The organism is Candidatus Symbiopectobacterium sp. NZEC127 (assembly GCF_025962675.1).
Lineage (GTDB): Bacteria > Pseudomonadota > Gammaproteobacteria > Enterobacterales > Enterobacteriaceae > Symbiopectobacterium.
On record NZ_JAGFPG010000003.1, the window covers coordinates 230687 to 288357 of the forward strand.

Here is a 57671-nt window from a genome sequence, read left to right on the forward strand (position 1 = left end):
ATCGGCATGCAGCCCAACGTGCGCCTGACGAATTTTTCCCAGCTCCGCCGCATCGATATCAATATGGATGATGCTGGCATCCGGGCAGAACTGCTCCGCTTTACCGATAGCGCGATCGTCAAAGCGCGCCCCCAGCACGATAAGCAAATCTGACTGCTGCAAAATCAGGTTAGTGGCGCGGGCTGCGTGCATGCCTAACATGCCGAGTGACAGCGGGTGATCCGTCGGCATGGCACCGAGCGCCATCAGCGTCATGGTGGTCGGCAGGTTGGCGCGCTCGGCGAGCGCGACGGCGTGCTGATGGGCTTCGGCGCTGATGATGCCGCCGCCCAGATAGAGGATTGGGCGCTCGGCCGCATTGATCATCGCGGCGGCCTGCGCGATGGCGTGTGTATCGATGCCGGGCGTGAGATCGCGTTCAGCAATCGCGGGCAGCTCTGCCAATTCGATGGTAGCGGTTTGAATATCTTTCGGAATATCGATCCACACCGGGCCGGGACGCCCTGATTGCGCGATGCGAAACGCGTCTGAAATCACGCGCGGCAGTTCGTTGATGTCCCGTACCAGATAGTTGTGTTTGGTGACGGGGATGGAAATGCCATAGGTATCCACTTCCTGAAAGGCATCGGTACCGATCATCGACGAGGAGACCTGACCGGTAATGCACACCAGAGGGATGGAATCGAGTTTCGCATCGGCAATCGCGGTCAGCAGGTTAGTGGCTCCTGGGCCGCTGGAAGCCAGACAAACGGCGGCTTTGCCACTGGCGCGCGCCATGCCCTGCGCGATAAACCCTGCCCCTTGCTCATGACGAGCGAGAATATGGCGAATGGTTTTGCTCTGTCCCAGCGCATCGTACAGCGGCAGTGCCGCCCCGCCGGGAATGCCCGCTACCGTGGTGATGCCCTGCTGTTCCAACAGCCGGACGATCAACTGTGCTCCGGTATAACGCATAGTAATATCCTTCATCTGGGCCGGTGCGTTTTCGGAGCGGGGGAGGTAAAAACAAGAAACCCCGCTCGGCTGGCGCCGGCGGGGTTTGGGAATCGTGCTGTGATTCGGAACCCGTTACGGCGCGTCGCCGACGACGACCACCACGACCACGCGCACGACGACGACCGCGTCAACATGCGCGGTGTGTAGTAGTGCAGAAGTCATAGCAGCGGAGTGTCTCACGGTGTTCCTGTCAATCAGTCAGTTAATTAGCCGTTTTATATAAGCACGGCCGTTGCAATAGGCGCAATACCCACAAGGAATAAAAAGTGAAAATTTTATTCAGCTCACAAAATACCCTGTGTGGAGTAGCCACCCGGTGTAGACGATCAGTCACGCGCTGCGCTAATCCCCAGTATTCGCGCCGCCTCGTTGCTGCCATCACACAGTGACATGGTGGGGCCGTCATAGGCGATGTTACCCTCCACCAACAGCAGGCTGCGTGGGGCAATGCGTAGCGCATCATCCAGATTATGAGTGACCATCAGCAGCGTAAGCTGCTGTTCTGTGCATACCGTATCGACCAGCGTGAGCATATCCTGACGCAGCGCCGGGTCCAGTGCGGAGAACGGCTCATCCAGCAGCAGGATAGGGCGTTGACGCAGCAGGCAGCGGGCCAATGCGGCGCGCTGGCGTTGACCGCCGGAAACCTGCGCGGGCAGGCGTTGCAACAGGCTGCTTAAGCCCACGTGTTCCGCAATCGCGTGTAATGCCTGACGCTGTGCTGACGAGAGACGCAAGCCGGGGTGCAGGCCAAGCGCAATATTTTGCTCCAGCGTCAGGTGCGGGAACAGGTTGTTTTCCTGAAACAGAATCGACACCGGACGCTCGGCGGGCGGCGTATGACGGTGATCGTCGCCATTGAGCCACAGTTCGCCGCTGTTCGGTAATAAAAACCCGGCAATCAGGCTGAGCAGCGTGCTTTTGCCGGCACCGCTTGGCCCCAGCAGGGCAACGCGCTCTCCCGCCGCGATGTTGACATCGAACTGCATGGGAGCCTGTTGATAGAGATAAGTGAGTTTATTCAGCGACAGCATGTCGGCCCGCCCGTTTTTGCCACAGGGTCAATGTCTCCATCACGGTAAACAACGCGAAACAGAGCAGCATCAGTAACAGTGCGGTCACTGCACCGTCTGCGCTGCGATAAGCGCCAATTTGTTGGTAAAGATAGAAGGGTAGCGTGCGGAACTGCTCATTGCCAAACAAGGCAATAATGCCGAAATCCCCGACCGACAGCACGCAGGCAAACGCCATCGCCTGCGCAATCGGTTGTTGCAACGCGCGCAGCTCAATCAGCCGCAGACGATGCCAGCCGCGAATATCCAGAGAGTGGCACAACAGGTTATAGCGCTGTGCCACGTCGAGCATCGGGTTCTCCAGCACCTTGAGCGCATAGGGGATCGCCATCAGCGCGTTGGTGGTGACCACCAGCCCATACGGTGAGGTCGGTAACCCGACGGTGTTGTTGAGAATGAGGAAAAAACCGGTCGCCAATACAATGCCCGGCATCGCCAGAATCAGCAGGCCGCTGATGTCCATCAACTGTCCGGCCAGTCGCTGCTGACGCAGTTTCAGCTCACGACTGCTCCACAGCAGCATCAGCGTCAGGATAACGCACAGCGCACCCGCACCGAGTGCGATACGCAGGGATGTCCACAGCGTTTGCCACAGCGCGGGCTGTTTCAGCACCGTCAGCATCGCCGGATTGAGGCCGTCCAGCACCACGGCCAGCAAGGGTGGCACCAGCAATAACAGCGCTGCCAGGATAATCACGGTATCGCCCAGACGTCCGGCCAGCGAATCCTGCGGGTTGTGCCAGCGCAATTGCTGGGTATTGCCCACGGCAAACCACGATCCGAGTCGTTGACTCAGTAACACCAAGCCCAGACAGCAGACCATCTGGATCAGCGCCAGCCCTGCGGCGCGCGCGGGATCGTAATCAAAACTCAATGCCTGATAGATAGCCAGTTCGATGGTGGTGGCACGCGGGCCGCCGCCGAGTGACAGCACGGTAGCAAAACTGGCGAAGCAGAGCATGAAAATCAGTGCCGCACTGGGCAGGATCTGACGCCGCAACCAGGGCCACTCAATAAGACGAAAGGTTTGCCAGGTATTCATGCCCAACTGTGCCGCTAACTGACGTTGTTCCGTGGAGATGGATTCCAGGGCTTGCAACAGCAGGCGTGTCGCCAGCGGCAGATTAAAGAACACGTGGGCCAGCAGGATCCCTTGCAGTCCATAGGGGGAAAAGGTGTAGTCAAAACCGAGTGCGCTTAAGCCCTGAGCCAGCCAGCCCTGTCGCCCGTAAACGCGCAGTATGCCAAATACCGCCACCAACACCGGTAACACCAGCGTCATGGCACACAGGCGCAACAGCCAGGTTCTGCCAGGAAAATGGCGGCGGTAAAGGGCGCGAGCCAGCACAATGGCGGGCAGCGTGGAGAGTAACGCCGAAAGCAATGCCTGCCAAAAGGTAAAGCGCACCACGTACCACACATAGCTGTCACCCCACAGCGTTTGCCATGGGGTATCCGGTGCCTGATGCCAGAGTGCGCCAAACGCCAGCAGGGCTACGCCTGCCAGCAATGCGGCGGTGAACAGCCCCGGCCAGAGCCAGTGTGGGATCAGCGGCTGACGGCGCGTTGCCATGCCTGAATCCACTGCCCGCGCAGGTCCGCCACCTCTGGTGCGCTAAAGGACAGCGCTTTTTCCGGGCGCGCCAGAGACTGGAATCCTTCCGGCAGTGCCACGCCGGTGACCGGATACATCCAGTTGGTGGTTGGGATCAGGCTTTGGAACGTCGGGCTGAGGATAAACTGCATAAAGCGGTTTGCGAGTTCCGGCTGCTTGCTGGCGCTCAACTGCCCGGCAACCTCAACCTGCATATAGTGGCCTTCGCTGAACAGCGCCGCCGCGTAGTTCGTCTTTTTCTCTTCGATAATGTGATAGGCCGGAGAGGTGGTGTAGCTCAGCACCAGATCCGCCTCGCCCTTGAGGAACAGGCCATAAGCCTCACTCCACCCTTTGGTGACGGTAACGGTTTTACGTGCCAACTTTTGCCAGGCGTCGGGGGCCTTATCGCCATACACCTTTTGCATCCACAGCAGCAGGCCCAGCCCCGGCGTACTGGTGCGCGGGTCTTGATAAATCACCTTCAGCGGCTGATCGCTGTTGATCAGGGCATCAAGACTGGTCGGTGGATTTTTTAGCGTGTCTTTGTTGTAGACGAACGCGAAGTAGCCGTAATCATAAGGCAGGAACGTGGCATTGTTCCAACCGCCCGGCAGCGTTAACGCGTCGGTTTTTACGTTGTGTGCACTAAACAGCCCGGTATCCGATGCCGCTTTGAGCAGGTTGTTATCCAGCCCCAGCACAATATCTGCTTTGCTGTTTTTGCCTTCCATGCGCAAGCGGTTCAACAGGGCAACGCCATCTTCCAGCGCGACGAAATTCAATTCACACTCGCACTCTTTTTCGAAGGCTTTTTTAATTGCCGGGCCGGGGCCCCATTCAGACGCGAAGGAATCGTAGGTGTAAACGGTCAACGCAGGCTTGGCATTCGCGGCAGCGGAGCCGAGCATCAGGGCGGTGAGGCCGAAAACGGGAAGCAATAAACGGGATAATAGCGACTGTAACACTTTGCACTCCTGGGTAGATTAGGGTGGCAAAGGACTTTGAGGCAGGCGAATGCACTCTCAAATCCCTTCGCCGGTATTAACCGGATCAGGTTCGACGGGTATTTTCTCAGCATAAATACCGTGCGTTGACAAAGCGATATCGTCAACAAACGGCCTGCACCCCGTTGAGAACGTCATTATTGTAAAGGGTTTGTAGCATCAGGGAAAGTCGGCGTCGTGCTCCGGCGGCACAAACCAGGCGGATTTGAAGTCGAACCAGCCCAACATATTCATGCGCACGCCGCGCATGCTGCGCTGCCCCTGCAACTGTAACCAGTGGTGAAACAGCGGATGGATCTCACCGCTTTCAATCAGGCGCTGGCTGAAATCAGCGATAGAGAGCGTTTGAGCGCGCCAGCGCTGTACATCTTGTTGTAACGAATCACTCAGGCAGTGACGCAGCAGCGGTAACTCATACAGCAGGGCGAACAGCGAGAACTCCAGCGGCGGGTAGCAGTTGACGCTGCTCAGCCAGATGTCGCTTTGCGCTTCTCCCAGATACCATTGCTCGTAGTCGACTTTCTGTATATGCAACGTAACGCCCTGCTGCGCCAACAGATCATGCATGATCTCGCCAATGATGCGGTACTCGGGGTGCTCCTGATAAAACGTCAGCGTCACGTCCGTGAGTCCGGCGGGTTTGGGTTGCAGGTTGACAAGACGCTGGTGGTGCCAGCGTGGCAACAGGCTGTACGCCGGTGACCAGTCATAGCGGCGCGTATTGTCGGTCTGGCCGAGCAGGGCAATGGGGTGGAAAATCTGACTGATCCAGCGGCGTACCTCGCTGTTCGCGCCCTGCGCAGAGCGGGTATCAAACAGCAGGAAATAGCACCCTTCCTCCATGCGGCTTTCCAGCTCGTCGCGCGTGGTGGTGTCGCTGTGTACCTGAATGGATACCGGCAGCTCTTCGGAGGCGTCTGGCAGCACCCAGATATTGACCTCATCGATCAGCGCCCGGTAGCCGAAATAGTCATCAAAGGCTTTTATTTTCAACTGGCTGTCGCTGTTTTTCTCCACCGCGTAGGGGCCGGTGCCGACAGGGTGGCGCGCAAAATCGGCCTGTGCCTGCCAGTCGTGGGGCAGGATCATGGCATGTGCGCTGCCGAGCAGCCAGGGGAGCCAGCCATCGGGTTCGCTCAGTTCCACATCGATAACGAAGGGAATGGGGGAGGTCACGCGTGTGATATGTGAGAACAAGGCCTGCGACGTCAAGCGCATCACCGAGGCGATGACATCCTTCATCACCAGCTCGCGCCCATCGTGGAACCGGATCGCCGGGCGCAAATAAAAACGCCAATGTTGAGGCGTAATTTGCTGCCAGTGGTGCGCGAGGTCCGGTGCGATTTCCCCATTTTCCTCATTTATCTTGGTTAACCCGCTGAAGATCTGCCTGACGATATGCATCTCTGAGCGTCGTAGTGCAGAACCGGGCAGAAGGTTACGCAGCGGACGGTAATAGAGCACGCGCAGCAGGTGTTTCCCCTGACGAAAACGGCGGCCCAAATGGGAAAGCAACATCTGGCGTACCGTCTCTTTATCACCGATCAACTGGATCAACTGTTCGACGCGATCCTGCTCCAGCAGGTCTTCTGCGCGCTGTTGTTGCAGCGTTAAGCCGGTATAGATAAAACTGAGACGGGAGCGTTTGCCGCGTCCCGCTTCCGCCTGCCACAGCAGCCATCCCTCTTTTTGCATGGCTCCGAGCAGTGAACGGATATGACGGCGCGAGCAGAGTAATACCCCGGCCAGCTCTTCGAGCGTGGTGTCGGTATCCTGCCCCTGAAAGCGCTGCCAGAGGCGCACAAACTGCTGTTGCAAACGTGTCGAAGACATAAAAGAGGAACTCCGCGAACTAAAGTCATCAATTTATCTTTCCCTATATTACGGCGATACTGCACAACATGGAAAGCACGGAGGTGGCTGATGGCGATTTCACGGCTCAATCAATTTTACCGGCACTACTTCTTGCACTGCCCTGGCTGCTGGCTGAGGAGGATCAGCGCCCAGCAAAAGCTGGCGTTGTTACAGCAAGTGACACAGTGGCATACCGATGAAATGTCGGAAGAAGAGTACCGGCACTGGCTCTAGTGCTGTTCAGGTAGTAGAGAAACTTCTGAGTAATGGTGCTTTTCACCAGCCAGCGGCCTGTGCCGCTGGCATTTTTGTGTGCATTTTGCGTATTAGGTAAGAGGCGTGTACACATTGCTTACAGAGACTATATGCAGACAGTCACGCTGAAAACGCCGAGACAAAGTAGATAAAACAGAGATGGGCCTTAGTCGCTTCATGACTAGTGAAGGACCGCTCAGAACCTGGTGCGCCGCTTCATGTCATCGAGAAGCGTCTCGGCCACCCGATGGGGACATTATGGCCCGTTACAACCTTCACGATTATCTCACTGATTAGTATCAGTGGCTGGATGTGTGGATTGAGCACCTTGAAAAAATGGTTGGTCGACCGTTAATCCCGCATTATAAACTGCAACCAATATCGGTTATAAACCCGATTAAATCAACATAACAAAAAAATTACATTAAATTATATTTTTTTGACTGTGGTTATTTCAATGTTACTTAATACATCAGCAGGGCGTTTATTAAATGATTTATCCATGTCCATGATAGGAACAGACAGTTCCATAAAAGAGATGACTTCACCAAAAGGATTACTCGAACACATTATCAATTTTATTACATTTGGTAAAATACGAAAAGATAAGGAGGATTTATATAATCAAATAATGACGAAAATGGAAAGTGCTTTTAGCGGACTCACAGCCAAAGAAATGGAAGATGGCAGGAAAATACACGTAGATTGCATTCATGGGTGTGAGGTGTCATTTTATTACACAGACCATACAAACAAAGTTACTGTAGAAGTAACAAAAGGCAATAAGTCAGAAAATCAAGAAATTGATGCTAAAAATTTTTTTAATATATTCCAAACACTCAAATTGAAAGCATTGCTCAATATCACCTGTATTAAAGATATCTTAACTGATGATGGGGTTATCAACCTGAAAGGCGTTAACCTGAGTGGTGCTGACCTGAAAGGCGCTTATCTAAGAAACGCAATTCTAAGCGATGTTGACCTGAAACGCGCTGATCTTAGCGGTGCTGACCTGAGCAATGCCAAACTAGACGGAGCTGACCTAACCCACGCTAACGTGTCAATGTCTGTTCTGAGTGAAGCTGACCTGACCAATGCTAATCTGAACTATGCTAGCTTGAAAAGGGCTGAGCTAAACGATGCTGTTCTGACCAATGCTAACCTGAGCAACGCTGACTTGACCCAAGCTGAGCTGCTAAATGCCAAACTAAACGGAGCAGACCTAACCCACGCAGACGCGACAATGTCTGTCCTGATTGAGGCTGACTTAACCAACGCGAACCTGAGCAACGCGAACTTGATCAGAGCTGACCTGAGCAACGCTGACTTGACCGATGCCAATCTGAGCAGCGCTAACCTGAAAAGAGCTAACCTGCGCGACGCAATATTAACAAGAGCTAACCTGCTCAAGATTAATGTGGAAGGAACTAACATGGCTGGAACTAACCCATTTGGACTATAGGCAGATGATAACCTTTAACCATGTAGATAAATTAGAAAATGAATGCAATGGTTTATTTTCCTATTATATAGAGGGGGGTGGGATTTGCATTACAAATCCTTGGTTATAAAATCGTTAGGTAATTGTTTGAGCTTGGTTCATTGATGTGTAATTTATAATTGTCTGTTTTTATTAATCGCATTTTAATTGGCAGGGTTATCATTTGATATTGATGTGATTTTTTTCACATGCGTGGTTGTTTATTTCAACACTGCAATGTGCAAGCCTGAAACCATCCAGACTTGCTTTTTATAAAGATCATTAATGCTAATTGGTGATCCTCATTCTGGCCGCCTAAACCCGATATAGGTGCGAAACAATCACCTTGCCGGGGTTTTTGCCAGCGCTGCCAGCAACATCTCTTTAGTCATACGCACACAGTAGGCAGGCGTACCTCGCTCAAAGCGCCATCCTTCGCCGAGCGCACCCACATCAATCGCATCAAAACCGAAGGTTTCGTACAATTCACGGGCAATCTGTTTGCCTTGCACATTGTCCCCCGCCAGTGGCAATGCCCGACGGTTGGGGCTGCCCGCCGGTAAACCATCGCTTTCCAATTGGGTCATCTGAATGGCATTGAACGCCTTGGTGATGATGGCTCCGGGTAAATGACGCGCCAGCAGTTCGCTGGTGGTGGTTTGCGCACTGTCGAGCGCATCAACCTGACCATCGCGCTCCGGGTAATAATTGACGGCATCAAGCACCTGCTTGCCCGCCAGCAGCGCGGCAGGCAATTGATCGATGGCCGTTAGCGGAACGGCTATCACCACCACATCACCAAACTGAACAGCTTGTTCCACCGTTCCTGCCTGACAGCCCACCATCGAGCGGAAGCTGAACAGCGTTTGCGGGCCGCGTGAGTTACTGAGCATCACTTGATGCCCGCTGTTAACCGCGAGCGTGGCAATCGTTCGCCCAACAAAGCCTGCGCCAATAATGCCTATTTTCATGCTGATCTCCTGTTGCGTCATTCATCAACAGAGAGCGTAATTCACCACTAAAATAAGATAAAATGACAAATGAGACATAAATAAACAACCAATTGGAGTGAATGATGGACAGGCTGACCAGCATGCACATCTTTGTTAAAGCCGCTGAGCTGGGCTCTTTTGCCGCAGTGGCAGAGGTGTTGCGCCTCTCCCCGCAAGGGGTGGCTAAGCATGTGGCTTGGCTGGAGGCGCGTCTCGGCGCACGCTTGCTCAACCGCACCACGCGACGTCAAAGTTTGACCGATATCGGCCGCAGCTATTATGAACGCTGCAAGATTGTGTTAGCGGAAGTTGAAGCGGCAGAGGCGATTGCGCTGGAGATGAAAGCAACGCCATCGGGGACCATTCGGGTTAATGCGCCCGTTACCTTTGGCGCTTATGCGCTTGCGCCCTTTATTACCCGCTATCTCGATCGTTATCCAGATACGCAGATCGAGCTGACGCTTAACGATCGGATGGTCGATCCGATTGAGGAGGGTTTTGAAGTGATCGTACGCATCGGTGAACTGGCCGACAGCTCGTTGATCGCCTGGCCGCTAAGGCCCTATCGGCTGATTGCCTGCGCCTCACCTACCTATGTGGCGCGCGAAGGTTTCCCTGAAAAACCCAGTGATTTGGCGCATCACGCTTGTCTGGTGTATGGCGAATGGACGCCCAGCGTGCCGTGTCGCTGGCTGTTCCAGCGTGAAGGGCAGAGCGAAGAAGTCCGGCCAACCGGGCGATTTCGCGCCAATGACTGGAAAGCGCTGCTGTATGCGGCAATCGAGGGCTATGGCGTCACCCTGGGTCCTGCCGATGTGTTAGACAAAGAGATTGAGGCCGGACGTTTGGTGCAGGTGCTGCCGGAGTATCAAGGCCCCGCCCGCCCGATGCATGTGCTGGTGCCTGCGGCACGGCGGCAAACGGTCAAGATTCGCTGTTTTGTGGCGGCGTTGAGGGAGGCTTTTGGCGAAGGTTTAGGCTTGTGAAAAAGAAGGCACCGCAGAGCGGTGCCTTGTGATTTAACGCAAAAATGCCGGTTGCTGCTGTTCGTAGCGGGCAATGGCGTCTTCGTGTTGCAACGTCAAGCCGATGCTGTCCAGCCCGTTGATCATGCAGTGACGGCGGAAGCTGTCGATCTCGAACGGGTATTTTTTCCCACCGGCATCGACCGTCTGCGCTTCCAGATCGACGGTAAAGGTAATGCCCTGTGTGCCGTCGACCAGTTTGAACAGGTCGTCGATATCAGCGTCACTCAGTTTTACCGGCAGCAGCTGGTTGTTAAACGCGTTACCGTAGAAAATATCCGCAAAGCTTGGGGCGATCACCACATGAAAACCGTAGTCGGTCAGCGCCCAGGGCGCGTGCTCACGGGAGGAACCGCAGCCGAAGTTTTCTCGCGCCAGCAGGACGGTAGCCTCTTTATAACGCGGTTTATTCAGCACAAACTCCGGGTTGGGCTGTTGGCCTGCGTCATCCAGAAAACGCCAGTCGTGAAACAGATGTTGGCCGAAACCGGTGCGCGTGACCTTCTGCAAAAATTGCTTGGGGATGATCGCGTCCGTGTCCACGTTGGCGGCGTCCAGCGGCACGACCAGCCCGGTATGTTGGGTAAATTTAGCCATCAGGCGTCTCCTTATTAATTCGCGGACGAAGGTAATTCGCGGATATCAGCGAAATGCCCTGTCACGGCGGCGGCGGCAGCCATCGCCGGGCTGACCAGGTGAGTACGGCCCGCACGCCCCTGACGGCCTTCAAAGTTACGGTTGCTGGTGGATGCACAACGCTCACCGGGGTTCAGGCGGTCATTGTTCATTGCCAGACACATGGAGCAGCCTGGCAGACGCCATTCGAAGCCCGCTTCGATAAACACTTTATCCAGACCTTCCAGTTCCGCCATGGTTTTCACCGGGCCAGAGCCGGGCACCACGATAGCCTGCACCCCTGCGGCCACTTTGCGCCCTTTGGCGATAGCGGCGGCAGCGCGCAAATCTTCGATACGCGAGTTGGTACAAGAACCGATAAACACTTTGTCGATGGCGACATCGGTCAGCTTGATGCCCGGTTGCAGATCCATATACGCCAACGCCTTGGCGGCAGAAGCGCGCTCAACCGGATCGCTAAAGGATTCAGGATCGGGGATATTCTGGTTCACGGCGATAACCTGACCGGGGTTGGTGCCCCAGGTTACCTGTGGCGCGATATCGGCAGCATCCAGTGTGACGACGGTGTCAAACACCGCATCTGCATCGGATTTCAACGTGCTCCAGTACGCCACGCCAGCGTCCCAATCGGCCCCTTTCGGCGCGAACTGGCGGCCTTTCAGGTAGGCAAACGTGGTTTCATCCGGTGCGACTAAACCGGCCTTTGCGCCCATTTCAATCGCCATGTTACACAGCGTCATGCGGCCTTCCATGCTCAACGCGCGGATGGCGTCGCCACAGAACTCCACCACGTGACCGGTACCGCCTGCGCTACCGGTTTTACCGATAATCGCCAGCACGATGTCTTTCGCGGTGATGCCGTGCGCAGCCTGGCCTGTCACTTCAATTTTCATGGCTTTGGCGCGGCCCTGTTTCAGGGTTTGCGTCGCCATCACATGTTCTACTTCGGAGGTGCCGATACCAAATGCCAGTGAACCAAAGGCACCGTGGGTAGCGGTATGGGAATCGCCGCACACAATGGTCATGCCCGGCAGGGTCATGCCCTGTTCCGGCCCGATAACGTGGACGATGCCTTGATACGGGTGGTTCAGATCGTACAACTGCACGCCAAACTCGGCGCAGTTCTTGATCAGTTCCTGCATCTGGATGCGGGCCATTTCACCGCAGGCATTGATGTCTTTGGTCTGGGTGGATACGTTGTGATCCATGGTGGCAAAGGTTTTGCCCGGCTGGCGCAGTTTGCGTCCCATGGCGCGCAAGCCATCAAAGGCCTGCGGCGAGGTGACTTCATGCACCAGATGGCGGTCGATATACAGCAGCGGCGTTTCGTTCTGCGCTTCGTACACCACGTGGGCATCAAACAGCTTCTGGTATAAGGTCTTGCTCATGGTTACACCCCTTGCGCCACAAAACGAGCAATGGCATCGCCCATTTCATCGGTGCTGATGGCTTTGGTGTCATTGCCCGCCAGATCGCCAGTACGATAGCCTTCGGCCAGCGCAGTGTTGACGGCGTTTTCGATGGCATCGGCTGCGTCATCGGCTTCCAGGCTGTAGCGCAGCAGCAGTGCCAGCGACAGGATCTGTGCGATAGGGTTGGCGATATTTTTGCCCGCGATATCCGGCGCAGAGCCGCCCGCCGGTTCGTACAGACCGAAACCTTGTTCGTTCAGGCTGGCGGAAGGCAGCATACCCATCGAGCCGGTGATCATCGCACATTCGTCAGACAGGATATCGCCAAACAGGTTGGAGCACAGCATCACGTCGAACTGGGACGGGTCTTTGATCAACTGCATGGTGGCGTTGTCGATGTACAGGTGCGCCAGCGCCACGTCCGGGTAGTCTTTGCTAACTTCGGTGACGATTTCACGCCACAGGATGGAGCTTTGCAGCACGTTGGCTTTATCGATGGAGGTAACTTTGCTGCGACGTTTGCGCGCCGACTCAAAGGCAATGCGGGCGATGCGTTCGATCTCGAAACGGTGATACACCTCGGTGTCGAAGGCGCGTTCGTGCTGGCCGCTGCCTTCACGGCCTTTCGGTTGGCCGAAGTAGATACCGCCGGTCAGTTCACGTACGCACAGAATGTCGAAACCGTTGGCGGCGATGTCGCTGCGCAGCGGGCAAAACGCTTCCAGCCCTTGATACAGACGTGCCGGGCGCAGGTTGCAGAACAGACGGAAATGCTTACGCAGCGGCAGCAGCGCGCCGCGCTCCGGTTGCTCAGCCGGCGGCAGATGCTCCCATTTCGGGCCGCCAACCGAGCCGAACAGAATGGCGTCAGCCTGCTCGCAACCGGCGACGGTGGCGGGGGGCAACGGTGTGCCCTGACGGTCGATGGCGATGCCGCCGACGTCATATTCGCTGGTGGTGATACGCAAACCGAAACGCTGGCGAACCGCGTCTAACACTTTATGGGCTTGCGCCATGACTTCCGGGCCGATGCCGTCACCGGGTAAGACGGCGATATGGTAACTCTTTGTCATCACACTGTTTCCTGGCTATTTTGTTGTTTGTTGTGGTGCTGCAAACGCTGAATTTCTTGTTCTACCAACTGTGCGCGTTTGATGTTGTTCAATACGTTGACCATCGCCTTGGCGGAGGATTCGACGATGTCAGTCGCCAGGCCCACGCCGTGGAAGCGGCGGCCTTGATAAGCGGCGACGATATCCACTTGCCCCAATGCATCGCGTCCCTGGCCCTTGGCGGACAACTGATATTTCACCAGTTCAATGCCGTAGCCCGTGATGCGGTTAATCGCCTGATAAACGGCATCGACCGGCCCGTTGCCGGTAGCGGCTTCGGCTTGCACCTCGCCACCACAGGCTAATTGCACTGACGCAGTGGCAATCGTGTTGGAGCCAGACTGCACGTTGAAGGCATCCAGACGGTAGAACTCTTCGTCTTCCTGCTGGCTATTAATAAAGGCCAATGCCTCCAGATCGTAGTCGAAAACCTGACCTTTTTTGTCGGCCAGCTTCAGGAAATCGGTGTACAACTGGTCCAGATTAAAATCGCTTTCTTGATAGCCCATCTCTTCCATGCGGTGTTTCACCGCCGCGCGGCCAGAACGGGAGGTCAGGTTCAACTGCACTTCTTTCAGACCGATGGATTCCGGCGTCATGATTTCGTAGTTGGAACGGTTTTTCAGCACGCCGTCCTGATGGATACCGGAAGAGTGGGCGAAGGCGTTAGAACCGATAATCGCTTTGTTGCCGGGGATCGGCATGTTGCAAATCTGGCTCACCAACTGGCTGGTGCGATAGATTTCCTGATGATTGATATTGGTGTGGACGTTCAGCATATCCTGACGGGTTTTGATCGCCATGATCACTTCTTCCAGCGCGGTGTTGCCTGCGCGCTCGCCCAGACCGTTCAACGTGCCTTCTACCTGACGTGCGCCAGCCTGCACCGCGGTGATGGAGTTGGCGACCGACATGCCCAGATCGTCATGGCAGTGCACGGAAATAATCGCTTTGTCGATGTTGGGTACACGATCGTACAGCGTGGAGATAATGCCGCCAAACTGATACGGCGTGGTGTAACCCACGGTGTCAGGGATGTTGATGGTGGTGGCACCGGCGTTAATCGCGGCTTCAACGATACGGCACAGGTTATCGATAGGGGTGCGGCCTGCATCTTCGCAGGAGAACTCTACGTCGTCGGTGTAGTTACGCGCCCGTTTGACGGAGTGAACCGCTTTCTCAATCACCTGCTCGAACGACAAACGCAGTTTGGATTCAATGTGCAGGGTGGACGTAGCCAGGAATACGTGAATACGGAAGGCTTCGGCAACGCGCAGCGCCTCGGCGGCGACATCGATATCTTTATCGACGCAGCGGGCCAAACCACACACGCGGCTGTTTTTAATCTGACGTGCAATGGTCTGTACCGATTCAAAATCGCCCGGTGAAGAGACCGGGAAACCGACTTCCATCACGTCCACGCCCAATCTTTCCAGCGCGTAGGCCACTTGCAGTTTCTCTTTTACACTCAGACTGGCTTGTAATGCCTGCTCACCATCACGCAATGTGGTATCGAAAATAATGACCTGCTGGCTCATTGGAAAGATTCCTTATCGTGTTTATTCGAGCGCCGAACGGGTAAAAAAAAACCCGCGCATCGGCGCGGGTTTTTCGTTCTGTGTAACGTGAAATCAGTTCTGACTTTCACCCACAGGCATACCGCGCAATGTTGATGCGTGTAGTAGTAGGCCTAGTAGGAAAGTATGTTTGAACATGATATCTCGTCTGATCCGATTAGCTATAAAATTCGCCATGCACCGCATATCTGCGGGGATGACATCGCTCGTGCCTTTATTGGTACTTGATTCTTGTGGGTATGTCAAGCATTTGTGGCAACGGTGTTGTGCCCTTGCCCGGTCGCTACGAAACCGTTTGCGTTGCCGCAGTCATGCAGGAGGCGCAATGGGGGCAGATGTGCGTGGCGTCAACCTTCCGTGATGCCAACGTGAAAGATCGTTGCGGTTTCTGGCAAGATCAGTAGACTGCGCCAAAATAATAAACAGTTGTACGCTGAAATTTCCCAGGCTCATTTTTATTATGTCTACCCATTTGTCGCAATACCATTTGGTTGAACGCATCCAACACCAGATTGCCCATTGTTCCGGCCGTACCGCACTGCGTGAATGGTCTGCCTCTGGCGAAACGCAGCTCACATGGTTTCAGGCCGGTGTGCGTATCCGTCGCATTGCCTGTGCCCTGCTCTCGCTGGGGATTGAGGCTCAAGAGCGCGTCGCGTTGTTCTCTCATAATTCGCTCAACTGGTCGCTGGCGGATCTCGCGACGCTGTACGTGCGTGGCGTTACCGTACCGATTTATGCCACCAACACGGCGACACAGGCCGCGTTTATCATCAATGACGCGGATATCCGCACCATTTTTGTCGGTTCTCAGCCACAGTATGATGCGGTATTGGCGCTGTTGCCGGAGTGCCCGCAGCTTAAGCGCATCATTGTTATTGATGATAATGTGAACCTGCATCATTGCCCGTTGGCGTTGACGCTGGCGGCGTTTGAAACTGATGTGGATGACGCCTACTGGCAGCCTGCGCTGCAACAGCGCATTGATGCGCGTACGCTGGACGATCTTTTTACGTTGATCTACACCTCCGGTACCACCGGTGAGCCGAAAGGGGTGATGCTGGACTACGCCAACATGGCGATGGTGCTGAAGCTGCACGATGAGCGCCTGTGCGTGTCGCAGGACGATATCTCTCTGAGTTTCCTGCCGCTGTCCCATGTGTTTGAGCGCGCCTGGGCGTTTTACATCATGCACACCGGTGCGCAAAACGTCTATCTGACCGACACCAATCTGGTACGCAACGCGATGCAGGCCGTCTCGCCAACCGTGATGTGTGCGGTGCCGCGTTTCTACGAAAAAGTGTACAGCGCCATCCACGAAAAAGTGGCACAGGCACCCTGGCACCGTCGCACGCTGTTTAACTGGGCCATCGCACAGGGGCGTAAGACGTTTCTGGCGCGCGTCGCGGGAAAATCACGCTCGCCGTTGCAGGCGCTGCTGCATCGCGTCGCCGATCGTCTGGTGCTGACCAAGCTGCGTGCCCTGCTGGGCGGTAAAATTCGCTTTATGCCTGCGGCTGGCGCGCATCTGGATGACAATATCATTCTGTTTTTCCAGTCGATGGGCGTGCGCATCATTTACGGTTATGGCATGACGGAAACCTGTGCCACGGTATCGTGCTGGGAAGCGAATAAGGTACGGCTGGGCTCGATCGGCACGCCACTGCCGGGCATTGACGTGCGCATTGGCGACGAAAACGAAATTCAGGTGCGCGGTGCTACGCTGATGCGCGGTTATTTCCGCCGCCCGCAGGAAACCGCTGAAGCCTTCACCGCCGATGGCTGGCTGAAAACCGGCGATGCCGGGAAGCTGGATGCCGAGGGTAACCTGTATATCACCGAGCGTCTGAAAGACCTGATGAAAACCTCCGGTGGAAAATATATCGCGCCGCAGCATCTGGAAGGCACCTTGGGGCAAGACCGCTTTATCGAGCAGGTGGCGGTGATTGCCGATGCGCGCAAATACGTGTCTGCGTTGATTGTGCCTTGCTTTGAAGCGCTGGAAGAGTACGCGGCATCGGCCAACCTTAAGTATCACGACAGGCTCGAACTGTTACGTCACAGTCACATTATTGCGCTGTTTGAACAGCGCCTGCGCGAGATGCAAAAAGAGCTGTCGCGCGTCGAGCAGGTCAAACGCTTTACCTTGCTGGCGACCCCTTTCTCCATGGAGAGCGGGGAGTTGACGCCGACATTGAAACTGCGACGTAAGATCATCGCCCAGCGCTATCAGCTGGAAATCGATGCCATGTATGGCGAATAACCCCGAATGACTTACCGCGTGTGAGAGACACGAATTCAGACTGATGACAAAGTCACTTACCCCCTCGTCATCCTCGGCGTAAGCCGGGGATCTCTGTAAGGATAAACGCGTTTCTTCGGCAAGAGATTCCCGCTTGCGCGGGAATGACGGTGGGAGTACGGCGGTTTGTCTGCAACCTCATTTTTAACTTTTTTGCTGAAAATTTCCCGCTGCCATTGACCGTCATCGCGGAATAATCACTATCCGCGATGACGCCGTTCAGCGTTTTATCTTAGCTGAATCCCTTCTGGCGGTGTAAACCCGTTTCCACTTGTTTGTTCCGCGCTTCGCCCTTGTTTGCCTGTGCCATCGTCTAACGTTATGGTTATCGGCTATATTCAAATTCTGGATAAGAAAATGACGCGTGTCGCGCTGCGATAGCAGTGCCGCGATGCCGCTCTCAGAACGAAAAGAGGCAATCCCATGGAGATGTTGTCAGGCGCCGAGATGGTGGTTCGATCGTTGATCGATCAGGGCGTGAAATATGTGTTCGGGTATCCGGGCGGGGCGGTATTGGATATTTACGATGCGCTACACACCGTGGGCGGCATTGACCATATCCTGGTGCGCCACGAGCAGGGTGCGGTGCACATGGCGGATGGTTACGCGCGCGCCACCGGCGATGTCGGCGTGGTGCTGGTCACCTCGGGTCCCGGTGCCACCAATGCCATTACCGGTATTGCCACGGCCTACATGGACTCCATCCCGATGGTGGTGCTGTCTGGTCAGGTAGCCACCTCGCTTATCGGTTATGACGCGTTTCAGGAATGCGACATGGTCGGTATTTCTCGTCCGGTGGTGAAGCACAGCTTTCTGGTCAAACAGGCCGAAGATGTGCCCACGGTGCTGAAGAAGGCGTTCTATCTGGCAGCAAGCGGGCGTCCTGGTCCGGTGGTGGTGGATTTGCCGAAAGACGTGATGAGCCCGGCCAACAAACTGCCGTACCTCTATCCCGACGCGGTTACCATGCGCTCCTACAACCCGACGATTCAAGGGCATAAGGGGCAGATTCGTCGTGCGCTGCAAACCTTGTTAAGCGCCCAGTCACCGATCATTTATGCGGGTGGTGGGGTTATCAATGCGGAGTGCCATGAAGAACTGCGCCAACTGGCAGAGCGTTTGAACCTGCCGGTGACCAACTCTCTGATGGGATTGGGCGGTTTTCCCGGTACCCACCGTCAGTGTCTGGGCATGCTCGGCATGCACGGCACGTACGAAGCCAACATGGCGATGCACAATGCCGACGTGATCTTTGCTGTCGGCGTGCGTTTTGACGATCGCACCACCAACAATCTGGCGAAGTACTGCCCGAATGCCACGGTGTTGCATATCGATATCGATCCGGCCTCCATTTCGAAAACGGTCAATGCGGATATTCCCATTGTCGGAGATGCACGCCAGGTGCTGGCGCTGATGCTGGAACTGCTGGATCAGGGTGAGACGCAGCAGAATTTTGACGCGTTGCGCGACTGGTGGCAGCGCATTGAGCAGTGGCGTGCGCGCCAATGCCTGAAATACCCGTTAGACAGCGACAAGATCAAGCCGCAGGCGGTGATTGAAACCCTGCACCGTTTGACCGACGGCAAAGCCTATGTGGCGTCGGACGTCGGGCAGCACCAGATGTTTGCCGCGCTGTATTATCCGTTCGATCTGCCGCGCCGCTGGGTCAACTCCGGTGGCCTTGGCACCATGGGCTTCGGCCTGCCGGCGGCACTCGGTATCAAGCTGGCATTGCCGGAAGAGACGGTGATTTGCGTGACCGGTGACGGCAGTATCCAGATGAACATTCAGGAGCTGTCCACGGCGTTACAGTATGATTTACCGGTGGTGGTGATTAACCTCAATAACCGCTTCCTCGGCATGGTGAAGCAGTGGCAGGACATGATCTACTCAGGCAGGCATTCCAACTCCTACATGGAATCGCTGCCGGATTTTGTCAAACTGGCGGAAGCCTATGGGCACGTTGGTATTGCCATTACGTCGCCGCAGGAATTGGAAAGCAAGCTGAGCGAAGCGCTGGCGGTGAAAAATCGCCTGGTGTTCGTGGACATCACCATCGACAGCAGTGAGCACGTTTATCCTATGCAGGTGCGCGGTGGCGGCATGGATGAAATGTGGTTGAGCAAAACGGAGAGGACCTGATCATGCGCCGGATTTTATCTGTGTTATTGGAAAACGAATCTGGGGCATTGTCGCGCGTTGTCGGCCTGTTCTCCCAGCGTGGGTATAATATCGAAAGCCTGACGGTGGCACCGACCGACGATCCAACGCTGTCGCGTATGACCATTCAGACGGTGGGCGATGCCAAGGTTATCGAGCAGATCGAGAAGCAACTGCACAAGCTGGTTGACGTGCTGCGCGTGAGCGAACTGGGGCAGGGGTCGCACGTTGAGCGTGAAATCATGCTGGTGAAATTGCAGGCGACCGGCTATGGCCGGGAAGAAGTGAAGCGCAGCACCGACATTTTTCGTGGGCAGATTGTGGATGTCACGGCCACGCTCTACACCGTGCAATTGGCGGGCACCAGTGACAAACTGGATGCGTTCCTGAGCGCAGTGCGTGACGTGGCAGAAATTGTCGAGGTGGCGCGCTCCGGTATTGTCGGCGTATCACGCGGCGATAAGATTATGCGCTAATTTTCCTTCCGCTGATCTATGATAAAGAGGCTCGTCGTATCGGCGGGCCTTTTATTTTTCTCTCTATACCCGTCATACTTCAAGTTGCAGGTGCGTTGGCTGCGTTCACTCACCCGAATCACTTACCTGAGTAAGCTCATCGGGATTCATTTACTTGCCGCCTTCCTGCAACTCGAATTATTTAGGGTATATAGCCCTGAACAACAATAAAGCGGTTGCTGATTTCCAGCTTCTGCGGTTAGATCTATACGATATCCATGCTTAAAATATGGACATCCTTATTTTTTATTTTCCAGCTTATTTAAAGGGGCTAACGTGAAACTGGATGAAATCGCGCGCCTTGCGGGCGTTTCACGCACTACCGCCAGCTACGTTATCAATGGCAAGGCCAAACAATACCGCGTCAGTGATAAAACCGTAGAAAAAGTGATGTCGGTGGTGCGTGAGCACAATTATCATCCCAATGCGGTGGCTGCTGGATTACGCGCTGGGCGTACCCGTTCTATCGGGCTGGTGATTCCGGATCTGGAAAACACCAGCTATACCAAAATTGCCAATTATCTGGAGCGTCAGGCGCGTCAGCGCGGTTATCAACTGCTGATTGCCTGCTCTGAAGATCAGCCGGATAACGAGATGCGCTGCATTGAGCATCTGCTGCAACGCCAGGTTGATGCCATTATCGTGTCGACGGCGCTGCCTCCGGAGCATCCGTTCTATCAGCGTTGGGCCGGGGACAGCTTGCCGATTATCGCGTTGGATCGCGCGTTGGATCGCGAGCACTTCACCAGCGTCGTCGGGGCGGATTGCGAGGATGCGGAGATGCTGGCGCAGGAACTGCGCAAGATCCCGGCGGAGTCGGTGCTCTATCTCGGCGCGCTGCCGGAGCTTTCTGTCAGTTTCCTGCGCGAGCAGGGGTTTCGGATGGCGTGGGCAGAGGATCCGCGGCAGGTGAATTTCCTCTATGCCAACAGCTATGAACGCTCAGCGGCAGCAGCGGCTTTTGAAGAGTATTTGCTGCATCACCCGATGCCGCAGGCGCTGTTCACCACCTCGTTTCCGCTGTTGCAAGGGGTGATGGACGTTACCCTCAAGCAGAGCGGACGGCTGCCGAACAATTTGGCGATTGCCACCTTTGGTGACAACGAACTGCTCGATTTCCTCGAATGCCCGGTGCTTTCGGTGGCGCAGCGCCATCGTGAAGTGGCTGAACGGGTGCTGGAGTTGGTGCTGGCAAGTTTGGATGAACCGAAGAAGCCCAAGCCCGGTTTGACCCGCATTCGGCGCAGTCTCTACCGGCGTGGTTCACTCAGTCGTCGTTAGTTTGGGATTATTCCTAATAAAAAAGCCATCCGTTATCAGGATGGCTTTTTTGTTGCCTGCGTTTTAGTGGCGGCCTGAATTTCAGCCCGGCACCGCAACGCGAAACAGACGGCGACAGTAATCGAGAAAGTACCCGTAGGCGACACCCATCACCATGGATATCAACACATTGCTGGTTACCGCCGCAACGATCTGCTGCGGGTTGGCACCAATAAACCACAGAATGGCAACATACACCGGCGATTGAAAGCTGACGTAGGCAAACAGGTCTGCCAGATTTTTCACCCAGGTACCGTGCGTGACGTAGCGCTGAGACAGACGCAGGATACGATCGCGGTATAGGCCGTAGGGCCAGGCAATCACGATGTTAACGGGGATCGACACCAGCCGTGAGGAAAGCGACTGCTGGAAGCTCATGCCAGACAGCAAGGTCTCAATTAGCATACCCGTTATAAAACAGTAGATTACCATAGCGAATGTATCCGCTACCGCACTACGCAATCGGGATTCAGGAGAGAACATGCAGAGAGACTCCGTTATACAGTTAATTGGATTAAATGCAGTGAATTATGTCGGTGTATTTTATGTGCGTAGTGTACTTCACTGGATGTTGAAGTTGTAAGTAGCGATAAATTTTTATTTTTTCATGCTTTTTTCTTATGGACGCTACTTTATAGAAAAAAGGTGGCATGGCGGTTTATTAAGCGCGGCAGTCGGAGGAATTATGTTTATAAACAATTGGTTGTGTTTTCTGGTTTGGCGACTATTTTACGATGGGCAAATTGCCCCCTGTTAACCCAAATAACAGCGCGAAACGCGAGGGTTTTAGGAATACTCTTATAATATAATAATTAACCGACGAACTTAGTGGTTAACGGTAAAAAGCCTCAATTGTTTTTCGTAACCTTAAATAAAGAAAAATTGACAGCATCATTGCTAAAAAGAAAATAGAATAGCGTGCCGACATTGTTGTAACAGTGGAATGGGATGCGCGATAGCATTAGGTAAAAATGTGACCGGTATCGGTCTGGAGTGCGCTGCGGGCAAGCGCCGGGCGTGGGTGAAGAAGGAGGAATACGGCGACGGTTTCACAAGCGTTTTATGATTAATGGTAAATTTAAGTAAAAATGAGAAATTATTACTCTTTCTTTCTGATTGTTTATCCAGAAATAATTTTTCCTCAAATTTTCATGGCGTTAATCTCCCTTTATTTCCGTCTGTTATTCCATTTTATGCCATTCATGTCCGTCTTGAGGCAGAAATAATTCCAAAGCGCGCCCGCTCTGGCTTGACAAGGTTTTCATACCCTCCGTAAACTCATCAATGTGGGAATTTGTGGGATAAAGTGGTGAAAAGGGTCATGAAGGGGTAACTCGAGCATGTTTCGTGGGGCTACGCTGATTAATCTCGACAGTAAAGGCCGGCTTGCCGTTCCTACCCGTTATCGGGAAACGCTGTCAGAGACAACGCAAGGTCAGATGGTTTGTACCATTGACCTCCATCAGCCCTGTCTGCTGCTTTACCCCCTGCCTGAGTGGGAAATCATTGAACAAAAGTTGTCGCGTCTGTCGAGCATGAATCCTGCGGAGCGCCGCGTGCAGCGGTTGCTGTTGGGTCATGCCAGTGAGTGCCAGATGGACAATGCCGGGCGTCTGCTGATTGCCAGCACGCTGCGGCAACATGCGAGCCTGACGAAAGAAGTGATGCTGGTCGGCCAGTTCAACAAGTTTGAACTGTGGGATGAGCAAGCCTGGTATCAACAGGTCAAGGACGATATAGACGCTGAGCAATCCTCTGAGGCTCCGTTGTCGGAGAGATTGCAAGATTTATCACTGTAGTCATGCTGAAAAAAATACATGCCGGAAAATTATAAACACACCACTGTGCTGTTGGACGAAGCGGTTAATGGCCTCAATATCCGCGCTGACGGCACATACATCGACGGTACGTTTGGCCGTGGTGGCCATTCGCGACTGATCCTTTCCCGTCTCGGACCGGAAGGGCGCCTTGTGGCTATCGATCGCGATCCTCAGGCTATTGCCGCCGCCGAGGCGATTCAAGATTCACGCTTTTCTATTGTTCACGGACCTTTTTCCGCACTGGCAAGCTACGTGGAGACCCTGGGATTAACCGGGCGTATCGACGGCGTGCTGCTCGATTTAGGTGTTTCTTCGCCGCAGTTGGACGATCCTGAACGCGGTTTTTCCTTTATGCGTGATGGCCCGTTGGACATGCGCATGGACCCGACACGCGGCCAGTCAGCGGCACAATGGTTGCAAACGGCAGAAGTCGACGACATTGCCTGGGTGTTGAAAACCTTTGGCGAAGAGCGGTTTGCCAAGCGCATTGCGCGCGCCATTGTTGAACGCAACAGCACAGAACCGATGACGCGCACGCGCGAGTTGGCGGCGCTGATTGCGGCGGCCAGCCCGATGAAAGAGCGGCACAAGCACCCGGCAACCCGCAGTTTTCAGGCGATCCGCATTTATATCAACAGTGAGCTGGATGAGATCGAGCAGGCGCTGAACGGCGCGCTAACGGCGCTGGCTCCGCAAGGCCGCTTGTCGATCATCAGTTTTCATTCGCTGGAAGATCGTATTGTGAAGCGTTTTATGCGCCATCACAGCCGTGGGCCACAGGTGCCCGCCGGGATACCGTTAACCGAAGCGCAACTGCGTGCGCAAGGCGGTCAAACGCTGAAAACGGTGGGCAAGATGATGCCGCCGGAAGCCGAAGTGGCAGAAAACCCGAGAGCGCGTAGCTCCGTGTTACGTATCGCGGAACGGCTAGCGGAATGATAAGCAATGAGCGGCACAGCCTGGCGGGTATTATCGGCCAGGACATCCTTCGTCACGGCAAATTGCCGCTGCTGCTGCTGATTGGTGCATTGGTCTCTGCGGTGCTGGTGGTGACGACGGCGCACAAAACGCGCCTGCTGACCGCGCAGCGTGAGCAGTTGTTGTTGGAGCGCGATGCGTTGGATATCGAATGGCGCAACCTGATTCTGGAAGAGAACGCCTTGGGCGATCACAGTCGGGTGGAACGTATCGCAACGGAAAAACTGCACATGGGTCACGTGGACCCGGCGCAGGAAAATATCGTAGTCAAACAGTGAGTCTGGTTGAACATGAGAGCATAGGTACTCATTTGGCATGAAAGCAGCGCGCACAGGAAAGTTGAAACGACAGGAAGATAAGGCCAGCTTTGTAAGCTGGCGTTTTGCGTTGCTCTGTTCAGGCATACTGTTGGCGATGGTGGGGCTGATGTTGCGCGCCGCCTATTTGCAGGTGATCAACCCGGATAAACTGGTGCGTGAAGGGGATATGCGTTCCCTGCGCGTGCAGGAAGTGCCCACCGCACGCGGCATGATCAGCGATCGCGCCGGGCGTCCGTTGGCGGTCAGCGTGCCGGTTAACGCCATCTGGGCCGATCCGAAAGAGCTGAATGAACACGGCGGCGTGTCGCTCGATACCCGCTGGAAAGCGCTTTCTGATGCGCTGGATTTGCCGCTCGATCAGATGGCGGCGAAAATCAACGCCAATCCCAAAGGGCGCTTTGTCTATCTGGCGCGCCAGGTGAACCCCGCAATTGGTGAATACGTTCACAAACTCAAGCTGCCGGGCATTTATCTGCGTCAGGAATCACGCCGTTACTATCCAGCGGGTCAGGTAACGTCTCACCTGATCGGTTTCACCAATATCGATGGGCAGGGGATCGAGGGCGTTGAGAAAAGCTTCGATCGTTGGTTGACCGGGCAACCGGGTGAGCGCACGGTGCGTAAAGACCGTTTTGGCCGCGTGATTGAGGATATCTCTTCCGTTGACAGTCAGGCCGCACACAACCTGATGTTGAGCATCGACGAGCGCCTGCAAGCGTTGGTTTATCGCGAACTGAACAACGCCGTGGCCTTCAATAATGCGGAAGCTGGCACCGCCGTACTGGTGGATGTCAACACCGGTGAAGTGTTGGCGATGGCTAACAGCCCTTCCTACAACCCGAACAACCTGTCGGGCACGCCGATGGATGTCATGCGTAACCGCGCCATTACCGATATTTTCGAACCGGGTTCGACGGTAAAACCGATGGTGGTGATGACGGCATTGCAACGCAACGTGGTCAAAGAAAACAGCCTGCTCAATACCTTGCCCTATTACATCAACGGTCATGAGATCAAAGACGTTGCCCGCTACGCGGAACTGACCCTGACCGGGATACTACAGAAGTCGAGTAACGTCGGTGTTTCACGACTGGCGTTAGCGATGCCCTCCTCAGCGCTGGTAGACACCTACTCGCGTTTTGGCTTGGGAAAAGCGACCAATTTGGGGTTGGTCGGAGAAAGCAGTGGCTTATATCCTCAAAAACAACGGTGGTCTGACATAGAGAGGGCCACCTTTTCTTTCGGCTATGGATTGATGGTGACGCCGCTGCAACTGGCACGCGTTTACGCCACTATCGGTAGCTATGGTGTCTATCGTCCACTTTCTATCACCAAAGTCGATCCGCCGGTGCCGGGGGAACGCATTTTTGCCGAGCCCATCGTGCGAACGGTGGTGCACATGATGGAAAGCGTTGCGCTGCCCGGCGGCGGCGGAACCAAAGCGGCGATCAAGGGATACCGTGTTGCCATTAAAACCGGTACGGCGAAAAAAGTCGGACCGGATGGCAAATACATCAACAAATACATTGCCTACACCGCAGGTGTAGCGCCTGCCAGCAACCCGCGCTTTGCGCTGGTGGTGGTGATTAACGATCCCAAAGCAGGCAATTACTACGGTGGCTCCGTTTCCGCGCCGGTATTCGGCGCCATCATGGGCGGCGTATTGCGCACCATGAACATTGAGCCGGATGCGCTGCCCGTCAGCGATAAAAATGATTTTGTGATTAACCATAAAGAGGTTTCAGGTGGCAGATCGTAATCTGTGCGATTTACTGGCACCGTGGGTGCAAGATGTCCCACCGCGCCAACTGCGGGAAATGACGCTGGACAGCCGTGTTGCTGCTGCGGGCGATCTGTTTGTGGCCGTGGTTGGCCACAGCGTGGATGGGCGTCGTTATATTCCCCAGGCCATTGCGCAAGGGGTTGCGGCCGTGATTGCAGAGGCAGACGGTGAAGCTGCTGATGGCTCCGTGCGTGAAATGCACGGCGTTCCGGTTGTGTACCTGAGTAACTTGAACCAACGTCTGTCGGCGTTGGCGGGGCGTTTTTATCAGCAGCCTGCGGACACATTACGGCTGGTCGGCGTGACCGGCACCAACGGCAAAACCACCACCACACAGCTGTTGGCCCAATGGAGTCAACTGCTGGGCGAGACCAGCGCCGTGATGGGCACGGTAGGTAATGGTCTGTTAGGGCGCGTTAATCCCACGGCAAACACCACCGGCTCGGCAGTCGACGTACAGCACGTCCTGCATCAGTTGGTTGAACAAGGCGCGACCTTCGCCGCGATGGAAGTTTCCTCGCACGGCTTAGTGCAGCATCGCGTTGCGGCATTGCCGTTCGCGGCGGCGGTTTTCACCAACCTGAGCCGCGATCATCTGGATTACCACGGAGATATGGAAAGCTATGAGGCCGCCAAGTGGTCGCTGTTTTCAGAGCATAAAGTGGGTCAGGCGATCATTAACGCCGACGATGAGGTAGGACAGCGCTGGCTGACTCAGTTGCCGGATGCCGTGGCGGTGACGCTGCACAATAACCTGGTGCCCGGCTGCCGTGGCCGCTGGCTGAAAGCCACTGCCGTCGATTATCACGACGAAGGCGCATCGATCGCCTTTGATTCCAACTGGGGCAACGGTCGCCTGGAAAGTCGCCTTATGGGTGAATTTAACGTCAGTAACCTGCTAATGGCGCTGGCAACGTTACTTTCCCTGGGCTATCCGCTGGATAGATTAATGGAAACCGGCGCACAATTGCAGCCGGTTTGCGGCCGCATGGAAGTGTTTAAAGCGCCGGGTAAACCAACCGTGATTGTCGACTACGCCCACACGCCGGATGCGCTGGAAAAAGCGCTGGCGGCGGCGCGTCCGCATTGCTCCGGTCAACTGTGGTGCGTATTCGGTTGCGGCGGCGATCGTGACAAAGGTAAGCGCCCACTTATGGGGGCCATCGCGGAACAACTGGCCGATCGCGTTGTGGTGACCGACGATAACCCCAGGAGCGAAGAGCCGCAGGCTATCGTGAAAGATATTCTTGCCGGTCTGGTGGATGCCGGACGGGTACTGGCGGTGCACGGTCGCGCCGAAGCAGTGACCAGCGCCATTATGCAGGCGAAAGTGGACGATATTGTGTTGATTGCCGGTAAAGGCCATGAAGATTACCAACTGGTGGGCAAACAGCGTCTCGATTATTCCGATCGCGTGACTGCCGCGCGTTTGCTGGGGGTTATCGCATGATTCGCGTTACGTTGCAGCAACTGGCCACGGCGTTAAATGCCACGCTCCTCGGTGACGATGTGGCAGTGGAAACAGTGTGCACCGATACCCGAAAATTGACGCCGGGCTGCCTGTTTATCGCCCTGCGCGGTGAAAAGTTTGATGCGCATGATTATGCCCATCAGGCAGTACGCGGCGGCGCGGCGGCTCTGTTGGTCAGTAAGCACTTACCTATCGACGTGCCGCAACTGCTGGTGGGGGATACCCGTCTGGCGCTGGGCGAACTGGGTGCCTGGATGCGCCGTCAATCCTCTGCGCGCGTGGTGGCTTTGACCGGCTCTTCCGGCAAAACCTCCGTCAAAGAGATGACGGCAGCGATTTTGCGCCAGTGTGGCGACGTGCTCTATACCGACGGCAATTTCAATAACGACATTGGCGTACCGTTAACGCTGCTGCGCCTCACCCTTGAGCATCGCTTTGCGGTGATTGAGCTGGGGGCCAACCATATCGGTGAGATTGCCTATGCCACCAATCTGGTGCGTCCGGATAGCGCGCTGGTGAATAACCTGGCGCCCGCGCATCTGGAAGGGTTTGGATCGTTGGAAGGCGTTGCGCGCGCCAAAGGGGAGATCTTCAACGGTTTGCCCACCAAGGGTATTGCGGTGATTAACGCCGACAGCAATGACCTGACGCGCTGGCACGACGTGCTGCGTGACAAAACGGTATGGCAATTTTCGCCGCAGCAAGGTGAGAACACCGACTACTACGCCACTGATATTCGCCATCAAGGCGCGGGCACCCTGTTTGAACTCCATACGCCGTTTGGCTCGCTGGAGGTTAACGTGCCGTTGCCGGGTCGCCATAACGTGGCGAACGCGCTGGCCTCTGCCGCATTGGCGATGTCGGTAGGCGCTGGGTTGCAGCAGGTGAAAGACGGGCTGGCGCAGCTCCAATCCGTGCCGGGCCGCTTGTTCCCCATCATGCTGGCGGCAAACAAACTGCTGCTGGATGACAGCTACAACGCCAATGTGGGATCGATGACTGCGGCGGTGCACACGCTGGCAGAGATGCCGGGCTACCGTGTGCTGGTGGTGGGCGACATGGGTGAACTCGGTGAGGATGCCGAGGCGTGCCATCAGCAGGTGGGCGAAGTAGCGCGTGATGCTGGCATTGACGCGGTGTTGAGCATTGGCACCTTGAGTCAGACTATCAGCCTCACCAGTGAATGTGGTGAACATTTTTCCGATCGGGCGGGGTTGGTAGCGCGTTTGCAAACGTTGCTGTCTACGCATGACACGATCACTGTTTTGGTTAAAGGCTCCCGGAGTTCTGCGATGGAGCATGTGGTACACGCATTACAGGAGAATGCAGCATGTTAGTGTGGCTGGCCGAACATTTGGTCAAATTTTATTCCGGCTTTAACGTCTTCTCATATTTGACGTTTCGCGCCATTGTCAGCCTGCTGACCGCGTTAGTGATCTCCTTGTGGATGGGACCGCACCTGATCGCCTGGCTGCAAAAATTGCAGATCGGGCAGGTAGTGCGCAATGAAGGGCCTGAATCTCATTTCAGCAAACGCGGCACGCCGACCATGGGCGGCGTCATGATCCTGGCGGCGATCATTGTGTCGGTGCTGCTGTGGTCCAACTTGTCTAACCCGTATGTGTGGTGTGTGCTGCTGGTGTTGCTGGGCTACGGTATCGTCGGCTTTGTCGATGATTACCGCAAAGTGGTGCGTAAAGACACCAAAGGGCTGATCGCGCGCTGGAAATATTTCTGGCAATCGGTGATTGCACTGGCGGTGGCTTTTACCATGTATGCCATCGGCAAAGGCACTCCGGCCACGCAACTGGTGGTGCCGTTCTTTAAAGATGTGATGCCGCAACTGGGCCTGCTCTACATTTTGCTGACCTACTTTGTCATCGTCGGCACCAGCAATGCGGTCAACCTTACCGACGGGCTGGATGGTCTGGCTATCATGCCGACCGTGTTTGTCGCCGCCGGTTTCGCGCTGGTGGCGTGGGCAACGGGTAACATGAATTTTGCCGGTTATCTGCATATCCCTTATATCCGCCATGCCAGTGAACTGGTGATTGTCTGTACGGCAATGGTGGGGGCGGGTCTGGGCTTCCTGTGGTTTAACACCTACCCGGCACAGGTATTTATGGGCGATGTTGGCTCACTGGCGCTCGGCGGCGCGTTAGGCACCATTGCTGTCCTGCTGCGTCAGGAATTCTTATTGGTGATTATGGGCGGGGTGTTCGTGGTTGAAACCCTGTCGGTGATCCTTCAGGTCGGTTCATTCAAGCTACGCGGACAGCGTATCTTCCGCATGGCACCGATTCACCATCACTATGAACTTAAAGGGTGGCCAGAGCCGCGCGTGATTGTGCGTTTTTGGATTATTTCGCTGATGCTGGTGCTGATTGGCCTGGCAACGCTGAAGGTACGGTAACGGTATGATGGACTATCAGGGTAAAAACGTTGTCATTATTGGCCTGGGGATCACCGGGCTTTCCTGCGTTGATTTCTTCCTGACGCGCGGTGTGACGCCGCGCGTGGTGGATACCCGTGTTAGTCCGCCCGGTCTGGATAAACTGCCTGCCGAGGTTGATCGCCACCTTGGTTCGTTAAATGAAGACTGGCTGTTAGCGGCAGATCTGATCGTCGCCAGCCCCGGTATCGCACTGGCTACGCCCGCGCTGGCCGATGCCGCCGCCGCAGGCGTAGAAATTGTGGGCGATATCGAGCTGTTTTGCCGCGAAGCGCAGGCACCGATCGTGGCGATTACCGGCTCCAACGGTAAAAGCACGGTCACCACGCTGGTCGGTGAAATGGCTAAAGCGGCGGGATGGTCGGTCGGTGTTGGTGGGAATATTGGCTTGCCTGCGCTGACGCTGCTCAAACAGCCGTGCCAACTGTACGTGCTGGAGCTGTCGAGTTTCCAGTTGGAAACCACCTCCAGCCTGCGTGCGGCGGCCGCCACCATTCTTAACGTCACGGAAGATCATACCAACCGCTACCCGTTTGGTATCCAACAGTATCGTGCCGCCAAGCTACGCATCTATGACCATGCGCAGGTGTGCGTGGTGAATGCCGATGACGCGCTGACCATGCCGATTAAAGGTGCGGATACGCGCTGCATCAGTTTTGGCGTTGATGTGGGCGACTATCACCTCAACACCCAGCAGGGCGAAACCTGGCTGCGCGTGAAAGGCGAGCGCGTATTGAATACCAAAGAGATCTCTTTAGTCGGGCAACATAACCACACCAACGCGCTGGCAGCGTTGGCATTGGCGGATGCGGTAGGGATTCCTCGCGCACCAGCGCTGACGGCGCTCACCACCTTTACTGGTCTGCCGCACCGTTTCCAATGTGTATGGCAGCGTAACGGCGTGCGCTGGATTAACGATTCCAAAGCGACCAACGTGGGCAGCACCGAAGCGGCGCTCAGCGGGTTGCAGGTCAAAGGCACGCTGCATTTGTTGTTGGGCGGCGACGGCAAGTCGGCCGATTTTTCGCCGCTGCTGCGTTATGTCCAGGGTGACAATATTCGCCTGTATTGCTTCGGGCGTGATGGTGCTCAACTGGCGGCGCTGCGCCCTGAGATAGCAGAGCAAACCGAGACCATGGAGCAAACCCTGCGCGTGATTGCCGCGCGCGTGGTGCCGGGCGATCTGGTGCTGCTGTCTCCGGCCTGTGCCAGCCTCGATCAGTTCAAGAGTTTCGAACAGCGCGGCGATGAGTTCGCCCGATTGGCGGAGGAGCTTGGCTGATGCGTTTTATTGGGCTGCCAGTGATTGAACGACTGAAAGGCTGGGTCATGGGGACGCGGGAGAGCGATGTGCAGAGCATCGTGATGTATGACCGCACCCTGCTCTGGCTGACGTTCGGTCTGGCGGTCCTTGGGTTTGTGATGGTGACCTCGGCATCCATGCCGGTGGGGCAGCGCCTGACCAGCGACCCGTTCTTTTTTGCCAAGCGCGACGCGTTCTACATCGGTCTGGCATTTGCGTTGGCGTTGATCACCATGCGCGTGCCGATGGAAGTCTGGCAGCGTTACAGCCCGATATTGTTGTTGCTCACACTGGTGATGCTGCTGGTGGTGCTGGTGGTAGGCAGTTCGGTAAACGGTGCTTCGCGCTGGATTGCGCTGGGGCCGCTGCGCGTGCAGCCTGCGGAGTTGTCAAAGCTGGCGCTGTTTTGCTACCTCTCCAGCTACATGGTGCGCAAGGTAGAGGAAGTCCGTAACAATTTCTGGGGCTTTTGCAAACCGATGGGCGTGATGGTGGTGCTGGCTGTTCTTCTGCTGGCGCAGCCCGATCTGGGAACGGTGGTGGTGCTGTTTATCACCACGCTGGCGATGCTGTTTCTGGCCGGCGCCAAACTGTGGCAGTTTCTCGCCATCATCGGCTGCGGCATGTTTGCCGTCGGTTTGCTGATTGTGGCGGAACCTTACCGTATGCGCCGCGTGACGTCATTCTGGAACCCGTGGGAAGATCCGTTTGGCAGCGGCTACCAGCTAACCCAGTCGCTGATGGCATTTGGCCGTGGTGAACTGTGGGGACAAGGATTAGGAAACTCGGTGCAGAAACTGGAGTATTTACCGGAAGCGCATACCGACTTTATTTTTTCCATTTTAGGCGAAGAGCTCGGCTATATCGGTGTGGTTTTGGCGTTGTTAATGATATTCTTCGTCGCTTTTCGGGCCATGTCCATCGGCAAGCGTGCGTTGGAGATCGATCAGCGATTTTCCGGCTTTTTGGCGTGTTCTATCGGCATCTGGTTTAGTTTCCAAACGCTGGTAAACGTCGGCGCTGCTGCGGGAATGTTACCCACCAAAGGGCTGACGCTGCCGTTAATCAGTTACGGTGGCTCGAGTTTGATCATCATGTCGACCGCCATTGTATTGTTGCTGCGGATCGATTTTGAGACGCGCCTGACCAAGGCGCAGGCGTTCACGAGGAGTGCCAAATGAGTGGCGAAGGTAAGCGCTTGATGGTGATGGCAGGCGGCACCGGAGGACATGTGTTCCCCGGTCTGGCCGTTGCCCATCATTTGATGGCGCAGGGTTGGCAGGTTCGTTGGCTGGGAACCGCCGATCGCATGGAAGCCGATTTGGTGCCAAAAAACGGCATTGAGATTGATTTTATTAGTATTTCTGGCTTGCGTGGCAAAGGTATTGCGGCGCAGCTGTGTGCACCCTTACGGATTTATCGCGCGGTACGTCAGGCGCAAGCGATCATGAAACGCTACCAGCCGGACGTGGTGCTGGGCATGGGCGGATATGTGTCCGGACCGGGCGGTCTGGCAGCGTGGCTGTGCGGTATCCCGGTGGTGCTGCATGAGCAAAACGGCATTGCGGGGTTAACCAACCGCTGGCTGTCGCGCATTGCGCGCAAGGTATTACAGGCTTTTCCCGGCGCGTTTCCCAACGCTGACGTGGTGGGTAACCCGGTTCGTACCGATGTGTTGGCGTTGCCTGCACCCGATGCGCGTTTGGCCGGGCGTGAAGGCCCGATCCGTGTGCTGGTGGTGGGCGGAAGCCAAGGGGCACGGGTGTTAAACCGCACGTTGCCGGACGTCGCCGCTCGGTTGGGGGCTAACGTCACTGTCTGGCACCAGACCGGCAAAGGCGCGTTGGCCGAGGTGCAGCAGGCGTATGAAACGGCAGGCGTACCGCAGCATAAAGTGACCGAATTTATTGATGACATGGCGCAAGCCTATAGCTGGGCCGATGTGGTGGTGTGTCGCTCCGGTGCGCTGACCGTCAGTGAGATTGCCGCCGCCGGATTGCCCGCGCTGTTTGTGCCCTTTCAGCACAAAGACCGGCAGCAATATTGGAATGCGCTGCCGCTGGAACAGGCTGGAGCCGCCAAGATTATTGAGCAGTCGGCACTGAGTGTCGATGCAGTGAGCGATGTGCTGTCCGGTTGGGATCGCGCCACGTTGCGCGACATGGCACAGCGTGCTCGTTCCATGGCGAGGCCGGATGCCACCGAACGCGTGGCCGCCGAAGTGGCCGCCGCAGCGCACTAAGGTGCGTCTGACAGAATAAAATGCGTGAGGGGAAGGTTGTCTCCTCATGACAAGTGAATGAAGTACAAGTGAAAAGGTAGCGGTAGAAAAAGTGAATACACAGCAATTGGCAAAACTGCGTTCCATCGTGCCCGAAATGCATTGCGTGCGGCACATCCATTTTGTCGGCATCGGCGGTGCTGGCATGGGCGGTATTGCCGAAGTGTTAGCGAACGAAGGTTACCACATCAGCGGTTCTGACCTGGCACCGAACGCGGTGACACAGCAGTTGGCCGCGCTGGGGGCGCAGATCTATTTTCATCACCGCCCTGAGAACGTGAAAGATGCCAGCGTGGTAGTGGTATCCAGCGCGATTAGCGCGGACAACCCGGAAATCGTTGCGGCTCACGAGGCGCGTATTCCGGTGATTCGTCGCGCTGAAATGCTGGCCGAATTAATGCGTTTTCGCCATGGCATCGCGATTGCCGGAACGCACGGTAAAACCACGACCACCGCGATGGTCGCCAGTATTTATGCCGAGGCGGGTTTGGACCCGACCTTTGTCAACGGCGGGTTGGTGAAAGCCGCAGGTGTGCATGCGCGCCTGGGCTCCAGTCGTTATCTGATTGCGGAAGCGGACGAGAGTGATGCGTCCTTCCTGCATCTGCAACCGATGGTGGCGATTGTCACCAACATCGAAGCAGATCATATGGATACCTATCAGGGCGATTTTGAAAATTTAAAGCAGACGTTCATCAACTTTTTGCACAATCTGCCGTTTTATGGCCGTGCGGTGATGTGCGTGGACGATACGGTGATTCGCGAATTGCTGCCGCGCGTGGGGCGTCATATCACCACCTACGGGTTTAGCGATGATGCCGATGTGCGCGTGGCGGAATACCGCCAGTCAGGTGCGCAGGGACACTTTACGCTGGCGCGTCAGGGTAAGCCGCTGTTGCAGGTTACGCTGAATGCACCGGGTCGCCATAACGCGTTGAACGCGGCGGCAGCGGTCGCCGTGGCGACGGAAGAGGGCATTGATGACGCAGCAATTCTGCGCGCGCTGTCCAGCTTCCAGGGAACCGGACGCCGTTTCGATTTCCTCGGAGAGTTCCCGCTGGATGCGGTAAATGGCAACGCAGGCAGCGTGATGCTGGTGGATGATTACGGCCACCACCCAACAGAAGTGGATGCGACGATCAAAGCCGCCCGTGCCGGTTGGCCGGAAAAACGCGTGGTGATGGTGTTTCAGCCGCACCGTTATACTCGTACACGCGATCTGTATGATGATTTTGCCCACGTGCTGTCGCAAGTGGATGTGTTGCTGATGCTGGATGTGTACTCGGCGGGAGAAAGTCCTATTCCCGGGGCCGATAGTCGCTCGCTGTGCCGTACTATTCGTGGACGCGGCAAGGTCGATCCGATTCTGGTTACCGATCCGGATATGCTGGCAACGCTGTTGGCACCGACGCTACAGGATGGCGATCTGGTGTTGATTCAAGGTGCGGGCAATGTAGGCAAGCTGGCGCGTAAACTGGCGGATACCCGCTTACAACCTCTGGTTACGGAGTGAGTATGGCGGAAAAAGTCGCAGTGCTGCTGGGAGGAACATCGGCGGAGCGTGACGTGTCACTGCGTTCCGGGCAGGCGGTGGTTGCCGGGCTCAAAGCGGCGGGAATTAATGCCGAAGCCGTTGACCCGCGTGATTTTCCGGTCACTCGCCTGAAAGAGGCAGGGTTTGACAAGGTGTTTATCGCCCTGCACGGTCGCGGCGGTGAAGACGGCACGCTGCAAGGGGTATTGGAGTTTTTGCAGTTGCCTTACACCGGTAGCGGTGTGATGGCATCGGCGCTGACCATGGATAAGTGGCGCACCAAGCTGGTGTGGCAGTCGCTGGGATTGCCGATAGCCCCTTATGTTGCGTTGACGCGGGCACAGTATAACGCGTTAACGCCCGAGCAATTGCAGACCGCCTGTGCGCACCTCGGGTTGCCGCTGATGGTGAAGCCGAGTCGTGAAGGTTCTAGCGTCGGCATGAGCAAAGTGACGCAGCAAGGGGAACTGGTGACGGCGCTGGACACCGCGTTTGTGCATGATGACGATGTGCTGGTTGAGAAGTGGCTGAGCGGGCCTGAGTACACGGTGGCATTGTTAGGCGACACGGTTCTGCCCTCAATTCGAATTCAGGCCGCAGGCACGTTTTACGATTATGAGGCCAAGTATCTCTCGGACCAGACGCAGTATTTTTGTCCCAGCGGGTTAGCGCTTGAGCAGGAGCAGGCCATCGGTGCGCTGGCGCAAGCGGCCTTCGCGGCGTTGGGATGTCGCGGCTGGGGTCGTGTTGATCTGATGCTGGACGCCGACGGTGCGTTTTACCTGTTGGAGGTGAATACGTCGCCCGGAATGACGGATCACAGTCTGGTGCCGATGGCTGCCAGGCAGCACGGGATGAGCTTCTCGCAGCTCGTCGCGCAGATCCTGGCCTCGGCTGTTTGATATGTCGCAGGCGGCGCGGAATTTGCGCGGACGCGACGAAGAGCCAACAGGCGGGCGTCGCAGTAACGGTGGGCAGTTGGCTGGATTGCTGTTCCTGCTGATGGTGCTGGGCACTATCCTGTGGGGCGGCTGGATGGTGTTGCAGTGGATGAAGGATGCCAGTCGGTTACCGCTGTCCCGCTTGGTGGTGACCGGTGAGCGGCACTACACCACCCATGATGATATTCGCCAGGCGATATTGTCGCTGGGTGCGCCGGGCACCTTTATGACGCAGGATGTCGATGTTATCCAACAGCAGATTGAACGTCTGCCGTGGATCAAACAGGCCAGCGTGCGTAAGCAGTGGCCTGATGAATTAAAGATTCATCTGGTTGAATATGTGCCCGTAGCGCGGTGGAATGACCTGCTGATGGTGGATGCAGAAGGAAATTCCTTCAGCGTGCCCGCCGAGCGGGTCGGTAATCGCAAAATGCCGCTGCTGTACGGGCCAGAAGGCAGTGAAAACGATGTGCTGGAAGGCTACCGCACCATGAATCAGGTGTTGGCGAGCAGTAAGCTGACATTAAAAATGGTGGCGATGAGTGCACGGCATTCGTGGCAGTTGGGGCTGGAAGATGACATCCGTCTGGAATTGGGGCGTGATGAGCGGGCCCGGCGTTTGGAACGTTTTCTTGAGCTTTACCCGCTGTTGCAGCGGCAGGCGCAGAACGACAACAAACGTGTCAGCTACGTGGACTTACGTTACGACACCGGTGCCGCGGTAGGGTGGGCACCGCCTCTGCTGGATCAGCAGCAGGGAAATGCTCAGCGAAAAGACGTTGATCAAAAACAGAACGGTAATCAGCAACAGAATCAGGCACAGGCTAAACAACAATGATCAAGTCGACGGACAGAAAACTGGTAGTTGGGCTGGAAATCGGTACAGCAAAAGTGGCTGCGCTGGTAGGGGAAGTTCTGCCCGATGGCATGGTCAATATCATCGGCGTGGGCAGTTGTCCGTCACGCGGGATGGATAAAGGCGGCGTTAACGATTTGGAGTCCGTTGTAAAATGCGTACAGCGGACCATCGACCAGGCCGAGCTGATGGCGGATTGTCAAATTTCTTCCGTCTATCTGGCGCTGTCGGGCAAGCACATCAGTTGCCAGAATGAAATCGGTATCGTGCCGATTTCGGAAGAAGAAGTGACGCAGGATGACGTCGAGAGCGTGGTGCACACGGCGAAATCCGTGCGCGTGCGCGATGAACACCGTATTTTGCATGTCATTCCGCAAGAGTACGCGATTGATTATCAGGAAGGGATCAAGAACCCGATTGGTCTTTCCGGCGTGCGCATGCAGGCAAAGGTGCATTTGATCACCTGCCATAACGATATGGCGAAAAATATTGTCAAAGCCGTAGAGCGCTGCGGTTTGAAAGTGGACCAACTGATTTTTGCCGGCCTGGCTTCCAGCTACGCTGTGCTGACGGAAGATGAGCGTGAATTGGGCGTTTGCGTGGTGGATATCGGCGGCGGCACCATGGATATCGCGGTGTATACCGGCGGTGCACTGCGCCACACCAAAGTGATCCCTTACGCGGGCAACGTGGTGACCAGCGATATCGCTTATGCGTTTGGCACGCCGCCCACGGATGCGGAAGCCATCAAGGTACGCCACGGTTGCGCATTGGGCGCGATTGTCAGCAAAGACGAAAATCTGGAAGTGCCGAGCGTAGGCGGTCGGCCGCCACGCAGTCTGCAACGGCAGACGCTGGCTGAAGTGATTGAACCGCGTTACACCGAATTGCTCAATTTGGTGAACGATGAAATTTTGCAATTGCAGGAGCAATTACGTCAGCAGGGCGTGAAGCACCATTTAGCCGCCGGCATTGTGCTGACGGGCGGTGCCGCTCAGATCGACGGGTTGGTTGACTGCGCCAAGCGCGTATTCCACACGCAGGTGCGCATCGGTCAGCCACTGAATATAACAGGCTTAACGGATTATGCGCAGGAGCCCTTCTACTCAACGGCGGTTGGGCTGCTGCATTACGGAAAAGAGTCTCACCTGGGCGGTGAGCACGAAGTAGAAAAACGTGGCTCAGTGGGCAATTGGTTTAAACGCATCAGTAGCTGGCTGAGAAAGGAATTTTAATGTTTATCAGAGATCGTGTGGCACACTTGACGGTCTCGCGGTACAGGCACAAAACGGAGAGAAACTATGTTTGAACCAATGGAGTTAACCAACGACGCGGTGATTAAAGTCATCGGCGTCGGCGGTGGCGGCGGTAACGCCGTCGAACATATGGTGCGCGAGCGCATCGAAGGCGTCGAATTCTTCGCGGTGAACACCGATGCGCAGGCACTGCGCAAGACCGCGGTGGGTCAGACTATTCAGATTGGTAGCGGCATCACCAAAGGGCTGGGCGCAGGCGCCAACCCGGAAGTGGGTCGCAACTCGGCGGAAGAAGACCGTGAAGCGCTGCGCGCTGCGCTTGATGGCGCGGACATGGTGTTTATCGCCGCCGGTATGGGTGGCGGTACCGGTACCGGTGCTGCGCCTGTCGTGGCTGAAGTGGCAAAGGATCTTGGTATCCTGACGGTTGCGGTAGTGACCAAGCCCTTCAACTTCGAAGGTAAAAAACGCATGGCGTTTGCCGAGCAGGGGATTGCCGAGCTGTCCAAGCACGTGGATTCGCTGATCACCATCCCTAACGACAAGCTGCTGAAAGTGCTGGGTCGCGGTATTTCTTTGCTGGACGCGTTCGGTGCAGCGAACGATGTACTGAAAGGCGCTGTCCAAGGTATCGCAGAACTGATTACTCGTCCTGGCCTGATGAACGTGGACTTTGCTGACGTGCGCACTGTGATGTCCGAAATGGGTTATGCCATGATGGGCTCCGGCGTGGCGCGCGGTGAAGACCGTGCCGAAGAAGCGGCAGAAATGGCGATTTCCAGCCCGCTGCTGGAAGATATCGACCTGTCTGGCGCACGCGGCGTGCTGGTTAACATCACGGCGGGCTTTGACCTGCGTCTGGATGAGTTCGAAACCGTGGGTAACACTATCCGTGCGTTCGCGTCCGACAATGCCACCGTGGTGATTGGTACCTCGTTGGATCCGGACATGAACGACGAACTGCGCGTCACCGTGGTGGCGACCGGTATCGGCATGGACAAGCGCCCGGAAATTACGCTGGTGACCAATAAGCAAGCCAGCCAACCGGTTATGGATCACCGTTACCAGCAGCACGGTATGACCCCGCTGACGCAGGAAAAACCGGCGGCCAAGGTGGTTAATGACCAAACGGTACAAACCAACAAAGAGCCTGACTATTTGGATATTCCCGCATTTTTGCGCAAACAAGCGGACTAACCTCCGCCTTGTGATTGGAATCTCCGCTCTTTGTGCTAAACTGTCCCGCCGATCCTGGTGTAAGCTAGGGCGGTTGGTTCAGTAACATTGCGAGATAATACGATGATCAAACAACGTACATTAAAGCGTATCGTACAGGCGACGGGCGTCGGTTTGCATACCGGCAAGAAAGTCACGCTGACGATGCGACCTGCACCGGCGAATACCGGGGTCATCTATCGCCGCACTGACTTGAATCCACCGGTTGATTTTCCGGCTGATGCCAAATCCGTGCGTGATACCATGCTCTGTACTTGCCTGGTAAACGAGCATGACGTGCGTATTTCAACGGTGGAACACCTGAACGCCGCCTTGGCGGGGTTGGGTATCGATAACATCGTCATTGATGTTGATGCCCCGGAAATTCCAATTATGGATGGCAGTGCCAGCCCGTTCGTTTACCTGCTGCTTGATGCCGGTATCGAAGAGCTGAACTGCGCCAAAAAGTTTGTACGCATCAAACAGCCTGTGCGGGTTGAAGACGGTGACAAATGGGCAGAACTGACGCCGTATAACGGTTTCAGCCTGGATTTCACCATCGATTTTAACCACCCAGCGATTGATGCCGGTTCACAGCGCTATTCCCTGGATTTCTCTGCGGATGCGTTTATTCGCCAGATCAGCCGTGCGCGTACTTTCGGCTTCATGCGCGATATCGAATACCTGCAATCCCGCGGCCTGTGCCTGGGCGGCAGTATGGATTGCGCTATCGTGGTAGACGATTATCGTGTGCTGAACGAAGATGGTCTGCGTTTTGAAGACGAATTTGTGCGTCACAAAATGCTGGATGCCATCGGCGACCTGTTCATGTGCGGTTATAACATCATCGGTGCGTTCTCTGCGTTCAAGTCTGGTCATGCGCTAAACAACAAATTGTTGCAGGCGGTGTTGGCTAAACAGGAAGCGTGGGAATACGTCACCTTTGAAAACGAGCGCGAAGTGCCGCTGGCGTTCAAAGCGCCTTCTACGGTGCTGGCGTAACCGACATCGGGCGTTAGGGCCGTCGCTCAGGCGAATGTAATAGGTTATTTTTTCTGTTGGCTGGTTTTACTCGTACCCTCTCCGGCGAGTGAAGCCAGCCTTTCTAATATCTTCCTCAATTTTTCCGGACTGTGACTGGCTAAATGCCGGATCGTTTCGGCGCTTTGTTCACTCAGTTGACGGGGCGGCGTATCTGAATTTTTGCTTTCTGCGCGCAAATTATCCTTTCCCGATACCGTTTCATCCCCTTTTGCGGCCAGCGCGGGATTAATCCTGATGTCGATCGATGCCAATGATGGTAATATCTGAGCGCGCAATGCTGAGAGTAACGAGGGTTGCTCATAACGTAACCGCATTAACCAGCTTGCATTGGCAGTTTCCAGAATCAGGTGGCCTTGTCGGTAATTCGCGACGCGACACCACGGGTGCAGTTGAGAAGGCAGTAAGCCTTTCACGGCCCGATTAAGTTTTAACAAGGCGATAGCGCGCTGTTGAACCTCGTGCAAGGGGCCTTTATTTCCCCCTGACACGCTATCGAACAGGGACTCCAGTGATTGGGGGCGGCTATCACGCATAGGTATCAGGCTCCGGTGGGCAAATAAACTCGTCATGGGTATTCTAAATCGTTGGCGACAATTTGGCAGACGTTATTTTTGGCCACATCTCCTGTTGGGGATGGTCGCGGCCAGCCTTGGTCTGCCGACCAGCCTTAACGAAACCAACGAGCATGCCTCTGCGTCAAACGCGACGGCCAGCATCAGCCGCCAGAATCCCGTCGCTTTTAGCCTGACCGAACTGGCCAGTTTGAAAGAGGTGCATCGCCGCACCTCGTTTGGTATCGATTATTGGCATCAGCATGCCATCCGCACGGTTATTCGCCATCTCTCCTTTGCGCTGACGGTGCCTCAGGCACACGCGTTGCCGGAGGCCGAGGCGGCGTTGAGTGCGCACCCGCTGGTAATCCTGGATACGCTCAATGCGCTGTTGACGCTGCCGGAAACCCCCTCGGCGTTGCATCCTTTACCGCGCGGCACCCTGGTATTTGCCGCTTCTCCTTATCATGCCGGGCTGTGGTTGTCTCAAGTCCGTGGCATCCGCGCCGGGCCTGCACGCTCCGCCTGACACGCCGTTTCACTCGCGTTTTCTTGGCGTATAACGACGAACAGGGACAATGGTCACTGTTCTGAATGTAAACGCGAACACCGCTTCTCTCGCCGATCTCCGGATCGCGATGAAAGGAATTATGAGTAGCTATCGTATCGTCGCTGATACAGCGGCCTACGTGAGAATAAAATCATTATGTTAACCAGTATCCTGACTAAAGTTTTTGGCAGCCGTAACGATCGTACGCTGCGCCGTATGCGTAAAGTGGTTGAAGTGATCAGCCGTATGGAACCGGCCATCGAAGCGCTGTCGGATGATGAACTGAAGGCGAAAACCGCTGAATTCCGTGGGCGTCTTGAGAAAGGGGAAACCCTCGAAGCGTTGCTGCCTGAGGCGTTTGCGGTGGTGCGTGAAGCCAGTAAACGTGTGTTTGGTATGCGCCATTTCGACGTACAGTTGATGGGCGGCATGGTGCTGAACGAGCGTTGCATCGCAGAAATGCGTACCGGTGAAGGTAAGACCCTGACCGCAACGTTGCCTGCCTACCTCAATGCCCTGACGGGCCGTGGTGTGCATGTGGTGACGGTGAACGACTACCTGGCACAGCGTGACGCCGAGAATAACCGCCCGCTGTTTGAATACCTGGGCTTGACGGTTGGCATCAACCTGCCGGGCATGCCTGCACCGGCCAAGCGTGAAGCCTATGCGGCCGATATCACTTACGGTACCAACAACGAGTACGGCTTTGACTATCTGCGCGACAACATGGCATTCAGCCCGGAAGAGCGCGTGCAGCGTAAGCTTTACTATGCGCTGGTGGATGAAGTGGACTCCATCCTGATCGATGAAGCGCGTACCCCGCTGATCATTTCCGGTCCGGCGGAAGACAGCTCCGATCTCTATATTCGCGTCAACAAAATCATCCCGCACCTGATTCGTCAGGAAAAAGAAGATTCAGATACCTTCCAAGGTGAAGGACACTTCTCGGTGGATGAAAAAGCGCGTCAGGTTAACCTGACCGAGCGCGGCCTGGTGCTGGTGGAAGAGCTGCTGGTAAAACAAGGCATCATGGATGATGGGGAGTCGCTTTACTCGCCAACCAATATCATGCTGATGCACCACGTTACCGCCGCGCTGCGCGCCCATGTGCTGTTCACTCGCGATGTTGACTACATCGTGAAAGACGGCGAAGTGATCATCGTGGATGAGCACACCGGTCGTACCATGCAGGGGCGTCGCTGGTCAGATGGTTTGCACCAGGCGGTGGAAGCCAAAGAGAACGTGAAGATCCAGAATGAAAACCAGACGCTGGCGTCGATCACCTTCCAGAACTATTTCCGCTTGTATGAAAAGCTGGCCGGGATGACCGGTACGGCCGATACCGAAGCGTTTGAATTCAGCTCTATCTATAAGCTCGATACCATTGTGGTGCCGACCAACCGCCCGATGATCCGTAAAGATTTACCCGATCTGGTCTACATGACCGAGCAGGAAAAGATCGACGCGATCATCGAAGACATTAAAGAGCGCAGCGTGAAGGGCCAGCCGGTGCTGGTGGGGACTATCTCCATCGAGAAATCGGAAGTGGTGTCAGAAGCGCTGACCAAAGCAGGCATCAAACACAACGTCCTGAACGCCAAATTCCACGCCAAGGAAGCGGATATCGTTGCGCAGGCCGGTCAGGCAAGCGCGGTGACCATTGCCACCAACATGGCGGGCCGTGGTACCGATATCGTGCTGGGCGGGAGCTTGCAGGCTGAGCTGGCTCTGCTGGAAGAGCCGGATGAAGCCACGATTGCCAACGCCAAAGCCGCATGGCAGGTGCGTCACGATGCGGTACTGGCCGCCGGTGGTTTGCACATTATCGGTACGGAACGTCATGAGTCACGCCGTATCGATAACCAGCTGCGTGGCCGTTCCGGTCGTCAGGGGGATGCCGGTTCTTCCCGTTTTTACCTGTCGATGGAAGATGCGCTGATGCGTATTTTTGCCTCCGATCGCGTCTCCAACATGATGCGTAAACTGGGGATGAAACCGGGTGAGGCCATTGAGCACCCGTGGGTAACCAAAGCGATCGCCAACGCCCAGCGTAAGGTAGAAAGCCGCAACTTTGATATTCGTAAGCAGTTGCTGGAATACGATGACGTGGCTAACGATCAGCGCCGCGCCATTTACACCCAGCGTAATGAATTGCTGGACGTGGCGGATATCAGCGAAACCATCAACAGCATCCGTGAAGATGTGTTCAAGCTGGCGATTGATAACCACATTCCGCCGCAGTCGCTGGAAGAGCAGTGGGATATCGAAGGGCTGGAGCAGCGCCTGAAAAACGACTTCGATCTCGAGTTGCCGATTTCAGCCTGGTTGGATGAAGAGCACACGCTGCATGAAGAAACCCTGCGTGAGCGCATCCTGCAACAGGCCGTCGATGTCTACCAGCGCAAAGAAGAAGTGGTCGGTGTCGATGTGATGCGCAACTTCGAGAAGGGCGTGATGCTGCAAACGCTGGATTCCCTGTGGAAAGAGCATCTGGCGGCCATGGATTATCTGCGTCAGGGTATTCACCTGCGTGGCTACGCGCAGAAAGATCCGAAGCAGGAGTACAAACGCGAATCCTTCTCCATGTTTGCCAACATGCTGGAGTCCTTGAAATATGAAGTGATCGGCACGCTGAGCAAGGTGCAGGTTAGAATGCCGGAAGAAGTTGAAGCACTGGAGCAACAGCGTCGCGAAGAGGCGGAACGCCTGGCGCGTCAGCAACAGCTGAGCCACCAAAGCGACGATCAAATCAGCGCGGCGGCAGCGGCAGCCGGACAGGGCGATCGCAAGATTGGTCGTAACGATCCGTGCCCGTGCGGTTCCGGTAAAAAATACAAGCAGTGCCATGGCAGCTTGCAACACTGATGTCATCTATACGCTAAATAATGCGAATTGCAAAATGAGCGTGGTGAATGCATCTGCGGTTTGAGTTGTGGCGCGTATAACTGTGATATAACGAAGAGGCGGTCAATGACCGCCTTTTATCTGGCTGGAATTTGAAGGAGTAAGCCGTGCGTAAACATCTGAACGTTGCGGTAGGCATTATTCGTAATGCGCAACGCGAGTTTTTTATTGCCCGTCGCCCTCAGGGCGTGCACATGGGGGGGATGTGGGAGTTTCCCGGTGGGAAAGTGGAGCAGGGAGAAACCGCTGAACAGGCGTTGATTCGCGAACTGCGTGAAGAAGCGGGGATTGAAGCGCTGGCACCGACTGCGCTGAACAGCAAAACCGTGGAAACCGAGGAGCGCATCATCACGCTGCACTTTTTTATGGTTGAACGCTGGCAGGGAGAACCCTATGGGCGTGAGGGGCAGCCTTCTCGCTGGCTGAAAGCCGCGTCGCTGCTGGAAGATGAATTTCCTCCTGCCAACGCAGAGATGATCCGCTGGCTGAAGGAAACGCATTGTTAAACCGGTGCAACAACCCCGCTGATTAATCGTCAGGCGTTCGTTAATGGCGAGGTTCTTCACTCCATTCGTCACTGTCCGAAATATCTTCATTGCTCGGGATGCGTTTTTCTTCATCTGCCCATTCGCCGAGATCGATAAGCTGGCAGCGTTTGCTGCAAAATGGGCGGTAAGGGCTATGTTCTCCCCACTCCACCGACTTTTTGCAGGTGGGGCAGCTAACAGTGAAGGTTTCGTTATCCATGGTTTATTCCTACAGCAATATTGGTTAACAACAGGCTAATTCAAATGACAGGCGCGCGGGCACGTGACCATTTTCGCTGTCTAATGGCAAAAAGCGAATCGCATAACGCGATTTATGGCCTGATACCTGAGGGTAGAGCTGATGCTCGATAGCCAATTGCAAACGAATCAGATCGGCATCCACCGCGTTATCTTGAAAGAATCCGTTCAAGCTGGTTTGTGCCCGAAACGTACCAGAGTGGCGTATCAGCTCCAGCACTTGATCGAGCGAGTTCTTTAGCGGTGACAGTGAGTGTAGCCAGGTATCGATTACCTGCTGCTTCTGCGCCTGCGACTGATGCAGCCACAGATGCAGCGTCGGCACATCAAAACTGCAACAGCCGCCTGGAATGCTCAACCGCTGCCGCACCATACCAATCAGCTTGTCTTCACGCAAAAATTGCCCCATGCGCGGTGCGGACATCAGCACGGCCGCGAATTGCTTCAAACGCTGGCGCAGTACATGGATGCGGTCATGATCGACGCCGGGCACATCGCTCCATTGCAGCAGCTTTTGTTGCTGGCGCTCCAGCTCTTTAAGCAGTTCAGTACGAATGTCTCCGCGTTCCAGCACGTCGAGCAAATCGACCACGGCGCGAAAGAAGGCGAGCGCACTGCCCATATCTGCCCAACTGTGATTTTCATGCAACTGTTGCAGCAGCGTTTCCAAACGTAGCCAGGTACGCGTCTTTTCATTTAGCGGATATTCAAACAACACGGTGGAAAGGGCATCGCTCATTGTTACTTGTCCTGTCGGTCGTTGTCGGCGGCAAGGGCGAGGTAGCGTTGATGCAACGCGGTAACCTGTTCCATCCACGCCCCGGGGCGACCGTTGTTATCAATAATGTCATCAGCACAGGCCAACCGCTGTTCACGCGTTGCCTGTGCCGCGAGTATGTTCTCAGCCTGCTGGCGATTTACCTTGTCGCGCGCGAGCAGGCGTTCCATCTGCGTGTTTCTTTCCACATCAACAACCGCAACACGCTGCGCCAGAGATTGCAGCCCATTCTCGACCAACAGCGGCACCACCCACAGCACATAGGGGCCTTTCGCCTGTTGCCATTGTCGCCGCGTTTCTGCATGAATCAAGGGGTGCAGTAAGGCATTTAGCCACGTTTTATCCTCTGTTGAGGAAAAGATGCGCTGGCGAAGCATGGCTCGATTCAAGGTGCCATCGCTATTGAGCATATCGTTACCAAAATGCGCCTGAATAGCAGATAACGCTGGCGCACCGGGTTCTACCACCTGGCGAGCGATGATATCGGCATCGACAATCGGGATCCCGAAGGTGGCGAAGGCATCGGCGACCGCACTTTTGCCGCTGCCGATGCCACCTGTTAAGGCTACGATATAGGTCATAATGCCTTGTGTGAAAATGAGCAGGTAAATTTATGGGATTCTAGCCCAAATAAAGGGAAATTCGCAGTCTTGTTGTTGCATTATTACTGCGTATGATGAGGTAACTGGGAATGGCCTTCTCCCTTTGTACTTTACGTGGCCGCATTGCTGGCATACTCGCCGCTATAACCAGGAAGATAACCGTCATGCGTATTGAAGAAGATCTGAAGCTCGGTTTCAAAGATGTCCTTATTCGCCCCAAGCGTTCTACCTTGAAAAGTCGTTCTGACGTGGAATTGGAGCGCCAATTCACTTTCCTTCATGCTCAGAGCACCTGGTCTGGTGTACCGGTGATTGCGGCCAATATGGATACTGTTGGCACCTTTCGTATGGCGCGTGCGCTGGCGGAGTTTGACGTACTGACTGCGGTGCATAAGCACTACAGCGTGGAGCAGTGGGCGCAGTTCGTTAAAGAAGCGCCTGAAACGGTATTGCGCCATGTGATGGTATCCACCGGTACGTCGGAGGCGGATTTCGTCAAGGTGAAACAGATTCTGGCGCTGTCGGCAGAGCTCAAATTTATCTGCATCGACGTTGCCAATGGTTATTCTGAGCACTTCGTTAATTTCCTGCAAAAAGCGCGTGAAGCCTGGCCGGATAAGGTCATTTGCGCCGGTAATGTGGTTACCGGTGAAATGGTGGAAGAGCTGATTCTCTCTGGCGCGGATATCGTCAAGGTGGGCATCGGCCCTGGTTCCGTGTGTACCACGCGGGTGAAAACCGGTGTGGGCTATCCGCAACTTTCTGCCGTGATCGAGTGTGCCGATGCTGCGCACGGTTTGGGCGGGCAGATCGTCAGCGACGGTGGTTGCTCGATGCCGGGTGATGTGGCAAAAGCCTTCGGCGGCGGCGCAGATTTTGTGATGCTCGGCGGCATGCTGGCGGGCCACGATGAGTGTGAAGGCCGGGTGGTGGAAGAGAATGGCGAGAAAATGATGCTGTTTTACGGTATGAGTTCTGCCTCTGCGATGGAGCGCCATTCCGGCGGTGTCGCAGAGTATCGCGCCGCAGAAGGGAAAACGGTCAAGCTGCCGCTGCGCGGCCCTGTCGATAATACCGTTCGTGATATTCTGGGTGGTTTGCGCTCGGCATGCACTTACGTTGGCGCTTCTCGCCTGAAAGAACTCACCAAACGCACCACGTTTATTCGTGTGGCGGAACAGGAAAACCGCATTTACAACGGCAACGCCTAGCGCGAGCACGCCCGGCAGCAGACGGCACGAAGATGGCGAAGGCGTTATGCATTCGCCATCAGATTGCCGAATTGGAAGATGGGCAGATACATGGCGATGACCAGCGTACCAATAATGCCCCCCACCAATACGATCAGCAGCGGTTCCAGCGTGTGGGTTAGCGTTTCAGCGCGCTGTGCCGTTTGCTGTTGGTGCCAGTGCGCTAATTGGCTAAACATGTTGTCCAGCGCGCCGGTTTCTTCTCCTACGCGAATCAGTTGCGTGCAAGGGGGCGGGAATAACCCGCTATACGGTGTCATCGCCTGTTGCAGTGAGTCTCCCTGTTCTATATTGCGCAGAATCGGGTGTAGTGCTTCCTGATAGGCAAAATAGGGAAGGGTGGCGGCAGCGGTCAGACCGGCAGGCAGTGTAAGCCCAGCGCGTTGCGTCAACGCGAGCAGTGTGAAAAGGTAGCTCAATGCCTCTCCTCGCATCAGTGCGCCGAGTAGCGGGATTTTCAGCAAAAAACGTTCTTCCTGCCGGCGTAGTGCCATGGAGCGCGCTCGGCACACCGGATACCCCAGTACGATGCTCACCGGCAGCATCAGTAACAGCAGGGCGTGATGTGCAACCACATCCGCCAGTGCCAGAACGTGCTGAGTCAGCGGCGGTAGCGGTGCCTCAAATGTCTCGTACAAGCTGGCAAATTCGGGTAATACCCATACCAGCATGATGATACTCACCGTAACGCTAACACCCAGAACAAAACCGGGATAGCGCAGCGCTTGTTTCACTTTCTTTTGCAGTTGAAGCTGCTGCTCTTGCTGCATCGCTAGCTGTTGGCAACACACATCCAGTTTACCCGTCATCTCCCCGACGGCAACCAGCGTGGGATAAAGCGTGGGAAACACCTGTGGGTGGTGACGCAGGGCGTCAGAAAAGGATTCGCCCTCGGCAATGTCATCGGCCAATGTGTTAATCAGGCATCGCCATCCCGGCAGTTCATGCTGTTCGGCGAGCAGTCGCAGTGCATTCAGCAGCGGCAGGCCAGCCTGTAGCAATGCGGCAACCTGTTTAAACAAGGCGATGCGTGCCGCTGCTTTCCAGTACCGTTGCGTGAGGGTCTGCCGGTAGCGTAAACGTAACGGCTGGTATCCCTTCTGAGCCAGACGGAGATAAACGTGCTGACGCGCATTGCCGATGCTTTCCCCGCGCTGTAATTCGCCGTGTGACGTGAGGGCAAGCCAGGAATAGAGTTTTTGTGACATGGCCTCAGGCTCAATGAGAGTGTGGTGATGCACCAATGACGCGATACATTTCGGCGGCGGATGTCTCCCCTTGGGAAACCCTTTGCAAGGCCGATAGCAAGAGCGTGTCATAACCCGTTTCGTTGGCCAGTACCGCGAGGTCTTGCGTGCTGGCCCCACGACTCAATGCGTGTCGTAGCGCTGGGGTGAGTGGCAGCAGCTCGTAGAGGGCGGTTCGTCCATAATAACCGTTCATGCAGTGTTCACAGCCTTGCGCCTCCCAGTGCGGAACGGGGGCTGCCCATAGCGTATCGGGGAACATTAATGGCTGGGATGCGGGTGTTTTACAGTGCGGACAGAGACGCCGTACCAGACGTTGGGCAATGAGCAGCGTCAGCGCCCCCGCGAGCAAATAGCCGGGAATGCCCAAATGCCCGAGCCGGGTCAGGGTTTCAATCGCGGAATTGGTATGTAGCGTCGATAATACCAGGTGCCCGGTTTGTGCCGCCTTCACGGCAATTTCTGCCGTTTCGCTATCGCGTATTTCGCCGATCATGACAACATCAGGATCTTGACGCAGCAAGGCACGCAAAATGCGGCTGAAATCCAGCTCTGCCTTAAGGTTCAATGCGGTTTGATTGATGCCCGGCAACGGGATTTCCACCGGATCTTCCACACTGCAAATGTTGCGCTGGTTTTCATTAAGCCAGCATATTGCGCTGTACAGCGTCACGGTTTTGCCGCTTCCGGTGGGGCCGGTCACCAGGATCATGCCCTGCGGCTGCTGTAACGCCTGTGTCAGGCAGGCGTATGCCGTCGGCGATAAACCCAGACTGTCGAGAGTAAGCATCTGTTGGTAGGTTTGTAATACGCGCAGTACCACTTTCTCGCCTTCCAGTACGGGCAGTGTGGCAATACGCAAAGAGAGCGACTGTGCATTGTGCGCAAACGAGAACTGACCGTCTTGCGGCAGACGGCGCTCTGCAATATCGAGTTGCCCCATGATTTTCAGTCGTGCGGTAAGGCGTGCGGCCCAGTCTAACGGGGGGGATGTGCAAATATGCAACACGCCATCAATACGCATTCGAACACGATAGTTATCCGCCATAGGTTCAAAATGGATATCTGAAGCCCGCCGCTGAAAGGCCTGCGCCAGCGTTTGATTGATATAGTGGATAACGGACGTCTCTTCGTCTGTCGGCTCGGTGGTGGGCGTCACGCTGAACACGGCGTCGCTTTCTTCCGCCTGTGACGCGGGGTGGAAAGCCTGCTCCAGTCTCGCTTGTGACCAGCGTTCCACTACGATACGGCGATTACTGGCGAATTTGAGCGCTGTCAGCAATGCAGGTGCCACATCCCCGGTAATGGCGATGGTGACCGTTTGTTCATCCAATGCCAGCAGCCGTGCCTGATAGCGTTGGCACAGGCGCTTGAGCTCTTGATCCAACGGAGCGTATGTACTCATGTTTACTCCGCGGCATCATCGAAACGAAATACCCGTTCGCAAGCGACTATCAAGCTCTCAGCCTGCGTGGCCGCCTGACAGTGTCGGCGCCAAATGACGGAACTGGTGCCGCTATCCCAACGTGGTATCAAGGTCAGGTTCAACCCTTGCAAGGCAGACTGCCCCGTCAAGCTGATGACGCCTTGTGTTACGCTGAGATCGCTGACATAGCGTGAACCTCTTGCGACGGGAATGCCTTGGCTTCCTGCGTTACAAGGCGCAACGCTGCTGTTTTCCAACGCGCACAAATTGACCGCAGTTTGATACGGTGCCAGCGATTGCAGCATGTCGGTCATGGCAGCCTTTTGCAGGTATCCCTGATAAGCCGGAATGCCAATCGAGGCGAGAATGGCGACAATCGCGATAACGATCATCAACTCAACCAGGGTGAATCCGCGTTCTGTGTTCATCATCGTCCTTTTCAGTCAGCAGGTTTGGCATAAAGGTAGAAGAGGCTCGAGGGGAGGACGAGCGCAGATGTGGATAACTGGAAGGCCGGATCGTAGAGAATGGCCCGGGTTGCATGATTCTTGTTAAATCTGGAATCGATATCGCAGAAATAAGTGGTTTTTAATAAATTTATTATATTTTAATGAGTTAATGGTTATTCTATAGATGCCTTGCTAGGAAAATAACCAAAGCTGAGTAATAATGGCATGACACCATTTATTGGGGAGCGTGTGGTATGCAGTTGGAAGCGGGTTGGTTAACAGGCGTAAAACGGGTGCCTTCCCCCCATTGCGATGCGCGCCCTGACGAAGAGCCTCCTTCATTGCTGGTGATACACAATATCAGCTTACCGCCGGGAGAATTTGGCGGCCCCTACATTGACCAACTGTTCACCGCAACGCTCGATCCCCAGGCACACCCCTATTTTCGTGACATCAGCCATTTGCGGGTGTCAGCACACTGCCTGATTCGCCGTGATGGCGGTATTGTGCAGTACGTCCCTTTTGATAAACGCGCCTGGCATGCAGGGGTGTCCCAGTTTGCCGGCCGTGAGCGGTGTAACGATTTCTCCATTGGCATCGAACTGGAAGGCACTGATACGCTACCTTTTACTCAGGAGCAATACCAACAGTTGGCCTGTATTACTCGGTTGTTGTTGAACCAGTACCCCATTACGCCACAGTGCATAACCGGGCACAGTGATATCGCCCCTCAGCGTAAAACTGATCCCGGTCCGGCCTTTGACTGGCAGCATTATCACCAATTGATCCAGGTGCCGGAAATTGACGATAAGAGGAGTGAGCGCTCATGACCCTGTTTACCTTGCTGCTGGCCCTGACGTGGGAGCGTTTGTTTAAAAAAAACGATCGCTGGCAGATAGACTCGCATCTGGAAACGATTTTTCGCCGCCTCTCAGCGCCCTCTTTATTGCAGACGTTGCTGTTAGTGTTGTTGGGGATGGCCACAACCGCTGCACTGTTGTGGCTGGCGAAGGGGGTGTTGTTCGGGCTGGTGGGGCTGTTGCTCTGGATCGCTATCGTACTGTTGTGTATTGGTGCAGGCGAGGTGCGGCAGCATTATCAGAATTACCTTGGCGCAGCACAACGCGGTGAACAGGATGCGATGCAGGCGCTGGCAGAAGAGCTGGCCTTGATTCATGGCTTACCGCTGGATGCCACCGAGCGGGAAAAACTGAGCGAATTGCAAAATGCACTACTGTGGCTCAACTTTCGCTTTTATCTGGCACCGCTGTTCTGGTTTGTGGTCGCTGGGCCATACGGGCCGATAGCGCTGGTTGGCTATGCGATTTTACGCGCTCGCCAAACCTGTCTGGCGCGGCATCATACCCCTTTGGTCCGTGCACAATCGGGCGTAGATGCCTTGTTGCGCTGGTTGGATTGGATCCCGGCACGTTTGGCGGGTATCACCTATGCGCTGTTAGGCCATGGTGAAAAAGCGCTTCCTGCCTGGCTGGCATCGCTGGGCGATATGCACCATTCTCCCTATTGGGTTGTTACACAGCTGGCACAATTTTCTCTGGTTCGCGAATCTCACACCGATCCGATTGATGCACCGCGCGCTGCCGTAATATTGGCGAAGAAAGTGTCTGTGGTGATGGTGGTGGTGGTGGCTGCGCTAACGATTTACGGTACGTTGCTTTGAGTTGAATCTGGTGGGGTATATCACAAGGTGCATAGCCATTGATGACGTTCATCTGCGAGGTGCATGCTCCGGTTCAGCCTAAGTCTTGTTCAGCGCTGTTCCAGACAGTTCGTCACTCACTTGATGCCCTCTTATCACTCGAATTATTCAGGGGATAGCTATTGTGAGAGGGCGTTATAGGTCTAATGAGTTTCAACTCGACTCCTCGTCTTATGGCGTGCTTAGCATTATTAACGCCCAATTTTTTTACGGCATTACCCATATGATATTTTACCGTAGTGAGTTTTATCGCAAGAATAATAGCGATTTCTTGATATGATTTCCCAATGCTTGCCCAATATAAGATTTCATTTTCTCTATTTGAGAGGGCCGTTTTGGATTGTGGTATGTTGATGCTATCCTCGTTATATTCTTCGTGATAAAAATTTATGAATTTATCATGTGTTGTCAATAACAACATTTGGATATCGTTTTTATGGTCCGTTATGGTGTTTTCCATACTACTGTCACAGTACTTATCCATGATGATCGATAGGACAGCAAGATTGTCACAGTGATCGTGAAGTAAAAAGGTATACCCATCAAGTATGTTGTAGTACTTTGCCATTTGGAAAATCATGTTTTTTTTTGTATCTTTATTCATTGCTATACTTTCATGCCAGGAAAATGGCGTGATACGTGATGATGCAGTCATGAGGACGGGATCGATAACCTGATAGTTATTTTTGGTATAGAATGAAAACCATTCTGTCTTATTTGATATTACGGTAAAGTCGGCCGGATCGTTTTTGTTCATTATGGCATAAGCAAATTTGATGTTGTTATATTTATCTAATTCTTTTTCTAAATGCATTCTGATTGAAGTATTGATTTTCGTGTTATTACAGAAGGGATTTGGCATACATTTTTCTCCATTGATAAATGAAATTCTTATAATTTATACCATACACTCCAATCATGTTGTTACGGATGTTAAACGTAATGCTTTAGGCTGAACAAGTCAGGTTACCTTACAACGAGGTATGTCTATCAAAAGAAGAGATTTTTATGATATGTGAGGATTTAGGCAGGTATCATTAACATATGAAACTGTTGACAATGAAAATTTCTTGCTACCTTTTGAAGGTAAATGAAGTGTATCAAAATTCCTAATTGATTTCACTGCGAGTAGCCAACCATTGACAGCATATGTGTTGTTCGCAATACTAGCCGAAAATTTTCCCTGGTGTTGGCCAATTTGGCGTATGATCCTCTTCGGAGGATCACTTTTTTTATCCGATTTTCTTATTCAGCAACGATAAATCTTTTCACTTCTGAATACCAGATGTACTAAAGTACAGTCTCGGCCTGAGCTTTCGTATACAGTTACACCTGTTCTGGCACTGTTACTCCGATAAACATCCCCCTCAGCACGCGTTCTTTCTTTTGATAACTCATTCTGCGCTGGCTAAGCTGATGAATCGCAACGGCACCCGAAGGTGCCGTTGTCATATCGTTTAGCGGGTGGTTGCGACCCGTTGTTTTTTCTGTTTCACGGCATAACCGATGCCAAGCACGACCAGCCATACGGGTATCAGCAGTACGGAAATCTGAATTCCCGGGGTTAAGAACATGATCACTAAAATGCCCGCAAGGAACAGCAGGCAAATATAATTGCCCAGCGGATAGAGCAGCGCTTTGAATTTGGTCTGCACGCCTTCTTGCTCTTTGGCTTTGCGGAATTTCAGGTGCGCCAGGCTGATCATTGCCCAGTTTATCACCAGTGCAGACACCACCAATGCCATCAGAAGTTCGAACGCTTTACCCGGAATCAGGTAATTGATCAAGACGCACAGCGCCGTTGCGGCGGCAGAAATGCCGATGGCAATAACGGGTACACCGCGTTTATCGACGGTCAACAGCGCTTTCGGGCCATTACCTTGTTTGGCAAGGCCGTAAAGCATACGGCTGTTACAGTACACGCAGCTGTTGTATACCGATAACGCTGCTGTCAACACCACAACGTTGAGTATGGTTGCCACGACATTACTGTCCAGGTTGTGGAAAATCATGACAAAAGGGCTGCCCCCTTCCACGACTTTCCCCCAAGGGTAGAGCGACAGCAGAATGGCCAACGAACCGATATAAAAGATCAGAATACGGTAGATGACCTGATTGGTGGCGCGCGGAATGCTGGTTTCCGGGTTATCCGCTTCTGCTGCGGTGATACCCACCAGTTCCAGGCCACCAAACGAGAACATGATTACCGCCATTGCCATCACCAGGCCGTTGACGCCATTGGGGAAGAACCCGCCCTGCGCCCACAGGTTGGTCACTGTGGCTTCCGGTCCGCCCTGACCGCTTAACAGCAGCCAGCCGCCAAACACGATCATGCCGATAATTGCCACGACCTTGATGATGGCAAACCAGAACTCCATCTCACCATACACTTTGACATTGGCGAGGTTAATGGCATTAATCACCAGGAAAAAGACGGCGGCAGAAACCCAGGTGGGAATATCGGGCCACCAGTACTGCACATAGATACCCACGGCCGTCAGTTCAGCCATCGCGACCAGCACGTAGAGCACCCAATAGTTCCAGCCGGAAGCAAACCCGGCGAAATCGCCCCAATATTTATAGGCAAAATGGCTAAAAGAGCCTGCAACAGGTTCTTCGACGACCATCTCTCCCAATTGGCGCATGATAAAAAACGCGATAATACCGCCGATGGCATAGCCCAGCAGTACGGAAGGACCTGCCATTTTGATGGTGGCAGCAATCCCTAAAAACAGCCCGGTGCCAACGGCACCACCCAGGGCAATCAACTGAATATGACGGTTTTTTAAGCCGCGTTTCAGCGTCCCGTCGTGTTGTTGACCATCCATTAATGTGACCCTCTGTCAGAGCGCAACAGACACGATGCAGATGCTCGCGTCATTTTACGTTTGTGTAATGTTATTTTTACGGCATTCACCAGATGAAAATACGCAGATGACTACCGTTTGTCAGAGAATAGTGGTAAGCGGAAGAGATTGCACTGATTTCTTGTCGCGATTTGTCGATCGGCCCCACGAAAATATTGCCTGTGTACATTTTTAGACCAGCATGGAAACGGTTTACGCCTGTTCTGACGCCAGGTCGATATGACACACTCTCTGCGACCAGCGAGACGTCAAAGGGAAGATGCCTTTGCGGTGCTAAAGTCGGTGTAATTTATCTGACTGCTTTATTGGTTTTAAGATTAATAAAAAAATGTCAAATTTAATGAACGCTTTATGGAATACAATGTGCCGATAACATTACATCATGGCTTTTCTAATATTCATTTTAGCAGGATTATATCGACGCTATGCCTATTAAATTTGAGCCTGTGGATGTCAATATATTTATGTCTACCTACCTATCCCTTGTTCGTCAGGATAGAATAAGCCATGAGGCGTTAGACAACATGGGGAAAGTGGCGAAAAAAATAGAATTCGCCACTAATGGCATTGATTTATTTAAACGAATGAAGATCAGAGACCAGCATGATGTGGATAAAAGGCTTGCGCCTTTGCACGAAAAACTGATGAAACAGCAATCTAAACATTATGACAAGAAAAAAGAAAAATTGGTGGAAATAGCCGAGGCGTTAAAAAAAAGGGTCACCAAGGACCCCAATGTGAGAGAGCACTACATCAGTCGTTATAGGAATAATCAAAATCAGATAAAAATTGAAAAATCATTAATTGAAAAAGAGATTTTGAAACACTCAGGGATCAGAGCCCTTAATGTGGATAACGCTGATTTATTCAAACATAAACGTGAGGCGTGTCATTTGCAGTTAAACGTATTGCGCGATGATGATGCTGAGACGGTAATAAAGAAAGCCAACGATAATTTGTCAGAAACCAAGAAAAATGTCGCTTACCTTTATAACCAGCTTCGTGAAATTACGCACCATGCGCAGAAAAAAATGTCTGACCTGGATTATGTTCTGCGATTGGCGGTGGATAACAAAATTTACAGCGCTAAAGATCTTGGATGCGGGCCTACCACCTGGAAAAGTCACCTTTCGGCGGATGCTTACGCCAAAAAATATTTTGGCACGCAACGCGTTTGTGGCCGAAGAAAACACATTGAAAGGGAAATACCCAGTATACAAGGGAAAAAATGGCAGAGCACCCTCATCGATTATTGTCATGCATATGCTGTGTTGAAAGAGTATCAAAATGCCTTGAAAAAAGGGACCCGTGATGGGGTGTCTCTGGCCGAACGCTGCCGAACGGCGTTGATGAAAGACATCGTCCAGACTATTGATGGGTATGATGCAAAGCACAGCACTTACACCCGGCGGGCAGAAAAGACCGCAGAACACCTGAGCAATCTCAGGATGAAATCCATGATCTGTGACACTGCGATTAACGATGTCAATCGTCAGATCGAGAGAGTAAAATCGATGGGTGACAGCTGATTTTTATCGGAAAAAGTGAGAAGGGTGATGATGTTGTGTATAGGTTTTTGTTGCTGAAAATATCACCGTTCGAAAAAGAGAGAATGTTAACAGTAAGTATCGCCCGTTCCAGCCCCATGACTTACTTTTGATTTTAAATTCATTAATTATGGATTTTTATTCATTTAATTGTGGGTTGAACGGTTCAGCATTGACAGGTTTTCGTTTCATAAAAGTTAAAACATTTATAGGGTTGAAGCCGCTACTTCCTAATGAGTATAGGGTTTTGACCTAATCGGATCGTGCAATTGTTAAAATCTGGTGGAGAACATGATTTAGCGCAACGTCCGTATGGACAGAAGGTGAATACTTTGTTACTTTAGCGTCACGTTTTTGAAATTGGTATTACCAATTGACTCCGCGCACTTCGCAGAGAAACACTTACCATGGCCTATAGCAAGATCCGTCAG

Annotated in this window: 53 protein-coding genes and 1 riboswitch (2 of these 54 running past the window's edge); of the genes, 32 read left to right on the forward strand and 21 right to left on the reverse strand. The window is 54.4% G+C overall.

Features of this window, described 5'->3' with window-relative positions:
- From ilvB to sgrR, 6 genes are all read right to left on the reverse strand, one after another.
- A protein-coding gene (ilvB, locus tag J5069_RS14495) for an acetolactate synthase large subunit (RefSeq protein ID WP_264644547.1) crosses the window boundary here: on the reverse strand, positions 1 to 954 show its 5' portion. The gene continues 711 nt to the left of window position 1, outside the view; the window shows 954 of its 1665 coding nt (coding positions 1-954); the start codon lies at positions 952 to 954; its stop codon lies off the left edge, out of view.
- Between the two features lie 114 nt (positions 955 to 1068).
- Complete coding sequence (locus tag J5069_RS24285; protein ID WP_195312036.1) at positions 1069 to 1158, reverse strand: ilvB operon leader peptide IvbL; 90 nt, start codon at positions 1156 to 1158, stop codon at positions 1069 to 1071.
- Positions 1159 to 1322: 164 nt separating this feature from the next.
- Complete coding sequence (gene thiQ / locus J5069_RS14500) at positions 1323 to 2030, reverse strand: thiamine ABC transporter ATP-binding protein ThiQ (protein WP_264644548.1); 708 nt, start codon at positions 2028 to 2030, stop codon at positions 1323 to 1325.
- A complete protein-coding gene (thiP, locus tag J5069_RS14505) occupies positions 2014 to 3642 on the reverse strand; it encodes a thiamine/thiamine pyrophosphate ABC transporter permease ThiP (protein WP_264644549.1) in 1629 nt (542 codons plus the stop codon). The genes thiQ and thiP overlap by 17 nt, the downstream gene beginning before the upstream one ends.
- Complete coding sequence (gene thiB, locus J5069_RS14510) at positions 3618 to 4631, reverse strand: thiamine ABC transporter substrate binding subunit (RefSeq protein ID WP_413542235.1); 1014 nt, start codon at positions 4629 to 4631, stop codon at positions 3618 to 3620. Before thiB ends, thiP begins: the two co-directional genes overlap by 25 nt.
- Before the next feature lie 44 nt (positions 4632 to 4675).
- A riboswitch (TPP riboswitch) is annotated at positions 4676 to 4805 on the reverse strand.
- Positions 4806 to 4829: 24 nt separating this feature from the next.
- A complete protein-coding gene (gene sgrR / locus J5069_RS14515; RefSeq protein ID WP_264644550.1) occupies positions 4830 to 6503 on the reverse strand; it encodes an HTH-type transcriptional regulator SgrR in 1674 nt (557 codons plus the stop codon).
- A gap of 90 nt (positions 6504 to 6593) precedes the next feature.
- Here sgrR and sgrT point away from each other — a divergent pair, with 90 nt between their 5' ends.
- Positions 6594 to 6758 carry a glucose uptake inhibitor SgrT gene (gene sgrT, locus J5069_RS14520; RefSeq protein ID WP_264644551.1) on the forward strand — a complete coding sequence of 55 codons (165 nt, stop codon included), beginning with the start codon at positions 6594 to 6596 and terminating at the stop codon, positions 6756 to 6758.
- A gap of 478 nt (positions 6759 to 7236) precedes the next feature.
- The gene (locus J5069_RS14525) at positions 7237 to 8241 is read left to right on the forward strand and encodes a pentapeptide repeat-containing protein (protein WP_264644552.1); all 1005 of its coding nucleotides are present in this window, start codon (positions 7237 to 7239) and stop codon (positions 8239 to 8241) included.
- A gap of 359 nt (positions 8242 to 8600) precedes the next feature.
- Here J5069_RS14525 and J5069_RS14530 read toward each other — a convergent pair whose 3' ends face one another.
- The gene (locus J5069_RS14530) at positions 8601 to 9230 is read right to left on the reverse strand and encodes an NADPH-dependent F420 reductase (RefSeq protein ID WP_264644553.1); all 630 of its coding nucleotides are present in this window, start codon (positions 9228 to 9230) and stop codon (positions 8601 to 8603) included.
- 104 nt (positions 9231 to 9334) lie between these two features.
- On the opposite strand from J5069_RS14530, the gene J5069_RS14535 reads away from it, so the two are divergent.
- Positions 9335 to 10237: a LysR family transcriptional regulator gene (locus J5069_RS14535; RefSeq protein ID WP_264644772.1), complete on the forward strand. Its 903-nt coding sequence runs from the start codon at positions 9335 to 9337 to the stop codon at positions 10235 to 10237.
- A gap of 33 nt (positions 10238 to 10270) precedes the next feature.
- On the opposite strand, the gene leuD is transcribed toward J5069_RS14535, so the two are convergent.
- Genes leuD through leuA form a run of 4 tightly spaced genes read right to left on the reverse strand, consistent with a single transcriptional unit; the run spans position 10271 to position 14974 of the window.
- The gene (gene leuD, locus J5069_RS14540; protein WP_264644554.1) at positions 10271 to 10873 is read right to left on the reverse strand and encodes a 3-isopropylmalate dehydratase small subunit; all 603 of its coding nucleotides are present in this window, start codon (positions 10871 to 10873) and stop codon (positions 10271 to 10273) included.
- A gap of 14 nt (positions 10874 to 10887) precedes the next feature.
- Positions 10888 to 12300: a 3-isopropylmalate dehydratase large subunit gene (gene leuC, locus J5069_RS14545; protein WP_264644555.1), complete on the reverse strand. Its 1413-nt coding sequence runs from the start codon at positions 12298 to 12300 to the stop codon at positions 10888 to 10890.
- A gap of 2 nt (positions 12301 to 12302) precedes the next feature.
- Positions 12303 to 13397, reverse strand: coding sequence for a 3-isopropylmalate dehydrogenase (gene leuB / locus J5069_RS14550; protein ID WP_264644556.1), 1095 nt, complete (start codon positions 13395 to 13397; stop codon positions 12303 to 12305).
- On the reverse strand, positions 13397 to 14974 hold the full coding sequence (gene leuA, locus J5069_RS14555; RefSeq protein WP_264644557.1) for a 2-isopropylmalate synthase: 1578 nt from the start codon (positions 14972 to 14974) through the stop codon (positions 13397 to 13399). Before leuA ends, leuB begins: the two co-directional genes overlap by 1 nt.
- A gap of 278 nt (positions 14975 to 15252) precedes the next feature.
- Between leuA and J5069_RS14560 the strand changes: the two genes are divergently transcribed.
- The 5 genes from J5069_RS14560 (at position 15253) to cra (ending at position 21271) form a co-directional block, all read left to right on the forward strand.
- A complete protein-coding gene (locus J5069_RS14560) occupies positions 15253 to 15417 on the forward strand; it encodes a hypothetical protein (RefSeq protein WP_264644558.1) in 165 nt (54 codons plus the stop codon).
- 56 nt (positions 15418 to 15473) lie between these two features.
- On the forward strand, positions 15474 to 17276 hold the full coding sequence (locus tag J5069_RS14565; protein WP_264644559.1) for an AMP-dependent synthetase/ligase: 1803 nt from the start codon (positions 15474 to 15476) through the stop codon (positions 17274 to 17276).
- Between the two features lie 462 nt (positions 17277 to 17738).
- Positions 17739 to 19457 carry an acetolactate synthase 3 large subunit gene (gene ilvI / locus J5069_RS14570; RefSeq protein WP_264644560.1) on the forward strand — a complete coding sequence of 573 codons (1719 nt, stop codon included), beginning with the start codon at positions 17739 to 17741 and terminating at the stop codon, positions 19455 to 19457.
- Positions 19458 to 19459: 2 nt separating this feature from the next.
- Entirely contained in the window at positions 19460 to 19951 is a 492-nt protein-coding gene (ilvN, locus tag J5069_RS14575; RefSeq protein WP_264644561.1) for an acetolactate synthase small subunit, read from the forward strand.
- Between the two features lie 315 nt (positions 19952 to 20266).
- On the forward strand, positions 20267 to 21271 hold the full coding sequence (gene cra / locus J5069_RS14580) for a catabolite repressor/activator (RefSeq protein ID WP_264644562.1): 1005 nt from the start codon (positions 20267 to 20269) through the stop codon (positions 21269 to 21271).
- An 81-nt stretch (positions 21272 to 21352) separates the two neighbouring features.
- Here the strand turns inward: cra and J5069_RS14585 are convergent, their stop codons facing one another.
- Complete coding sequence (locus J5069_RS14585; protein ID WP_264644563.1) at positions 21353 to 21793, reverse strand: L-alanine exporter AlaE; 441 nt, start codon at positions 21791 to 21793, stop codon at positions 21353 to 21355.
- A gap of 857 nt (positions 21794 to 22650) precedes the next feature.
- On the opposite strand from J5069_RS14585, the gene mraZ reads away from it, so the two are divergent.
- From mraZ to lpxC, 16 genes are all read left to right on the forward strand, one after another.
- Positions 22651 to 23109 (forward strand): division/cell wall cluster transcriptional repressor MraZ, encoded by a 459-nt coding sequence (gene mraZ / locus J5069_RS14590; protein WP_264644564.1) that lies wholly within the window; start codon positions 22651 to 22653, stop codon positions 23107 to 23109.
- A gap of 18 nt (positions 23110 to 23127) precedes the next feature.
- Positions 23128 to 24069, forward strand: a complete 942-nt coding sequence (gene rsmH, locus J5069_RS14595) for a 16S rRNA (cytosine(1402)-N(4))-methyltransferase RsmH (protein ID WP_264644565.1) — start codon at positions 23128 to 23130, stop codon at positions 24067 to 24069.
- Positions 24066 to 24386, forward strand: coding sequence for a cell division protein FtsL (ftsL, locus tag J5069_RS14600; RefSeq protein ID WP_222158201.1), 321 nt, complete (start codon positions 24066 to 24068; stop codon positions 24384 to 24386). Before rsmH ends, ftsL begins: the two co-directional genes overlap by 4 nt.
- Before the next feature lie 37 nt (positions 24387 to 24423).
- On the forward strand, positions 24424 to 26187 hold the full coding sequence (locus J5069_RS14605; protein WP_264644566.1) for a peptidoglycan glycosyltransferase FtsI: 1764 nt from the start codon (positions 24424 to 24426) through the stop codon (positions 26185 to 26187).
- The gene (gene murE, locus J5069_RS14610) at positions 26174 to 27661 is read left to right on the forward strand and encodes a UDP-N-acetylmuramoyl-L-alanyl-D-glutamate--2,6-diaminopimelate ligase (protein WP_264644567.1); all 1488 of its coding nucleotides are present in this window, start codon (positions 26174 to 26176) and stop codon (positions 27659 to 27661) included. Before J5069_RS14605 ends, murE begins: the two co-directional genes overlap by 14 nt.
- Positions 27658 to 29019 carry a UDP-N-acetylmuramoyl-tripeptide--D-alanyl-D-alanine ligase gene (gene murF / locus J5069_RS14615; protein WP_264644568.1) on the forward strand — a complete coding sequence of 454 codons (1362 nt, stop codon included), beginning with the start codon at positions 27658 to 27660 and terminating at the stop codon, positions 29017 to 29019. Before murE ends, murF begins: the two co-directional genes overlap by 4 nt.
- Positions 29013 to 30095, forward strand: coding sequence for a phospho-N-acetylmuramoyl-pentapeptide-transferase (gene mraY / locus J5069_RS14620; RefSeq protein WP_264644569.1), 1083 nt, complete (start codon positions 29013 to 29015; stop codon positions 30093 to 30095). Before murF ends, mraY begins: the two co-directional genes overlap by 7 nt.
- Before the next feature lie 4 nt (positions 30096 to 30099).
- Positions 30100 to 31416 carry a UDP-N-acetylmuramoyl-L-alanine--D-glutamate ligase gene (murD, locus tag J5069_RS14625; protein ID WP_264644570.1) on the forward strand — a complete coding sequence of 439 codons (1317 nt, stop codon included), beginning with the start codon at positions 30100 to 30102 and terminating at the stop codon, positions 31414 to 31416.
- The gene (ftsW, locus tag J5069_RS14630) at positions 31416 to 32618 is read left to right on the forward strand and encodes a cell division protein FtsW (protein ID WP_264644571.1); all 1203 of its coding nucleotides are present in this window, start codon (positions 31416 to 31418) and stop codon (positions 32616 to 32618) included. Before murD ends, ftsW begins: the two co-directional genes overlap by 1 nt.
- The gene (gene murG / locus J5069_RS14635; RefSeq protein WP_264644572.1) at positions 32615 to 33679 is read left to right on the forward strand and encodes an undecaprenyldiphospho-muramoylpentapeptide beta-N-acetylglucosaminyltransferase; all 1065 of its coding nucleotides are present in this window, start codon (positions 32615 to 32617) and stop codon (positions 33677 to 33679) included. The genes ftsW and murG overlap by 4 nt, the downstream gene beginning before the upstream one ends.
- 91 nt (positions 33680 to 33770) lie before the next feature.
- A complete protein-coding gene (gene murC / locus J5069_RS14640; RefSeq protein WP_264644573.1) occupies positions 33771 to 35231 on the forward strand; it encodes a UDP-N-acetylmuramate--L-alanine ligase in 1461 nt (486 codons plus the stop codon).
- Positions 35232 to 35233: 2 nt separating this feature from the next.
- Complete coding sequence (locus tag J5069_RS14645) at positions 35234 to 36154, forward strand: D-alanine--D-alanine ligase (protein WP_264644574.1); 921 nt, start codon at positions 35234 to 35236, stop codon at positions 36152 to 36154.
- A 1-nt stretch (position 36155) separates the two neighbouring features.
- Positions 36156 to 37031 carry a cell division protein FtsQ gene (gene ftsQ / locus J5069_RS14650; protein ID WP_264644575.1) on the forward strand — a complete coding sequence of 292 codons (876 nt, stop codon included), beginning with the start codon at positions 36156 to 36158 and terminating at the stop codon, positions 37029 to 37031.
- Positions 37028 to 38284, forward strand: a complete 1257-nt coding sequence (ftsA, locus tag J5069_RS14655; protein ID WP_222158190.1) for a cell division protein FtsA — start codon at positions 37028 to 37030, stop codon at positions 38282 to 38284. The genes ftsQ and ftsA overlap by 4 nt, the downstream gene beginning before the upstream one ends.
- 66 nt (positions 38285 to 38350) lie before the next feature.
- Complete coding sequence (gene ftsZ, locus J5069_RS14660; RefSeq protein ID WP_264623700.1) at positions 38351 to 39502, forward strand: cell division protein FtsZ; 1152 nt, start codon at positions 38351 to 38353, stop codon at positions 39500 to 39502.
- A 102-nt stretch (positions 39503 to 39604) separates the two neighbouring features.
- Positions 39605 to 40522: a UDP-3-O-acyl-N-acetylglucosamine deacetylase gene (gene lpxC / locus J5069_RS14665; RefSeq protein WP_264644576.1), complete on the forward strand. Its 918-nt coding sequence runs from the start codon at positions 39605 to 39607 to the stop codon at positions 40520 to 40522.
- A gap of 44 nt (positions 40523 to 40566) precedes the next feature.
- On the opposite strand, the gene J5069_RS14670 is transcribed toward lpxC, so the two are convergent.
- Positions 40567 to 41097: a DUF721 domain-containing protein gene (locus J5069_RS14670; RefSeq protein ID WP_264644577.1), complete on the reverse strand. Its 531-nt coding sequence runs from the start codon at positions 41095 to 41097 to the stop codon at positions 40567 to 40569.
- A gap of 34 nt (positions 41098 to 41131) precedes the next feature.
- On the opposite strand from J5069_RS14670, the gene secM reads away from it, so the two are divergent.
- The 3 genes from secM (at position 41132) to mutT (ending at position 45075) form a co-directional block, all read left to right on the forward strand.
- Positions 41132 to 41644 (forward strand): secA translation cis-regulator SecM, encoded by a 513-nt coding sequence (gene secM / locus J5069_RS14675; protein ID WP_264644578.1) that lies wholly within the window; start codon positions 41132 to 41134, stop codon positions 41642 to 41644.
- 177 nt (positions 41645 to 41821) lie between these two features.
- Positions 41822 to 44530, forward strand: a complete 2709-nt coding sequence (secA, locus tag J5069_RS14680) for a preprotein translocase subunit SecA (RefSeq protein ID WP_264644579.1) — start codon at positions 41822 to 41824, stop codon at positions 44528 to 44530.
- A 146-nt stretch (positions 44531 to 44676) separates the two neighbouring features.
- Entirely contained in the window at positions 44677 to 45075 is a 399-nt protein-coding gene (gene mutT, locus J5069_RS14685; protein ID WP_264644580.1) for an 8-oxo-dGTP diphosphatase MutT, read from the forward strand.
- 40 nt (positions 45076 to 45115) lie between these two features.
- Here the strand turns inward: mutT and yacG are convergent, their stop codons facing one another.
- From yacG to coaE, 3 genes are read right to left on the reverse strand one after another with little or no spacing between them, the layout of a single operon-like run.
- A complete protein-coding gene (gene yacG / locus J5069_RS14690; RefSeq protein ID WP_264644581.1) occupies positions 45116 to 45316 on the reverse strand; it encodes a DNA gyrase inhibitor YacG in 201 nt (66 codons plus the stop codon).
- Between the two features lie 24 nt (positions 45317 to 45340).
- The gene (zapD, locus tag J5069_RS14695; protein ID WP_264644582.1) at positions 45341 to 46093 is read right to left on the reverse strand and encodes a cell division protein ZapD; all 753 of its coding nucleotides are present in this window, start codon (positions 46091 to 46093) and stop codon (positions 45341 to 45343) included.
- Positions 46094 to 46095: 2 nt separating this feature from the next.
- The gene (gene coaE, locus J5069_RS14700; protein WP_264644583.1) at positions 46096 to 46713 is read right to left on the reverse strand and encodes a dephospho-CoA kinase; all 618 of its coding nucleotides are present in this window, start codon (positions 46711 to 46713) and stop codon (positions 46096 to 46098) included.
- 185 nt (positions 46714 to 46898) lie between these two features.
- Between coaE and J5069_RS14705 the strand changes: the two genes are divergently transcribed.
- The gene (locus J5069_RS14705) at positions 46899 to 47945 is read left to right on the forward strand and encodes a GMP reductase (RefSeq protein WP_264644584.1); all 1047 of its coding nucleotides are present in this window, start codon (positions 46899 to 46901) and stop codon (positions 47943 to 47945) included.
- Positions 47946 to 47989: 44 nt separating this feature from the next.
- Here the strand turns inward: J5069_RS14705 and hofC are convergent, their stop codons facing one another.
- From hofC to ppdD, 3 genes are read right to left on the reverse strand one after another with little or no spacing between them, the layout of a single operon-like run.
- A complete protein-coding gene (gene hofC / locus J5069_RS14710; RefSeq protein ID WP_264644585.1) occupies positions 47990 to 49192 on the reverse strand; it encodes a protein transport protein HofC in 1203 nt (400 codons plus the stop codon).
- Between the two features lie 10 nt (positions 49193 to 49202).
- A complete protein-coding gene (gene gspE / locus J5069_RS14715) occupies positions 49203 to 50636 on the reverse strand; it encodes a type II secretion system protein GspE (protein ID WP_264644586.1) in 1434 nt (477 codons plus the stop codon).
- Positions 50637 to 50638: 2 nt separating this feature from the next.
- Positions 50639 to 51085, reverse strand: coding sequence for a prepilin peptidase-dependent pilin (ppdD, locus tag J5069_RS14720; RefSeq protein ID WP_319801683.1), 447 nt, complete (start codon positions 51083 to 51085; stop codon positions 50639 to 50641).
- A gap of 275 nt (positions 51086 to 51360) precedes the next feature.
- Here ppdD and ampD point away from each other — a divergent pair, with 275 nt between their 5' ends.
- Positions 51361 to 51936: a 1,6-anhydro-N-acetylmuramyl-L-alanine amidase AmpD gene (gene ampD / locus J5069_RS14725; protein ID WP_264644588.1), complete on the forward strand. Its 576-nt coding sequence runs from the start codon at positions 51361 to 51363 to the stop codon at positions 51934 to 51936.
- On the forward strand, positions 51933 to 52787 hold the full coding sequence (gene ampE / locus J5069_RS14730) for a beta-lactamase regulator AmpE (protein ID WP_264644589.1): 855 nt from the start codon (positions 51933 to 51935) through the stop codon (positions 52785 to 52787). The genes ampD and ampE overlap by 4 nt, the downstream gene beginning before the upstream one ends.
- A 112-nt stretch (positions 52788 to 52899) precedes the next feature.
- Here the strand turns inward: ampE and J5069_RS14735 are convergent, their stop codons facing one another.
- A complete protein-coding gene (locus J5069_RS14735) occupies positions 52900 to 53688 on the reverse strand; it encodes a helix-turn-helix transcriptional regulator (RefSeq protein WP_264644590.1) in 789 nt (262 codons plus the stop codon).
- A 595-nt stretch (positions 53689 to 54283) separates the two neighbouring features.
- Positions 54284 to 55654 (reverse strand): amino acid permease, encoded by a 1371-nt coding sequence (locus tag J5069_RS14740; RefSeq protein ID WP_264644591.1) that lies wholly within the window; start codon positions 55652 to 55654, stop codon positions 54284 to 54286.
- Between the two features lie 464 nt (positions 55655 to 56118).
- On the opposite strand from J5069_RS14740, the gene J5069_RS14745 reads away from it, so the two are divergent.
- Both J5069_RS14745 and pdhR read left to right on the forward strand, forming a co-directional pair.
- Entirely contained in the window at positions 56119 to 57222 is a 1104-nt protein-coding gene (locus J5069_RS14745) for a hypothetical protein (RefSeq protein WP_264644592.1), read from the forward strand.
- Between the two features lie 425 nt (positions 57223 to 57647).
- Positions 57648 to 57671 carry the 5' portion of a pyruvate dehydrogenase complex transcriptional repressor PdhR gene (pdhR, locus tag J5069_RS14750; protein ID WP_196907846.1) on the forward strand. The gene runs 741 nt beyond the window's last position, so the window shows 24 of its 765 coding nt (coding positions 1-24); the start codon lies at positions 57648 to 57650; its stop codon lies beyond the right edge, outside the window.

Coding starts and splice junctions, on each gene's coding strand:
- coaE (WP_264644583.1), bottom strand. CDS start 46,713: ATGACCTATATCGTAGCCTTAACAGGTGGCATCGGCAGCGGCAAAAGT.
- ftsQ (WP_264644575.1), top strand. CDS start 36,156: ATGTCGCAGGCGGCGCGGAATTTGCGCGGACGCGACGAAGAGCCAACA.
- mraZ (WP_264644564.1), top strand. CDS start 22,651: ATGTTTCGTGGGGCTACGCTGATTAATCTCGACAGTAAAGGCCGGCTT.
- J5069_RS14745 (WP_264644592.1), top strand. CDS start 56,119: ATGCCTATTAAATTTGAGCCTGTGGATGTCAATATATTTATGTCTACC.
- J5069_RS14565 (WP_264644559.1), top strand. CDS start 15,474: ATGTCTACCCATTTGTCGCAATACCATTTGGTTGAACGCATCCAACAC.
- leuD (WP_264644554.1), bottom strand. CDS start 10,873: ATGGCTAAATTTACCCAACATACCGGGCTGGTCGTGCCGCTGGACGCC.
- murF (WP_264644568.1), top strand. CDS start 27,658: ATGATTCGCGTTACGTTGCAGCAACTGGCCACGGCGTTAAATGCCACG.
- ilvN (WP_264644561.1), top strand. CDS start 19,460: ATGCGCCGGATTTTATCTGTGTTATTGGAAAACGAATCTGGGGCATTG.
- J5069_RS14705 (WP_264644584.1), top strand. CDS start 46,899: ATGCGTATTGAAGAAGATCTGAAGCTCGGTTTCAAAGATGTCCTTATT.
- J5069_RS14525 (WP_264644552.1), top strand. CDS start 7,237: ATGTTACTTAATACATCAGCAGGGCGTTTATTAAATGATTTATCCATG.
- thiQ (WP_264644548.1), bottom strand. CDS start 2,030: ATGCTGTCGCTGAATAAACTCACTTATCTCTATCAACAGGCTCCCATG.
- yacG (WP_264644581.1), bottom strand. CDS start 45,316: ATGGATAACGAAACCTTCACTGTTAGCTGCCCCACCTGCAAAAAGTCG.
- hofC (WP_264644585.1), bottom strand. CDS start 49,192: ATGTCACAAAAACTCTATTCCTGGCTTGCCCTCACGTCACACGGCGAA.
- leuB (WP_264644556.1), bottom strand. CDS start 13,397: ATGACAAAGAGTTACCATATCGCCGTCTTACCCGGTGACGGCATCGGC.
- J5069_RS24285 (WP_195312036.1), bottom strand. CDS start 1,158: ATGACTTCTGCACTACTACACACCGCGCATGTTGACGCGGTCGTCGTC.
- J5069_RS14645 (WP_264644574.1), top strand. CDS start 35,234: ATGGCGGAAAAAGTCGCAGTGCTGCTGGGAGGAACATCGGCGGAGCGT.
- J5069_RS14605 (WP_264644566.1), top strand. CDS start 24,424: ATGAAAGCAGCGCGCACAGGAAAGTTGAAACGACAGGAAGATAAGGCC.
- murD (WP_264644570.1), top strand. CDS start 30,100: ATGATGGACTATCAGGGTAAAAACGTTGTCATTATTGGCCTGGGGATC.
- ftsZ (WP_264623700.1), top strand. CDS start 38,351: ATGTTTGAACCAATGGAGTTAACCAACGACGCGGTGATTAAAGTCATC.
- ftsA (WP_222158190.1), top strand. CDS start 37,028: ATGATCAAGTCGACGGACAGAAAACTGGTAGTTGGGCTGGAAATCGGT.
- secM (WP_264644578.1), top strand. CDS start 41,132: ATGGGTATTCTAAATCGTTGGCGACAATTTGGCAGACGTTATTTTTGG.
- J5069_RS14560 (WP_264644558.1), top strand. CDS start 15,253: ATGTCAAGCATTTGTGGCAACGGTGTTGTGCCCTTGCCCGGTCGCTAC.
- sgrR (WP_264644550.1), bottom strand. CDS start 6,503: ATGTCTTCGACACGTTTGCAACAGCAGTTTGTGCGCCTCTGGCAGCGC.
- zapD (WP_264644582.1), bottom strand. CDS start 46,093: ATGAGCGATGCCCTTTCCACCGTGTTGTTTGAATATCCGCTAAATGAA.
- ppdD (WP_319801683.1), bottom strand. CDS start 51,085: ATGAACACAGAACGCGGATTCACCCTGGTTGAGTTGATGATCGTTATC.
- gspE (WP_264644586.1), bottom strand. CDS start 50,636: ATGAGTACATACGCTCCGTTGGATCAAGAGCTCAAGCGCCTGTGCCAA.
- rsmH (WP_264644565.1), top strand. CDS start 23,128: ATGCCGGAAAATTATAAACACACCACTGTGCTGTTGGACGAAGCGGTT.
- secA (WP_264644579.1), top strand. CDS start 41,822: ATGTTAACCAGTATCCTGACTAAAGTTTTTGGCAGCCGTAACGATCGT.
- leuA (WP_264644557.1), bottom strand. CDS start 14,974: ATGAGCCAGCAGGTCATTATTTTCGATACCACATTGCGTGATGGTGAG.
- J5069_RS14530 (WP_264644553.1), bottom strand. CDS start 9,230: ATGAAAATAGGCATTATTGGCGCAGGCTTTGTTGGGCGAACGATTGCC.
- J5069_RS14735 (WP_264644590.1), bottom strand. CDS start 53,688: ATGCCAAATCCCTTCTGTAATAACACGAAAATCAATACTTCAATCAGA.
- ftsW (WP_264644571.1), top strand. CDS start 31,416: ATGCGTTTTATTGGGCTGCCAGTGATTGAACGACTGAAAGGCTGGGTC.
- mraY (WP_264644569.1), top strand. CDS start 29,013: ATGTTAGTGTGGCTGGCCGAACATTTGGTCAAATTTTATTCCGGCTTT.
- ftsL (WP_222158201.1), top strand. CDS start 24,066: ATGATAAGCAATGAGCGGCACAGCCTGGCGGGTATTATCGGCCAGGAC.
- murG (WP_264644572.1), top strand. CDS start 32,615: ATGAGTGGCGAAGGTAAGCGCTTGATGGTGATGGCAGGCGGCACCGGA.
- leuC (WP_264644555.1), bottom strand. CDS start 12,300: ATGAGCAAGACCTTATACCAGAAGCTGTTTGATGCCCACGTGGTGTAC.
- ampD (WP_264644588.1), top strand. CDS start 51,361: ATGCAGTTGGAAGCGGGTTGGTTAACAGGCGTAAAACGGGTGCCTTCC.
- J5069_RS14740 (WP_264644591.1), bottom strand. CDS start 55,654: ATGGATGGTCAACAACACGACGGGACGCTGAAACGCGGCTTAAAAAAC.
- J5069_RS14535 (WP_264644772.1), top strand. CDS start 9,335: ATGGACAGGCTGACCAGCATGCACATCTTTGTTAAAGCCGCTGAGCTG.
- thiP (WP_264644549.1), bottom strand. CDS start 3,642: ATGGCAACGCGCCGTCAGCCGCTGATCCCACACTGGCTCTGGCCGGGG.
- J5069_RS14670 (WP_264644577.1), bottom strand. CDS start 41,097: ATGCGTGATAGCCGCCCCCAATCACTGGAGTCCCTGTTCGATAGCGTG.
- J5069_RS14585 (WP_264644563.1), bottom strand. CDS start 21,793: ATGTTCTCTCCTGAATCCCGATTGCGTAGTGCGGTAGCGGATACATTC.
- ampE (WP_264644589.1), top strand. CDS start 51,933: ATGACCCTGTTTACCTTGCTGCTGGCCCTGACGTGGGAGCGTTTGTTT.
- sgrT (WP_264644551.1), top strand. CDS start 6,594: ATGGCGATTTCACGGCTCAATCAATTTTACCGGCACTACTTCTTGCAC.
- ilvI (WP_264644560.1), top strand. CDS start 17,739: ATGGAGATGTTGTCAGGCGCCGAGATGGTGGTTCGATCGTTGATCGAT.
- lpxC (WP_264644576.1), top strand. CDS start 39,605: ATGATCAAACAACGTACATTAAAGCGTATCGTACAGGCGACGGGCGTC.